The 57,281-nt window shown below is 60.6% G+C and carries 52 protein-coding genes (1 of these 52 running past the window's edge); 9 read left to right on the top strand and 43 right to left on the bottom strand.

Annotated features, from left to right (window positions below):
* Positions 1–1,099 carry the 3' portion of a ThiF family adenylyltransferase gene (locus HMPREF0308_RS03790; protein ID WP_005528878.1) on the top strand. 56 nt of this gene lie to the left of the window's left edge, so only the last 1,099 of its 1,155 coding nucleotides appear in the window; the start codon falls outside the window, past its left edge; the stop codon is at positions 1,097–1,099.
* A gap of 14 nt (positions 1,100–1,113) precedes the next feature.
* Here HMPREF0308_RS03790 and HMPREF0308_RS03785 read toward each other — a convergent pair whose 3' ends face one another.
* The 6 genes from HMPREF0308_RS03785 to rimM all read right to left on the bottom strand — a co-directional run bounded on the left by HMPREF0308_RS03785 (position 1,114) and on the right by rimM (position 8,274).
* Positions 1,114–3,237, bottom strand: a complete 2,124-nt coding sequence (locus tag HMPREF0308_RS03785; protein ID WP_005528876.1) for a YhgE/Pip family protein — start codon at positions 3,235–3,237, stop codon at positions 1,114–1,116.
* Between the two features lie 102 nt (positions 3,238–3,339).
* Positions 3,340–5,646: a Tex family protein gene (locus HMPREF0308_RS03780; RefSeq protein ID WP_005528875.1), complete on the bottom strand. Its 2,307-nt coding sequence runs from the start codon at positions 5,644–5,646 to the stop codon at positions 3,340–3,342.
* 182 nt (positions 5,647–5,828) lie between these two features.
* On the bottom strand, positions 5,829–6,407 hold the full coding sequence (locus tag HMPREF0308_RS03775; RefSeq protein WP_005528873.1) for a hypothetical protein: 579 nt from the start codon (positions 6,405–6,407) through the stop codon (positions 5,829–5,831).
* Positions 6,408–6,558: 151 nt separating this feature from the next.
* Complete coding sequence (locus HMPREF0308_RS03770; RefSeq protein WP_005528871.1) at positions 6,559–6,921, bottom strand: hypothetical protein; 363 nt, start codon at positions 6,919–6,921, stop codon at positions 6,559–6,561.
* A complete protein-coding gene (gene trmD, locus HMPREF0308_RS03765) occupies positions 6,911–7,777 on the bottom strand; it encodes a tRNA (guanosine(37)-N1)-methyltransferase TrmD (protein WP_005528869.1) in 867 nt (288 codons plus the stop codon). The genes HMPREF0308_RS03770 and trmD overlap by 11 nt, the downstream gene beginning before the upstream one ends.
* On the bottom strand, positions 7,774–8,274 hold the full coding sequence (rimM, locus tag HMPREF0308_RS03760) for a ribosome maturation factor RimM (protein WP_034656817.1): 501 nt from the start codon (positions 8,272–8,274) through the stop codon (positions 7,774–7,776). Before rimM ends, trmD begins: the two co-directional genes overlap by 4 nt.
* A gap of 131 nt (positions 8,275–8,405) precedes the next feature.
* Here rimM and HMPREF0308_RS03755 point away from each other — a divergent pair, with 131 nt between their 5' ends.
* Positions 8,406–8,816, top strand: a complete 411-nt coding sequence (locus HMPREF0308_RS03755) for a cupin domain-containing protein (RefSeq protein WP_005528866.1) — start codon at positions 8,406–8,408, stop codon at positions 8,814–8,816.
* Between the two features lie 95 nt (positions 8,817–8,911).
* Here HMPREF0308_RS03755 and rpsP read toward each other — a convergent pair whose 3' ends face one another.
* Complete coding sequence (gene rpsP, locus HMPREF0308_RS03750) at positions 8,912–9,409, bottom strand: 30S ribosomal protein S16 (RefSeq protein WP_005528863.1); 498 nt, start codon at positions 9,407–9,409, stop codon at positions 8,912–8,914.
* 442 nt (positions 9,410–9,851) lie between these two features.
* Here rpsP and HMPREF0308_RS03745 point away from each other — a divergent pair, with 442 nt between their 5' ends.
* On the top strand, positions 9,852–12,122 hold the full coding sequence (locus HMPREF0308_RS03745) for an acyltransferase family protein (RefSeq protein WP_005528861.1): 2,271 nt from the start codon (positions 9,852–9,854) through the stop codon (positions 12,120–12,122).
* Position 12,123: 1 nt separating this feature from the next.
* Here the strand turns inward: HMPREF0308_RS03745 and HMPREF0308_RS03740 are convergent, their stop codons facing one another.
* From HMPREF0308_RS03740 to HMPREF0308_RS03655, 18 genes are all read right to left on the bottom strand, one after another.
* A complete protein-coding gene (locus HMPREF0308_RS03740) occupies positions 12,124–13,308 on the bottom strand; it encodes a TIGR04053 family radical SAM/SPASM domain-containing protein (RefSeq protein WP_005528859.1) in 1,185 nt (394 codons plus the stop codon).
* A gap of 135 nt (positions 13,309–13,443) precedes the next feature.
* Positions 13,444–15,069: a signal recognition particle protein gene (ffh, locus tag HMPREF0308_RS03735; protein WP_005528857.1), complete on the bottom strand. Its 1,626-nt coding sequence runs from the start codon at positions 15,067–15,069 to the stop codon at positions 13,444–13,446.
* Positions 15,070–15,116: 47 nt separating this feature from the next.
* The gene (locus HMPREF0308_RS03730; protein WP_005528855.1) at positions 15,117–17,228 is read right to left on the bottom strand and encodes a [protein-PII] uridylyltransferase; all 2,112 of its coding nucleotides are present in this window, start codon (positions 17,226–17,228) and stop codon (positions 15,117–15,119) included.
* Between the two features lies 1 nt (position 17,229).
* Complete coding sequence (locus tag HMPREF0308_RS03725; protein WP_005528853.1) at positions 17,230–17,568, bottom strand: P-II family nitrogen regulator; 339 nt, start codon at positions 17,566–17,568, stop codon at positions 17,230–17,232.
* Between the two features lie 3 nt (positions 17,569–17,571).
* The gene (locus tag HMPREF0308_RS03720; RefSeq protein WP_005528851.1) at positions 17,572–18,984 is read right to left on the bottom strand and encodes an ammonium transporter; all 1,413 of its coding nucleotides are present in this window, start codon (positions 18,982–18,984) and stop codon (positions 17,572–17,574) included.
* 77 nt (positions 18,985–19,061) lie between these two features.
* Positions 19,062–19,430, bottom strand: a complete 369-nt coding sequence (locus HMPREF0308_RS03715) for a Na+/H+ antiporter subunit G (RefSeq protein ID WP_005528849.1) — start codon at positions 19,428–19,430, stop codon at positions 19,062–19,064.
* A gap of 2 nt (positions 19,431–19,432) precedes the next feature.
* The gene (locus HMPREF0308_RS03710; protein ID WP_005528847.1) at positions 19,433–19,723 is read right to left on the bottom strand and encodes a hypothetical protein; all 291 of its coding nucleotides are present in this window, start codon (positions 19,721–19,723) and stop codon (positions 19,433–19,435) included.
* The gene (locus HMPREF0308_RS03705; protein ID WP_005528845.1) at positions 19,723–20,253 is read right to left on the bottom strand and encodes a monovalent cation/H+ antiporter subunit E; all 531 of its coding nucleotides are present in this window, start codon (positions 20,251–20,253) and stop codon (positions 19,723–19,725) included. Before HMPREF0308_RS03705 ends, HMPREF0308_RS03710 begins: the two co-directional genes overlap by 1 nt.
* Entirely contained in the window at positions 20,254–21,795 is a 1,542-nt protein-coding gene (locus HMPREF0308_RS03700; protein ID WP_005528843.1) for a monovalent cation/H+ antiporter subunit D family protein, read from the bottom strand.
* Complete coding sequence (locus HMPREF0308_RS03695) at positions 21,795–22,238, bottom strand: cation:proton antiporter subunit C (RefSeq protein WP_005528840.1); 444 nt, start codon at positions 22,236–22,238, stop codon at positions 21,795–21,797. Before HMPREF0308_RS03695 ends, HMPREF0308_RS03700 begins: the two co-directional genes overlap by 1 nt.
* The gene (locus tag HMPREF0308_RS03690) at positions 22,238–25,216 is read right to left on the bottom strand and encodes a DUF4040 family protein (RefSeq protein ID WP_005528839.1); all 2,979 of its coding nucleotides are present in this window, start codon (positions 25,214–25,216) and stop codon (positions 22,238–22,240) included. The genes HMPREF0308_RS03695 and HMPREF0308_RS03690 overlap by 1 nt, the downstream gene beginning before the upstream one ends.
* Before the next feature lie 285 nt (positions 25,217–25,501).
* Positions 25,502–27,100 carry a signal recognition particle-docking protein FtsY gene (gene ftsY, locus HMPREF0308_RS03685; protein WP_034656814.1) on the bottom strand — a complete coding sequence of 533 codons (1,599 nt, stop codon included), beginning with the start codon at positions 27,098–27,100 and terminating at the stop codon, positions 25,502–25,504.
* A gap of 49 nt (positions 27,101–27,149) precedes the next feature.
* Positions 27,150–30,692 carry a chromosome segregation protein SMC gene (gene smc, locus HMPREF0308_RS03680; RefSeq protein ID WP_005528836.1) on the bottom strand — a complete coding sequence of 1,181 codons (3,543 nt, stop codon included), beginning with the start codon at positions 30,690–30,692 and terminating at the stop codon, positions 27,150–27,152.
* A gap of 28 nt (positions 30,693–30,720) precedes the next feature.
* The gene (locus tag HMPREF0308_RS03675; protein WP_005528834.1) at positions 30,721–30,999 is read right to left on the bottom strand and encodes an acylphosphatase; all 279 of its coding nucleotides are present in this window, start codon (positions 30,997–30,999) and stop codon (positions 30,721–30,723) included.
* Positions 31,000–32,517 carry an alanine/glycine:cation symporter family protein gene (locus tag HMPREF0308_RS03670; protein ID WP_005528833.1) on the bottom strand — a complete coding sequence of 506 codons (1,518 nt, stop codon included), beginning with the start codon at positions 32,515–32,517 and terminating at the stop codon, positions 31,000–31,002. It lies immediately after the preceding gene.
* A gap of 37 nt (positions 32,518–32,554) precedes the next feature.
* Positions 32,555–33,376 (bottom strand): bifunctional DNA-formamidopyrimidine glycosylase/DNA-(apurinic or apyrimidinic site) lyase, encoded by an 822-nt coding sequence (gene mutM, locus HMPREF0308_RS03665; RefSeq protein WP_005528831.1) that lies wholly within the window; start codon positions 33,374–33,376, stop codon positions 32,555–32,557.
* On the bottom strand, positions 33,376–34,146 hold the full coding sequence (gene rnc / locus HMPREF0308_RS03660) for a ribonuclease III (protein WP_005528828.1): 771 nt from the start codon (positions 34,144–34,146) through the stop codon (positions 33,376–33,378). Before rnc ends, mutM begins: the two co-directional genes overlap by 1 nt.
* Positions 34,143–34,697, bottom strand: coding sequence for a YceD family protein (locus tag HMPREF0308_RS03655; RefSeq protein WP_005528826.1), 555 nt, complete (start codon positions 34,695–34,697; stop codon positions 34,143–34,145). Before HMPREF0308_RS03655 ends, rnc begins: the two co-directional genes overlap by 4 nt.
* A gap of 344 nt (positions 34,698–35,041) precedes the next feature.
* Between HMPREF0308_RS03655 and HMPREF0308_RS03650 the strand changes: the two genes are divergently transcribed.
* The gene (locus HMPREF0308_RS03650; protein ID WP_155115460.1) at positions 35,042–35,440 is read left to right on the top strand and encodes a hypothetical protein; all 399 of its coding nucleotides are present in this window, start codon (positions 35,042–35,044) and stop codon (positions 35,438–35,440) included.
* Positions 35,441–35,449: 9 nt separating this feature from the next.
* Here the strand turns inward: HMPREF0308_RS03650 and HMPREF0308_RS03645 are convergent, their stop codons facing one another.
* Both HMPREF0308_RS03645 and gdhA read right to left on the bottom strand, forming a co-directional pair.
* On the bottom strand, positions 35,450–36,145 hold the full coding sequence (locus HMPREF0308_RS03645; RefSeq protein ID WP_005528822.1) for a F0F1 ATP synthase subunit B family protein: 696 nt from the start codon (positions 36,143–36,145) through the stop codon (positions 35,450–35,452).
* A 138-nt stretch (positions 36,146–36,283) separates the two neighbouring features.
* A complete protein-coding gene (gene gdhA / locus HMPREF0308_RS03640; RefSeq protein ID WP_005528821.1) occupies positions 36,284–37,630 on the bottom strand; it encodes an NADP-specific glutamate dehydrogenase in 1,347 nt (448 codons plus the stop codon).
* Positions 37,631–37,757: 127 nt separating this feature from the next.
* On the opposite strand from gdhA, the gene HMPREF0308_RS03635 reads away from it, so the two are divergent.
* Entirely contained in the window at positions 37,758–38,846 is a 1,089-nt protein-coding gene (locus HMPREF0308_RS03635; RefSeq protein WP_034656812.1) for a glycerate kinase, read from the top strand.
* Here HMPREF0308_RS03635 and HMPREF0308_RS03630 read toward each other — a convergent pair.
* Positions 38,843–39,241, bottom strand: coding sequence for a hypothetical protein (locus tag HMPREF0308_RS03630; protein WP_005528817.1), 399 nt, complete (start codon positions 39,239–39,241; stop codon positions 38,843–38,845). The genes HMPREF0308_RS03635 and HMPREF0308_RS03630 overlap by 4 nt on opposite strands.
* A gap of 36 nt (positions 39,242–39,277) precedes the next feature.
* Here HMPREF0308_RS03630 and HMPREF0308_RS03625 point away from each other — a divergent pair, with 36 nt between their 5' ends.
* Together HMPREF0308_RS03625 and HMPREF0308_RS03620 are read left to right on the top strand one after the other, a co-directional pair.
* Positions 39,278–40,480 (top strand): amidohydrolase, encoded by a 1,203-nt coding sequence (locus HMPREF0308_RS03625; RefSeq protein WP_005528816.1) that lies wholly within the window; start codon positions 39,278–39,280, stop codon positions 40,478–40,480.
* An 87-nt stretch (positions 40,481–40,567) separates the two neighbouring features.
* A complete protein-coding gene (locus HMPREF0308_RS03620) occupies positions 40,568–42,955 on the top strand; it encodes a glycogen/starch/alpha-glucan phosphorylase (RefSeq protein WP_005528815.1) in 2,388 nt (795 codons plus the stop codon).
* Positions 42,956–43,022: 67 nt separating this feature from the next.
* Here HMPREF0308_RS03620 and HMPREF0308_RS03615 read toward each other — a convergent pair whose 3' ends face one another.
* The 15 genes from HMPREF0308_RS03615 to hisD all read right to left on the bottom strand — a co-directional run bounded on the left by HMPREF0308_RS03615 (position 43,023) and on the right by hisD (position 56,147).
* A complete protein-coding gene (locus HMPREF0308_RS03615; RefSeq protein WP_005528814.1) occupies positions 43,023–44,060 on the bottom strand; it encodes an HNH endonuclease signature motif containing protein in 1,038 nt (345 codons plus the stop codon).
* A 166-nt stretch (positions 44,061–44,226) separates the two neighbouring features.
* Positions 44,227–45,639, bottom strand: a complete 1,413-nt coding sequence (gene pyk, locus HMPREF0308_RS03610; protein ID WP_034656957.1) for a pyruvate kinase — start codon at positions 45,637–45,639, stop codon at positions 44,227–44,229.
* A 209-nt stretch (positions 45,640–45,848) separates the two neighbouring features.
* Complete coding sequence (gene lgt / locus HMPREF0308_RS03605) at positions 45,849–46,745, bottom strand: prolipoprotein diacylglyceryl transferase (protein ID WP_005528812.1); 897 nt, start codon at positions 46,743–46,745, stop codon at positions 45,849–45,851.
* A 29-nt stretch (positions 46,746–46,774) separates the two neighbouring features.
* The gene (locus HMPREF0308_RS03600) at positions 46,775–47,605 is read right to left on the bottom strand and encodes an indole-3-glycerol phosphate synthase TrpC (protein WP_005528811.1); all 831 of its coding nucleotides are present in this window, start codon (positions 47,603–47,605) and stop codon (positions 46,775–46,777) included.
* A gap of 70 nt (positions 47,606–47,675) precedes the next feature.
* A complete protein-coding gene (locus HMPREF0308_RS03595; protein WP_005528810.1) occupies positions 47,676–48,308 on the bottom strand; it encodes a TIGR02234 family membrane protein in 633 nt (210 codons plus the stop codon).
* Positions 48,309–48,671 (bottom strand): phosphoribosyl-AMP cyclohydrolase, encoded by a 363-nt coding sequence (hisI, locus tag HMPREF0308_RS03590; protein WP_005528809.1) that lies wholly within the window; start codon positions 48,669–48,671, stop codon positions 48,309–48,311.
* Positions 48,668–49,432, bottom strand: coding sequence for an imidazole glycerol phosphate synthase subunit HisF (gene hisF / locus HMPREF0308_RS03585; protein ID WP_005528808.1), 765 nt, complete (start codon positions 49,430–49,432; stop codon positions 48,668–48,670). The genes hisI and hisF overlap by 4 nt, the downstream gene beginning before the upstream one ends.
* A gap of 36 nt (positions 49,433–49,468) precedes the next feature.
* Positions 49,469–50,230: an inositol monophosphatase family protein gene (locus HMPREF0308_RS03580; RefSeq protein ID WP_005528804.1), complete on the bottom strand. Its 762-nt coding sequence runs from the start codon at positions 50,228–50,230 to the stop codon at positions 49,469–49,471.
* A gap of 3 nt (positions 50,231–50,233) precedes the next feature.
* A complete protein-coding gene (priA, locus tag HMPREF0308_RS03575) occupies positions 50,234–51,016 on the bottom strand; it encodes a bifunctional 1-(5-phosphoribosyl)-5-((5-phosphoribosylamino)methylideneamino)imidazole-4-carboxamide isomerase/phosphoribosylanthranilate isomerase PriA (protein WP_005528802.1) in 783 nt (260 codons plus the stop codon).
* Positions 51,017–51,031: 15 nt separating this feature from the next.
* Positions 51,032–51,667: an imidazole glycerol phosphate synthase subunit HisH gene (hisH, locus tag HMPREF0308_RS03570; protein ID WP_005528800.1), complete on the bottom strand. Its 636-nt coding sequence runs from the start codon at positions 51,665–51,667 to the stop codon at positions 51,032–51,034.
* Between the two features lie 3 nt (positions 51,668–51,670).
* Positions 51,671–52,861: an MFS transporter gene (locus HMPREF0308_RS03565; RefSeq protein ID WP_005528798.1), complete on the bottom strand. Its 1,191-nt coding sequence runs from the start codon at positions 52,859–52,861 to the stop codon at positions 51,671–51,673.
* A gap of 50 nt (positions 52,862–52,911) precedes the next feature.
* Positions 52,912–53,070, bottom strand: coding sequence for a hypothetical protein (locus tag HMPREF0308_RS13860; protein WP_005528796.1), 159 nt, complete (start codon positions 53,068–53,070; stop codon positions 52,912–52,914).
* A gap of 14 nt (positions 53,071–53,084) precedes the next feature.
* On the bottom strand, positions 53,085–53,687 hold the full coding sequence (gene hisB, locus HMPREF0308_RS03555; RefSeq protein ID WP_005528794.1) for an imidazoleglycerol-phosphate dehydratase HisB: 603 nt from the start codon (positions 53,685–53,687) through the stop codon (positions 53,085–53,087).
* Positions 53,687–54,817, bottom strand: coding sequence for a histidinol-phosphate transaminase (locus HMPREF0308_RS03550; protein ID WP_005528791.1), 1,131 nt, complete (start codon positions 54,815–54,817; stop codon positions 53,687–53,689). The genes hisB and HMPREF0308_RS03550 overlap by 1 nt, the downstream gene beginning before the upstream one ends.
* A gap of 4 nt (positions 54,818–54,821) precedes the next feature.
* The gene (gene hisD, locus HMPREF0308_RS03545) at positions 54,822–56,147 is read right to left on the bottom strand and encodes a histidinol dehydrogenase (protein ID WP_005528789.1); all 1,326 of its coding nucleotides are present in this window, start codon (positions 56,145–56,147) and stop codon (positions 54,822–54,824) included.
* Between the two features lie 219 nt (positions 56,148–56,366).
* Here hisD and HMPREF0308_RS14155 point away from each other — a divergent pair, with 219 nt between their 5' ends.
* Both HMPREF0308_RS14155 and HMPREF0308_RS14150 read left to right on the top strand, forming a co-directional pair.
* The gene (locus HMPREF0308_RS14155) at positions 56,367–56,912 is read left to right on the top strand and encodes a type III secretion system chaperone family protein (RefSeq protein ID WP_005528788.1); all 546 of its coding nucleotides are present in this window, start codon (positions 56,367–56,369) and stop codon (positions 56,910–56,912) included.
* Positions 56,899–57,281: YbjN domain-containing protein (locus HMPREF0308_RS14150; protein ID WP_005528786.1), on the top strand; the 383-nt coding region annotated here is incomplete at its 3' end. The genes HMPREF0308_RS14155 and HMPREF0308_RS14150, both read left to right, overlap by 14 nt.

The following is a 57,281-nucleotide window of genomic DNA, read 5'->3' as shown; positions in this document are numbered from 1 at the left end:
CCAGGATGCGCAGGTTGCGCTTAACCGCGCGCACGTGCTCATCGTGGGCGCGGGCGGATTGGGCTGCCCGGTCCTGCAGCAGCTGGCCGCCGCGGGTATCGGGCACATTACGCTCATCGACGATGACGAGGTAGCGCTGAGCAATATCCACCGCCAGGTGCTCTTCGGCGTGGATGACGTGGGCCAGCCCAAGGCCGCGGTCGCCGCCCGGCGCGCCCGCGAGCTACAGCCAGAGATACACATCGAGGCGAAAGTCGCCCGATTTAGCGCAGACAATGCACTGCATCTGTGTCAGGACACAGACCTCATCATCGACGGCACAGATACCTTCGACACGAAGTACCTCATCGCCGACGCCTGCGAGGCAACCTCGACTCCGCTGGTCTGGGGCACCGTCTTGGGTTTTCGCGGCGACGTAGCACTATGGCATTCAGGCACTGAGACCCCGGATGGCCGCGGCTGCGGTTTGCGCGACCTCTTCCCTGCCGCTCCCACTGCCGATACCCTTCCCGATTGCGCCAGCGCCGGTGTTCTGGGAGCTACCACCTCCGTCATCGGCGGGCTGATGGCCACCGCCGCGATTGGCTGGTTCACCGGAATCGACACCACCGTGGGCCAGGTATCCAGCTACACCGCGTACCCAGCTAGTCTGCGCAGCTTCCGCGTCAGCGCCGATCCCGGGCGCGCACTATGCACCTCACTGGGAGCTCATGCCGAGCTCAATTCCAACGCCAGCGTTGCTGCTAGCGCCAGCGTTGCTGCTAGCGCTGGCGTTGCTGCTAGCGCTGGCGAAACGGCGGAGTGCTTCCTCGACATCCGCGACCCGTCCGCACTGCTTTATAGCTCGCTGCCGGCGAACTTGCGCCACCGCGCTCTGCCTTTTCACACGATTGCTGCAGGCACCGCTGGCGATGAGAAGGTGCGCGAGGCGCTGGGCTCTTTAGATGCTCCGGCTGGCGGCACCGTCTGGGTAATTTGTAATTCTGGCAGCCGCAGCGCCGGGTTCGCGCTGCGCTATGGCGAGCTCGCCGCAGGGCTTGGACTGCGGCTGCGCAACTACCCCGGCGGCGCGGAGCGCCTACACCGGGAGCTTGGTTAGCTCGCGCACGCCGCTTAAGCCGTGGCCGCTGTCATGACCTTGTGCTCGTCCAATAGGCGCGCGGTACCGTGGTGGCGTGCGCGGAAGATGAGGTAGCTGGCGGCTACTGCCAAGACGGTGACGCTGAGCAAGACTACGATGCCGCCGGCGAAAGTGCCGTCATGAATGCCATCGGTGGCGCGGGTGAAGGCATTCTTGGCATAGGTCATCGGGTGCAATGGATGCAGCAAACGCAGCGGTGCCGGAATGGCCGCCGTGGGCCACACGCCGCCGAAGACCATGACGCCCATAGCAAAAACGCCGACCGCGAAGATGGCGCCAATCCTGCGCCCGAAGGTCACCAGCAGCAGCTGGTAGGTGGCAGCGCCCACCATCGCGATTGCTGCGAGCACTCCCAGCATCATCGGCCAGCTTGCCGGGTGCCAACCCATAAGCGTGGACATCAGCGCCATACCCAGCAACAACAAGAAGTTGATTCCGCTAACCAGCGCGAATGCGGGCAAAATGCCACGCAGATAATAAGGCAGGGTCATAGAGAGCAGCAGCATGGCTAGGAAGCCAAAGACGAGCACCAGAAGCATCGAGACGCCGCCCGCGATTTCCTTCTTGGTTGGGTCGACGGCACTAACGCCGGTCTGCACCGGATGGACGTTGGATTCAGTGAAGTTGATCGGCACCGCCATATTCTGTGAGGTCACGTCCGGCTGGGTAATACGCGGGGCCTTCTCAGCGCCCTCGCCCAGCTTCGTGGCGAGCTGACCCGAACCATCCTTGAGCCTATCGATGCCGTCTTTCAATTGGGCACCGCCGCTCTTCAACTGACCGGTACCATCCTTGAGGCTCGTGGTGCCCTCTGCCAGGCGTCCCGCGCCTTCATTCAGCTGCACGGCACCGGTCGATAGCTTGCCCACGCCACTTTTCAGCTGGCCGGTTCCCTCCGCCAGCTGATGCGTGCCCTGGTTGAGCTTGAGCATGCCACCTAGGTACTCGGAATTCGGGTCAGACAAGTTGTAATTCAACTGCTTCGTACCATCACGCAGCTTCTCCAGCTGGGATACCATGTTGCTGCTATTTGCCGGATCCAGCTTCGTCAGCAAAGCGGAAAGCTGGTCTGCCTGGTCCGTCATTCCCATTCCGCGCAGCACATCCACTAAGCCGATGAGGCTCGGCACCACTGACTGTGCTTGCTGCAGGAGTGGGATGAGCATGCCGGTAAGCTGGCCGACGCCGCCTTCGATTTGGCTGGCGCCTTCGCCAAGCTTGCCCGTGCCCTCCAACAACTTATCGGAGCCCGTCGCCAGCTTATTCGCGCCGTCGTCAAGCCGGCCCGCTCCCGTGGAAAGCTCGCTTACGCCCTGGACTAGCCGGCCAGTGCCATCGTGCAGCTGCCCCGCACCGTTGTTGAGCTCGCCCGCTCCGGCATCCAGCTTGTCGATGCCGGTCACAGCCTTCTCGCCGCCAGCCTGCAGCTTGCCCACGCCCTCGTCAAGACGGCTTGCGCCTGCGGCTGCGGCACCGATGCCATCGCTGAGCTTGACCATGCCCTCGATGACTTGATCCGCATACTTTTTGGAAATCGCGTTCTCAACGCTGGTCTGCACCTGCGGAACCAGGCTCGAAGAAATCACCGAGCCATTCGTTCCGTAATAGTCGTTGCTGGCGAAGTGGATCTGCGGTTTGACCGGCTTATCGCTGATGATGGTGACCGCTTGCTCCGAGAAATCCTTTGGGATGGTCACCACCATCAGGTACTTGCCCTTTAACAACCCATCATTTGCCTCCTGGGCGTTCATCTCGGCGAAGTTCAGGTAGTCAGTTTCCAGGAGGCCTTCTACTACTTGATCGCCGTAGTTGACGTACTTGCCCTGCTTTTCCACGCCTACGTCCTCGTTGACCACCGCCAGGTCAATCTGCCGCATGTACTTGGAAGGGTCCCACATCGCCCACATCATCGTGGCTGCGAGGATGACTGGCGCTACCAGCAGGAAAACAATCAGCACCCGCGAGAGTGTGCTCCGCGGGCGCCAGTCCAGGATGCGATGCCACCCTTCCGCTTCCGTTTCCTGCACGGCATGGGCAGCCGGCTGCGTGGCGTGGAACGGTGTTTGTTTCTGATGCAAGGCGAAAATCTCCCTCATGAAGGCATGGTGACTGCAGCCACCCTTTTTGTTTGTTTCGCCAAACTTATCATTAACTCGCCGCACTGCACTAACGCGCCACGAAGCAACATTTAATAGATTTTATTTGCCGAAGCCGGCCTTCTTCAGTGCATCCGCCATGGAGCCGCCGGCGGGACGTCCACCGGAATTGCCGCGGCCGCCACGCGCTCCACGGCCACCTTTGGCGCCTTTGCCAGTGTTGCCACCACGCTTGCCGCCACCCTGGCGTTGTGCAGGCTGGCCGGGCTCGTCATCCAAGCGGAGCGAGAGGCCGATGCGCTGACGCTGCACGTCAACCTCCATGACCTTAACCTTTACTACCTGCCCGGAGCGCACGACCTCGTGCGGATCGGAGATGAACTTATTGCTCATCGCGGAGACGTGTACCAGACCGTCCTGGTGCACTCCGACGTCCACGAAGGCGCCGAAGGCCGCAACGTTGGTGACGGTCCCCTCCAAAATCATGCCCGGTACCAGGTCTGAGACTTTGTCCACTCCTTCCTTGAAAGTAGCGGTCTTGAACTCAGGGCGCGGGTCGCGGCCTGGCTTATCCAGCTCAGCAATGATGTCCGTGACGGTGGGGACACCGAAAGTATCGTCAGCGAAGTCTGCCGGCTGCAGTTTCTGCAGCACTCTGGAGTTACCGATAAGTTCAGCCACACCGAGCCCCGTGGACTCCGCGATACGCGCCACCACCGGGTAGGCCTCAGGGTGAACTGCCGAGCTATCGAGCGGATCGGTTCCGCCATTAATGCGCAAGAAGCCTGCTGCCTGCTCGAAGGCCTTTGGCCCCAAGCGCGGAACCTTCTTGAGTTCCTTGCGGGATGCGAAGGAACCGTTCTCATCACGGTAGGCCACGATGTTGGTGGCGATGGTGGCGTTTACACCTGCGACGCGCTCTAGCAGCGGCACGGAAGCAGTATTCAGGTCCACGCCCACACCGTTCACGGCGTCCTCAACCACGCCATCGAGGGTGCGAGCGAGTGCGGTCTGGTTAACATCATGCTGATACTGGCCAACGCCGATGGCCTTCGGATCGATCTTTACCAGCTCAGCCAGGGGATCCTGGAGACGGCGAGCGATGGAGACCGCACCGCGCAGGGAGACGTCCATGTCTGGGAACTCCTCCGCCGCCAACTGGGAGGCCGAGTACACCGAAGCACCCGACTCGGAGACAACGACGGGCGTCGGACGCTGGCCGCCGGCCTGCTTCAGCATGTCAGCGATCTCGTTGGCCAGTTTCTCCGTCTCACGGGAAGCGGTGCCGTTGCCGATGGCCATGAGATCCACAGAGTGCTTCGCGCACAGCGTGGCCAGAGTATTTACTGCCTGGCTCCACTGGTTCTGTGGCTGGTGCGGATAGACAATTGCAGTGTCGAGTACCTTGCCAGTGGAATCCACCACCGCGCACTTCACGCCATTGCGGTAGCCCGGATCCAAACCGATGGTGGCGCGCTGGCCAGCCGGCGCGGCAAGGAGAACGTCACGCAGGTTGGTGGCAAAGACCTTCAAGGCGCCCTCTTCGGCGATCTCCTTCAGGCGCATGCGCACATCAAGGCCAGAAGAGATGTAGAGCTTGGTGCGCCAGCCCCAATGCACGGCGTCGGAAAGCCACTTGGAATCCTTGACCGCAAGATCAAAACGCTCGGCAATCATGCCCTCATAGACTTCGTCTTCACCGGCATCCAGGTTGAGCTGGAGAACGCCCTCGTTTTCACCACGCAGCAAGGCCAAAATCCGGTGCGAAGGCAGCTGATCAAAGGGCTCAGAGAACTCGAAGTAGTCCTTAAACTTTGCGCCCTCAGCTTCTTTTCCGGCCACTACACTGGCCCCCATGGTGCCCTGGCTAAACATGCGCTCGCGCACGTCACCCACAAGGTCGGCGTCGAGTGCAAAGCGATCGATGATGATGGAACGCGCGCCCTCTAGAGCTTTCTTGGTGTCTTCAAATCCTTCAGTCAGGAACTGCCCCGCCATCTCTTCTGGATTGGCCGTGGGGTTCTCAATGAGCTTGTCCGTCAACTCTTCCAGGCCGGCCTCGCGAGCGATGTCGGCCTTGGTCTTGCGGCGCTTCTTGTATGGCAGGTACAGGTCTTCCAAACGCGCCTTGGTCTCGCACGCGAGAATCTGTGCACGCAGCTCGTCGGTGAGCTTTCCTTGCTCATCGATAGCCGCCAAAATTGCCTCTTTGCGCTCTTCCAATTCGCGCAGGTACGTCGCGCGCTCCTCAATGGTGCGCAACTGCGAATCATCCAAACCACCAGTGGCTTCTTTGCGGTAACGTGCGATGAATGGGACGGTGTTTCCCTCCGCCAGAAGCGTCAAAGCAGTCTCAACCTGAGACTCCTTTACACCAATCTCTGCGGCAATGGTAGCTGCAATCTTCAAAAGAAATCCTCACCTTTGTGGCTGATTTTCTGGACTCAACAAAGGTACCGCACTGCCCTTTCATCCCAGCGATGAGCGCTCCAACTCCTCAATTACTTTCCCCTCACGCAGTAACGCCCCAACACATTCGTGTCGGGGCGACTCGTCCAGGAAGCGCAATGCTTTGACGTGCTCGCAGGGCGTTAGTAGATGAGAACTGCTGCGTTGTCGCCTCCAGAACAGCGGACAGAGGAGGACGTGCCGGAGCAGTACATGTAGTAGTTGCCGCCGGTAACCGGAGAATAAACCTTCAGCGTTGCGTTCGGGGAGCCGGTCGCGGCGTAGTTGCTTACAAAGGATGAATAAACATTTGCTGCAAAGCTTTGCGAGGTGTTGCCGGTGAGCGCTCGATAGCTGGTGTATCCAGAGGAGTAGGACGGAGCTTGTGTAACGCGCTGAACGGGTGCGACGGGTTCTGGCGCCTGCACAGTCACGGTGGCTGGGCGCTGCTCAGTGACAGTTACTGGGGCGACGTCCTGTGCAGAGGAGACAGGTACTGGGGAGGCCGCACCAGCAGCAGCATCAGAGCCGCCGCTTTTGCCCATGAACGCCATGACGCCCGCCACGATTGCAGCTAGGCAAAGACCAACGATGGCCGTAATAGCCACTGCCAAGCCGGCTGAAATCCCGCCGCGCTGCTCTGTGGGTGCCAGGTAGTTATCTGCCGGATAGGTGAAACCAGCGCCGTTGTTGGCCTGAGGGAAATTGTTGGGGATGGACATGCGGTGCACCTGCCTTGTATCGAGTAAAGAGAGAGTGAAGTAAGGAAACTTCCTTTTGATGACTTCACAATAAGACAGGCACTACCAGCGACGATTGATTTCGGGGAACATTCCCCTTTCCGCAGCTCACAAGATGGCTCGGCCTAAAGATTTATGGTTGCCACGCGCAGGCGGTGCCCAACCCGAACTCAGTGTGACCGATCTCGGAGGTACCGTACCACAGAATGTGTGGTGGCAGGCAGTCCACCACTGCCGCGGTCACCTTGGTCAGCGGCAACGTTGAGGTTCCATTGACGATGACGCGCCAGACATTCTCACTAACCGGCGCGGAGCCATGCTTGTCCATGTACTCGTTGACGAGCACATTATCCGGCTCACACGTGAAAGAGACGACCTCAGCGCTAATATTCGCTGGCTCATAACCGTTTGCAGCCAGCTGTTCTGGCATGCCGTCGAGAATCTCGTTCCACTCTTTTTCCGTCATCAAAACTGACAGGTCAGTACTAACTTCCATTGCGAAGACTCTCCAGGAACTTCTTGTCTTTCTTATCCAGCTCAACTACTTCGAGCAGTTCCGGACGGCGTTCCAGCGTACGTTTTAGCGACTGTTGCCGGCGCCATTCATCCACCCGTGCGTGGTTTCCAGAGGTCAGCACCTCAGGCACGGCCAGCCCACGCCACTCGCGTGGTTTGGTGTAGCTCGGCCCCTCCAGCAAACCATCGGAGAATGAATCTTCCTCATGAGAGCGCTTATTGCCCAGCACGCCTGGGATGAGGCGCACGATGGCCTCAGCAATAACCAGCACCGCCACCTCCCCGCCGATGAGCACATAGTCACCGATGGAGACTTCTCGCACGCGGTAGCGCTGCGCTGCATCGTCAATGACACGCTGGTCGATGCCCTCGTAGCGGCCACAGGCAAAGACGATGTGTTCCTCGTTGGACCACTCGCGCGCGTCTGCTTGGCTAAAAGGTTTACCCGCGGGGGTCGGCACGATCAGCAGCGGCAAGGACGGATCCTCAGCAACGCCGTCCTCCCCTACCGACCGCTCGTAGCCGGTGGCCTCCACGCCCTCGACGTCGTCGTGGCGCGGCTTATTGAGGTGCGGGAGGGAGGATTCCAGGTCCGTGGTGCGCGCGGCACCACTGGCGACGTCGTCAAGCGCAGGGCCCCAGACTTCCGGTTTCATGACCATGCCTGGGCCGCCGCCAAAGGGGGAATCGTCCACAGATTTGTGGACATCCGTAGCCCAGGCACGCAGATCGTGGACGCCTACAGATAGCTTGCCCTGCTCGATGGCCTTGCCCAGCAGAGCATGACGCAGCGGGTCCAAGTACGCGGGGAAAATCGTAATGACATCGAGCCTCACAGGTCCAACAATCCTTCCGGTGGAGTGATGGTGCAGGTGCCTTCGTCGAGATCGACCTCGGGAACGATTTCTTCAACGAAGGGAATCAAGGCTTCCTTGCCAGATTCCAATCGCACCTCCAGTAAGGACTGGGTTGGCCCATGGGTAAGCCCGGTGACCTCGCCGATGTCGTTGCCATCATGGATGACGCGCAAGCCTTCCAACTCATGGTCGTAGAAACCGTCATCGTCAGGGTCATCGAGCGGCGGGGCGAAGAATTGTGTGCCGCGCAGGCTATCGGCTGCGGTGCGGTCTTTTACTTCCTCGAAGGTAATGAGCAGGCGCCCCTTGTGCACGCGAACTGCCTTGATGGTGAGTTCGTGTTCCTTCTTTCCTTGGCGGCCATGGAGCACCTCGCCCACCGCGAAGCGGATTTCGGGCTCGTCGGTGGTGGCTTCGACGCTCAGCTCGCCTTTGATTCCGTGCGATTTGATGACACGGCCGATCATTAGTTCCATTTGCTCAACTTTAATCGCTTCCAACTGACGGCACGAACTACGATATTTTATACGATTTTAGACTTATTAAATCCGATATTTTTGGGTAACGTTGAGAATGAAACCACCGCTTTTAGATAAAGGAGAAGCCCATGGCAGAGCTTCCAATCAATGACGTAACCACCTTCGGTAATGCCAGCCATCGCGGCGAGAAAATGCTCAATCTGGACCTCCTGGCGGAGGCGCCAGAACCAAACGCGCAGCGCCCGCGCCCGGCCGTCAAACGCGTGTTGAGCGCCGATGGCGGCAACCTCATCCTATTCACCTTTAACGCGGGCCAAAGTTTGCCGGACCATAAGGCCGCACATCCGATTACCGTGCAAACGTTGCGCGGAGAAGTCTTGTTTACGTGTGGAGGCAAAGAAGTCCCCCTCCGGCCAGGCCAGATCATCCACCTGCCAGCCTATGTTCCACACCGGGTTGACGCGGTGGAATCGGATGGCGATTCACCGGCAATTATGCTGCTCACAATGTTGACAGGAGAAACAATAGCCAGCGCTTAAAACGGTGATAGCAAAGGGGCGCCTGTTACCGTTCCCCTTTACGGGAGGTAACAGGCGCCCTTTAGAAGATCTAGTTACGCAAAAGCGCAGCGAGATTACTCTGCGGACTCCTCAGAAGCCTCAGCGGACTCTGCAGCAGCAGCCTCAGCAGCAGCAGCTTCTTCTGCAGCCTTCTCAGCAGCAGCCTTAGCCTCTGCCTCTTCCTTGGCCTTCTTCTTCTTTTCGGTGATGGCCTCGATGGATGGGCCGTTGTTAGCCTCAGCCAGTGCAGCGTTGAACAGCTCCAGCTTGGAAGGCTTCGGCTCAGCAACCTTCAGGGTGCCCTCAGCACCTGGAAGGCCCTTGAACTTCTGCCAGTCACCGGTGACCTTCAGCAGCGCGAGAACCGGCTCGGTCGGCTGTGCGCCAACGCCCAGCCAGTACTGTGCGCGCTCGGAATCGATCTGGATGAGGGAAGGCTCCTGCTTCGGCTGGTAGATGCCGATGTTCTCGATAGCCTTGCCGGAGCGGCGGGTGCGTGCATCAGCGATGATGACGCGGTACTCAGCGTTGCGGATCTTACCGATACGCTGCAGCTTGATCTTGACAGCCATGATTGGCTCCTTTTCTAGTCACCGGGCAGTTCAGACACGCACAACCTGATAGCGGTGCGCCGGTTCAGCCCTTGGTTTTACCCTGCGCGTGACATGCCGGCCGTCCGTAGGCGGTACCGGCGTTACGCAGAATTTTAAGTTTGAGATGCAATCCGCACGTGTGCATACTCTTCTTCAAAAGAAGCACGTGACAGACAACCTAAACGATTTTAGCGTCATGCGAATGAAAAAAGAAATCTGCACAACGGCCCAAGCAACTGCTGCCTCTAAGTAGCCGAGCCGTTATGCCCTTGGGCGCACAACAGAGTAATCTGTTTGACGCTAACCAATCACCCTGCCAGGCCTTACCTTAAGCGATTGAGCGCTGCGCCCTCCTCTAGGGCGGTCTCATGCAAGAGTATTCAAGATATTTTTGCAGTTGCCCGGCCTGCTGAGAGAAATTATGACTGAAGATTCGCCACGCAGCTTCCGCTACCGCTACGACCTAGACGGTCTTCGCGGCATCGCTATCGCACTCGTGGTTATTTATCACGTATTCGTCGGGCGAGTGTCCGGCGGCGTCGATGTCTTCTTGCTGCTTTCTGGCTACTTCTTTTTGGGCTCGCAGCTTCGCTATGCCGCCAAGCCAAATGCATCCCTGAATCCATGGTGGCCGATTTGGCGCACGCTCAGGCGCCTCGTACCAAGCCTCGTTCTAGTTATCGGCGCCACCTATTTCTTGGTACGCACTTTCACGCCGGAACTCATGCGCACCGAGCTGGCTCAGCAAATTACAGCCACGATGCTCTACTTCCAGAACTGGGAACTAGCGAGGCAAAACGCGGATTACACGGCCGCCTCTGCAAGCACCTCGCCACTGCAGCACATGTGGTCAATGGCTGTGCAGGGCCAGTTCTACATCATGGGCATCGTTTTCGCGCTGATTCTCGCGGCCATCATGAAACTGCGCCCAGCTGAGGACCCTAAGCGTCTCAAGCAGGTGCGCTTCCCCACTGTCAATCAAATCGCTGGCCCCATTCTTATCGTCGCTACTATCGCATCCTTTGCTTATGCATCTCGCGAGGGGCTGTACGGTTCGCCCGCTAACTACTACTCCACGTGGTCCCGCACATGGGAGTTAACGCTCGGCGCCGTTCTCGCGATTTACGGCTCGAAGTGGAATATCCCAACTCGATTCTCCAATTTCTTCACCGGGCTCGGCCTCGTATGCTTGGTTTTTACCGGCGCCGTTATCGCAGAGACCACCGCTTACCCGGGACCGCTTTCCTTGCTTCCGCTCGGCGGCGCTGTCCTAATTATCTTGGGTGGCGGCGGATCTATTTCCCGCCACATGGCTTCCCCAAAGGCACGCTGGCTTGGCGACGTCGCGTACCCGCTCTACCTCTGGCACTGGCCACTGTTGATCCTGTCTACAAAGGCATTGGATCTAGAGACCCCGCCGTGGTGGCTGGGCATTATTATCATCGCGATTTCCTTGGTCCTCGCAGACCTCACGCACCGCTTCCTGGAAAAGCCTCTGCGCCAGGCTCGCAAGCGCCCGACCAAGGATGATCTTCCAGTCAACAGCGCTATTGCATCGATGAAGCACACACCTGGTTCCTTGCGCGCTGTTGGTGGTGTGCTTATCAGCGCCTGTGTAGCTGGCCTGCTATTAATCCAACCGATGTGGATGAGCACCATCTACTCCGAGAATGCGGAAAACCTCGATCCAAAGCTGTACCCAGGCGCAGCCGCATTTGCCATGAACGCTGACACCCCGAAGGGCGTGGAGTTTAAGCCAGACCCTATTTTGGTCGGCGGCATTATGCCTCCAACTGCTGTGGCCTTCTGTTTCATCGGCCAAGACATGCCTGCGGATTACTTGCCTAGCGCACGCCTCGACGGCACACCTTGCACATTCGGTGACCGTGAAGCAAAGACTGAAGTCTATGTGGTTGGCGGTTCTCACGCAGAGCAGTGGATAGCTGGCCTTGACCGCCTAGGCCGCGAAATGCACTTCAAGATTGTCCCGATGCTGCGACAGGACTGTCCGATTGAGCTTGGCGACGACCTTACAGTCACCCCTGAGTGCAATAAGTGGGGCGAGATGGTCACTGACCGCATCGTCGACGCCAAGCCGGCCCTGGTCATTTCCAACACCACCCGCCCTTCGGGCCCGCTTGGTCAAGGTCCGGACTACGTCCCAGCCGGATACATCGAATTCTGGAACCGCTTGGCTGAGGAGAAGATACCTTTCCTCGGTCTGCGTGATAACCCCTGGGGCTTCGATGACGCCGGTAAAGGCCGCGAGTTTGATGAATGCTACGTAGCTACCGAAGACATTGAAGGTTGCGGCATGACTTTTGACGAGGTTTACGCCCCTGTTGATCCAGGCGCCGAGATCTTGTCTGAGTATGACAACATGATTTCCCTGGACACCTCTTCTTGGTTCTGTGACAAGGACGGCGCTTGCCCCGTTGTCATCGGAAATACCATGGTGTACCGCGATATGCACCACATCAGCAATGCTTTTGCCGAGTCCGCAGCCCCCATGCTGCGCAAGGCTATCGCTCCCTTCCTCGAAGGCAAGAAGCAAAAGCAGGACCCGCCTGAATCCCCATCATCAACTCCGAAGCCCACGCCGCAGTCTTCGACGCCGAAAACTGTGTCCCCTACTTCGGAAGCGCCTCAGCCGGTTCCCTACCCTTATTACTTCGACAACGACGCCGTCTAAGTTAGCTGCTTTTAACGTGGGTGGCGGCGTCAAGCTTGTCCTTCTGCCTTTCCCATGCAAGCGGAACATAAGCACACGTGGGATCGGAGGCCAAAGGATCGCCCGTCATCGCGAATGCGGTCGAGCGCGAGCCGCCACAGACGCTTGCATACTCACACACCGCGCACTTGCCCGACCACTGGGCAGGATCGCGCAGTTTCTTAAACACCGGCGAATTGGCATAGATATCCGGCAGAGTTTGCTCCTTGACGTTGCCGCAATGCATGGGCAAGAAGCCGTTCGGATAGACGTCGCCCAGGTGATCAATGAAGACGAACCCGGATCCAGCATTGATGGCCATCGGCGGGCGGGGGCGGCGCGTATGTGAGGCATCCGCGGGCCCGAGAACTCGCTCGGTTTCCTCAGTGAGGAACTTATAGAGCTCGCCGCCCTCGTATTCGATTCCCCGCTGGGCTTCGATGACGACGCGTCGATACTGCGGGCCTTCGGTGGTCTTGATGGCGACGCGATTGGAGACGTCGTGCAGCCAATGCATGGCGTCCTCGCGCTCGAGCGGCGTCAGCGCTTCCAAACCAGTGCCACGGCCGGTGGGAACGAGGAAGAACACGCTCCACAGCTTCGCACCCATTGCGATAACGCGCTTGAGCAGCTGAGGTGCTTCCCTGACGTTGTTCTTGGTGATGGTGGAGTTAATCTGCAGACGATAGCCTACGTCCGTGACTGCTTCAGCCATCTTGATAGTTTGGTCGAAAATGCCCGAAAATCCGCGAAAATAGTCATGTGTGTCGGCGGTAGCACCATCAAGGGAAAGGGACAATGCGCAACCGCCAGCGGCGCGCAGCCCTTCCAAGCGCTCACGCGTGAGACGCGGTGTCACCGACGGCGACAGCGACACGTTCAGTCCGAGGGAGGTGCCGTATTCGGTGAGCTCTTCGAGGTCGCCGCGTTCAAAAGGGTCGCCGCCGGTGAGCACCACGATGGGGCGCGGTTTGTCATAGCTCGCGATGGAGTCCAGTAGCGCCTTGCCCTGTTCCGTGGTCAGCTGTCCAGGCGCTGGCTCGTGCTGCGCATCGGCGCGGCAGTGCTGACATACCAGCTGGCAGGCGCGTGTTACCTCCCAAATGGCGATGAAGGGCTTCGCGTTGATGTCATGGTGGACTTGGCGGACAACTGGGGTGGGCTTCATGGCGCGTTCGGTGACCTTTGGACTCGGAAGTTCTTAAATCCAACTTTAGTCGTAGAAAATCTAGGGAGCCAAACCGGCAAAGACAAAAAGGGCGGACACGCAACGCGCATCCGCCCCCTCGTGGTGGGAATCTATTTACTTCTTACCCTGCCCAAAGTCGAGGTTGTTGAGATCGATGTTTTCCATTCCCTTGGGCATCTTCGGCATGCCCGGCATTCCTGGCATTCCACCGCCGCCCATCTGGCTCTGCAGCTTCTGCAGTTCCTCCATGGACGGCATTCCACCAGGCATTCCCGGCATACCTCCTGGCATGCCCGGCATGCCGCCGCGTGGACGATTCTTGGCAGGCTTGCGCTTGCCGTTCTTGCCCTTGCGGCCCTTGGCCTTCTTCTTGGTCGCAGAACGGCCCATGCCTGGGCCCATGCCGAACTGGCCAGCCATCTTGGACATCATCTTCTTGGCTTCGTTGAAGCGCTCGATGAGCTGGTTGACCTCAGAGACCGAAACGCCGGAACCGTTCGCAATACGCTTGCGGCGGGAGGCGTTGAGGATCTTCGGATTCTCACGCTCTTGCGGGGTCATGCCGCGAATGATGGCCTGGATGCGGTCGAGCTGCTTCTCATCGACCATCTCTGCCATCTGGTTCATCTGCTTGCCGCCCGGCATCATCTTCAACAGGTTGCCGATTGGGCCCATGCGGCGGATCATCAGCATCTGATCCAGGAAGTCATTCAGGGTAAGCTCACCGGTGCCAAGCTTGGCGGCAGCTTCTTCGGCCTTCTGGTGGTCGAGGGTGGCCTCAGCCTGCTCGATGAGCGAGAGCAAGTCACCCATACCCAGGATGCGCGAAGCCATGCGCTCAGGGTGGAAGACGTCAAAGTCCTGGAGTTTCTCGCCTGTGGAGGCGAACATGATGGGCTTACCCGTGACCTCACGGATAGACAGCGCCGCACCACCGCGGGCGTCGCCGTCGAGCTTGGTCAGGACCACGCCGGTGAAGTCGACGCCGTCGCGGAAGGCCTCGGCGGTCTGGACTGCGTCCTGACCAATCATGGAGTCGATGACGAAGAGGACTTCATCTGGGTTCACAGCGTCGCGAATGTTGCGTGCCTGAGTCATCAGGGTCTCATCAATACCGAGGCGGCCCGCGGTATCGATGATCACGATGTCGTGCTGGGAGCGCTTGGCTTCCTCAATACCCGCCTGGGCGACGGCGACTGGGTCACCGTGGGAGGTGCCCATCTCGTGCTCATGGGAATCGATGGAGGTACCCGGGTCCGGAGCAAAGACTGCGACCTCCGCGCGCTCGCCGACGATCTGCAGCTGCTGGACCGCGCCTGGACGCTGCAAGTCACAAGCCACCAGCATTGGGGTGTGCCCCTGCTTGGACAGGTGCTTGGCCAGCTTGCCGGCGAGGGTGGTCTTACCAGCACCCTGCAGACCGGCCAGCATGATGACCGTCGGTGGGTTCTTGGCAAACTGCAGGCGGCGGGTCTCGCCTCCGAGGATGTCAACGAGCTCTTCATTGACGATCTTGATGACCTGCTGCGCCGGGTTCAGCGCCTCGGAGACCTCTGCGCCAGCGGCGCGCTCCTTGATGCGCTTGATGAAGGCACGGACGACGGTGAGCGAGACGTCGGCCTCCAGCAGCGCGAGACGAATCTCGCGGGCGGTGGCATTGATGTCGGCCTCGGTCAGCTTGCCCTTGCCACGCAGACCTGACAAGGCTGTTTGCAAGCGATCGGACAGTGACTCAAACACGAGTGAGTGCTCCCTCAGAATCTCGGGTAATTTTTAACTCCCCCAGCTTAGCCGCTCACAAGCGCTTGGGTCACATTCCTGACCAATGTCGCGCGGGGGACATCGCCAAGCGGCTTCGCGTGCAGGACCATCGTGGCGCCCGGAACATAGCTGGTGATCCACTCACAGTCCGGTAGCTTCGCCAGCACGTGCCCCAGCACACCGGTGCGCTCCACCGTGCGAACCTCGAACACACCGCCGGTCCACATCGCAGTGGTCGGCGCCCCGTCAATCTCCGGTAGTACCGTGAATACGCCTGACTTATAAGACTGGATAAACCGCGCCTCGTCCGCCGCGGCATCGAAGCTCTCCGCCACGGTGCGCACATCGAACTCCGCGGCAAACCCCTCCCCTTGCGCATCCGAAACGCGCGCCATCCGCGAAGACACAATGGTCCAGCCCAGCGCCGCGATGAGCGCCAAAGGGCGAACAACTTCGCGCTGGTATTTGCCCCGCCACGTCACGGTGAGCGTGCGCTCTTCATAGTCAGTGCTCAAAGCTATTTCCTCGTCGGCGTAAACCACCGGTTTAGTGGGTGTGAGCGCTTCCAACTGGTCAAAAGCACGCTCGCTCAAGACCTTTATTCCGGACTCTAAACGCGGGTTCCATACATTAGGCCCAGTAGATTCGGCATCGGCTTTGGTCAAGACGAGGAGCAGGGACAGCGTGAGGTAGTCATAATGGACAGCCGCGAGCAACTTATCGCGCGCCTCATCTGAGTGAGGATCCATTCGAGAAACCAGTTTGGCTAGCGTCGTGTGCTCAGCTACTAGGGTTTGCACTCGAGAGCGATCCGCCAAGTTTAATCGCATCTTAGCGGCAGCTTTGGCCACCATCTCCGCGCCGACGGCGGCATGGGGGCGGTCGTAGCCCTTGCCAATGTCGTGGTACAGCGCCGCGAGCAGGAGAAGGTCTGGGCGGGCGACAGTGGTGCGTACCTCGGCGCACCGCGCCACCGTCAGCATCGTGTGGTAGTCCACCGTGTGTGCGTGGCTCCGCTCGCGGGGCAGCATGCCACGAATATGAGCCCATTCGGGAACGAGCTTCTCCCACATCCCTACCCGATCTAATTCCTGAATCAGACGAGGTGTGTCTGTGGGGGAAGACAAGATGGTAAAAAAGGCGTCGGTAGTGGCAGCTTTCCACCTCTGCGGTAGCTCAGGCGATGCAGGCAACAACTTCCATACACCTGGTTCGATAGGGCGGTTGGTCCGCGCTGATGCCGCGGCCACGCGCAGCCCCAGGCCCGGATCATCGAGATCTGCATTACGGGCCAATGTGACGTAACCGCCACTATCCACAACACCGACATCCAGTGGTTTGCGGCTACCGAGGCGCTGGCGCCTGCCCACGACGCCCCGTGCTGTGGCCAATGCCCTCTCCATGGCCTTATCCACTGTCGACGCCGCCTTGACCACCGCAGCCGAAAGCTCGTAGCGATCTACAAAGCCCAGCTCCTCCGCAATTTCGGCCGCAAACTCAGGGTCGAGCAGGTCGCGGTGCCGATGGGCGTGAACATGCAGCAGAGTGCGAACATCCAGCAGCAGGTCGCGCTCAGAATCCAAGCGCGGGGCATCTGCCAAGTTACCCAATGCCAAGGCCCTGATGAACTGAATATCGCGCAAGCCACCGCGGCCGTTCTTGATATCCGGGTTGGTCATCGTTGCCAACGTTCCGGACCGCCGCCACCTCGCGATGGCAGTGTTGAGAAAAGAGTCAAAGTGCTTCTGCAGCAAAATCCGCCACTGGGAAATAATCTTGGCGCGCGCTTCGTCGACAAGCGCCTTGTTCCCCGCCACGTAGGACAGATCCAGTTGCGCGAAACCTGCCGCGGGATCGGCCCCAGCGATTTCCGCACACTCGGTAGGGGTGCGCAGGGCATAATCCAAGTGGTATTTGGCCTCCCAAATGGGGTACCAAATATCTGCCACCGCGTCCTCATCGACCTCCGTGCCATCGGCGTGAATGAGGAGGAAGTCGAGGTCGGAATACGGCGTCATCTCGCGGCGCGCAAAAGACCCTGTAGCTGCGAGGGCGGTCCCCTCTGGCAACTCCAGGGTCTTGGTTAATGCGAGCGCCGCTTCATACGCTTGTGCGCGAAGCTCGGCGGCGTTGTGCATCTTAAACAGCAGCTTCGCCGCGCTCGCCGGTACGGACTCGGATGACGTCCTCGACTGGGGTTACCCAGATCTTGCCGTCGCCAATCTTGCCGGTGTAGGCGGCCTCCACGACGGCGTTAATAATCTCGTCGACGGACTCATCGGAGACCACGATCTCCAGCTTGACCTTCGGAACGAAGTCGGTAGCGTATTCGGCGCCACGGTAGACCTCGCTGTGGCCGCGCTGCTGGCCAAAGCCCTGGGTCTCGGTAACGGTAAGGCCATGAACCTCGAGCTGCTCCAGTGCTTCACGGATATCGGGCAGCGTAAAAGGCTTAACAACAGCGGTAATGAGTTTCATGTCTTACTCCTTGACTTCGGTACGCGGCGGGATAACGGGCGCAGTGCCCAACGTGGAAGTGTTTCCCTGCCCGTTAATAGTAGCGCCCATGCGCCCACGGGAGGAGTCAGCACCACTGCTTAGGTCATAAGCGGACTCACGGTGCTGCGCAACATCGATTCCGCCAGACTCGTCTTCTGCATCAATTCGCCAACCAATGGTCGCCTTGATAAGCAAGGCAATGAGATAGGTGCCAATAGCAGAGACAGCCATGGCTACCACCGCGATGACAGCCTGGACAGCCAACAACTTGAGGCCGTAGACGACGTCGCCGGTAAAGACGCCAGATCCGTCAGCAACCAGCGCCAAGCCTACGGTTCCCCACAGGCCAGCAATGAGGTGCACGCCGACAACGTCGAGGGAGTCGTCGTAGCCAAACTTGTATTTCAGGCTCACGCCGAGGCACGCTAGGACTCCGCCGACAGCACCGAGGAAAATCGAGGTCAATGGGGTCAGCGCTCCAGCGGCCGGAGTGATGGCCACGAGCCCGGCGACGACGCCCGACGCCGCACCGAGAGAGGTGGCGGCTTTGTAGCGAACTGCTTCCGTAGCCATCCAACCGAGCATCGCGGCCGCGGCGGCCACGGTGGTGTTGAGCCACGCCAGGCCCGCCACACCGTCAGCGGCGAAGGCGGATCCACCGTTGAAGCCGAACCATCCGAACCACAGGAGCGCGGCGCCGAGCATCACCATGGGCAGGCTGTGCGGACGCGCGAGCTTGCCTGGGAAGCCCGCACGCTTGCCGACGACCAGCGCTAGGACCAATGCAGCCGTGCCAGCGGAGATATGGACCACGGTGCCGCCTGCGAAGTCAATCGGCGCAACGGTGGCTCGACCGTCGGTGGTGCCGAAGATCCACGAGGAAACGGAAGCCTCGGCGTGGGACAGGATGCCGCCGCCCCAGACCATGTGTGCCAGCGGGAAGTAGACGATGGTGGTCCACAGGCCAGCAAACAAGAGCCACGCGGAGAACTTCACACGGCCAGCCAGCGCGCCAGAGATGAGAGCGGTGGAGATGATGGCGAAGGTGACTTGGAAGGCAATGTCGATGACGTTCGGGTAGCCAGAGGCGCCCTCGACGTAGTTGCCCGCGTCGTCTACGATTTGGCCGCTGAGACCGAAGAATTGGAAAGGGCTGCCGAAGAGTCCAGCGACGGACTGGGAGCCGTAGGACATGGACCAGCCCCACAAGACGTAGATGACGGGGACCACGGCCATGACTCCGAAAGACATCATCATCATGTTGAGCACTTGGCGACGCCCCGACATTCCGCCGTAGAAGAGCGCCAAGCCTGGGGTCATAAGGAGAACCAGGGAGGCACTGACCAGCATCCACGAGGAGTTGCCGGAAGCGGCAATTACTTGATCTGTCGTCATCTTCCACACCTTTTCTATAGATCGATAGATACCCAAATGAGGTTACCTATCGATCTATAGAAAAGGCAAGAGGTCAGTTAGAACTCGTCTTCGTCGGCCTCGACAGTGCGCAGTTCTTTATGGACACGGCGAGCGTACTTCACGTCCGTGACGGTGACTCCATAAATCGAACGGCCCATGTAGAACGAGCCCACGGAGCCGATAATCCAGACACCGAAGCACGCGATGAGCACGCGCACCAGCGACCACAGCGAAAAGCCGTTTTCCGAGAAGTCCACGATGAGTTTCGCCACGAGCAAAAGCGGCACAGCCAGACCGACGGTGGGCCCAAGCAGATTGACTCGGGTCAAGGCGTCAGGAGCGCGCCAGAGTGCAATTGCGGTGGCGACCACGAGGATGGTGGCCACGATGAGCAGGATGGATGCGATAATCTCGTAAATCGCCATGCTTATCGACGTCCCTTCGAGATGATGCGCGCCATCGACAGCGTCGGGAGCACGCCGGCCGCGATTGCCGCCAGCATGGCGATGTCGTAGAGAATCGACGCGTGGTTCGTGAACGTCCACGTGATGTACATGCAAAGCATGCCGTAGAAGGCCATGTCTGACATGACCGTGCGGGTCAGCTCGTCGCGGGAGCGCAGAGCTAGAAGCAACGCGGAGGCAAGGGCGCCGCCCATGATGAAGATGCAGACGAAAATGACCCATTCGAAAGCACTAAAATGCGCGAAATCCAGCATTATTCGCCTTTCCTTTCAGGGCGCAATGGCCACACGGAATACTTCTCAGTCTCGTCGGCAGGAAGCGGAGTGTCCTCAACCTGCGCAATGTCCGGCGCGCGCATGTGGCGACCGAGCGTCTCGAGTGGGTACTCGTAGAAAGCCGGGTCGAGTACCTTGGTGTCACTCTGGCCGGGAACGCCGTAGTCCAGCTCTTTAACGTGCGGCGCGAGGCGCTCTTCCATGTCGGCCAAGGATTCCATGATCTCAACTGGATCGTCGCCCATGACGGCTTGGACGAGCACAATGCGCGGCAAGCCCTCGGCCACCGGCTCGCGCAGGCCCAGCGATAGCGTGCCAGGGGTAGCGGTAATGGAGGATGTAAACCAGAAGATTTCCCACGCGCCCGTCACGCGCAGCGGGTAGCGCACGACGACTGGGTGGTAATTGTTCTTTGGCTTGAAGGACTCAGCCGCCAGTCCAAAGCCAGCGACGAAGATTTCCTTCACCAGCCACAGCGCATACACGCAGGAGTGAAAGAAGAGTTTCATTTAGCGACCTCCCTGGGTGGAGTCGATGTCCGGCAGGGCAACGGGGGCGTCGCCAAGCACAGCTTGAGTGTAGGCCTCGGTGTCGAGCAGGTCCTCGGCGGCGTGCATCGTGACGTCGATGACTGGGCCCGCCAAAATAAACATGGTGAGCGAGCCCATGATGAGCGCAGCCGACGGCGCCATCAGCTTCTTGCGGATGATGAGCTCAGCGGGGACCTTTTCCTTCGGCAGATCCTTGCCCCAGAAGACCTCGCGCCACACGCGCAGCATCGACAGGAAGGCGGCGAAGGATGCAATGATGATGACGGCGATGACAATCCATGCCCATAGGTCACCGGTGCGCGCAATCTCGACGACGATGAGGACCTTGCCCCACATACCGGAAAATGGCGGGAAGCCCACCACGGAAAAGGCACCAGCTGCGAAAATCCAGGCGATTATCGGGTCGCGGCGAGCCAGGCCCGACAGCTTGGAGAGCAGGCCCGTGCCGTAGGTCTCCTCGATGGCACCCGAGGCCAGAATCAACGAGCCCACGGTGAGCATGTGGTGGATGGTGTACAGGATGCCCGCGCCCAGAGCGCGCTGCGGGTCGTGGGTGGTAAATGCCATCATCACGAGGATGAACGGCATGCCGTTGAGCATTTGGTAGCCCAGCACGCGACGGATCGAGTTCTCGGCCATACCGCCGAAGGCACCGATGATCATGGAGACAATCATGACCACGATGATGAGGGTGCACCAGCGCTGGTCCATGTCAAAGAGGTGGACCCAGAGGCGGTAGAGCATGTAGACCGCGACCTTAGTGTGCAGGCCCGAGAACAAGCCCATGACAGCGGCGGAGGTTCCGGGGTACGTGCGTGGCAGCCAAGACTGTACGGGGAACACGCCGGCCTTCGCCGCGATGGCAATGACCACGATGCCGGAAGCGACGGTCACTGGTCCGTTACCCGCGGCCGCGCCCTCGAGGGCTGCGAGGTTCACCACGCCCGTAACCGAGTAAATGTAGCCGACGCCGACCACCAGCAAAGTGGATGCAAAGAGATTGACCAACACGAACGCACGGCCCGCAGCAAGGCGAGACCACGTACCCGACATGGTGATGAGGCCATAAGACGGCAACAGCATGACCTCGATAAACACGAAGAAGTTGAAGAGGTCCGCAGTCAGCAAGGCGCCACACACGCCGGTGACTAGGATGAGGGTCAGCGACGCGTAATAGCGTGACTTGGTCTCGCCGCCCACGATGGCGAACCAGTTGGCGCCGAAGGCCACGATCATCGTGGTAACGATCATCAAGGCGGAGAAGGTATCCGCAGCAAACGCGATACCGGCGTTGCCTGGATACAAACCAACCGCGTGCGCCACAACGCCATTGTTCATGGTGTATAACAGCAACGCGAAGCCCGCGAAAATACCCACGCCGGGGATGACAAGCATGATGGAATCGCGCACGCCGCGCCACGGCGCGAGCAAAGCCAACGCCGCAGCGACGAGGGGCACCGCTGGGAACAGCGGCAACAGTGCACTGACGAGTTCAGCCATTACTTCTCCCCCTCCTCGGCTTGGTCAAGTTCCTTCAGGCGATCCATCTTGTTGGCAGAACGCTGCAAAATTTCTCGATTCTTAGAATCACGACCCAGCGTGGAGAACGCGTGGTCAATGGTGTTGTCATCAACCGGCTCCACGATGTCCGTGTCATCATTGGCGCCCATAGCGGCCATGGTGAGCAAAATCGTCGAGGTCGCCATGGAAATAACCACGGCGGTCAGCACGAAGGCCTGCGGCAGCGGATCCGCCATCTGGTCAGCTGGTACTTGCGATGGGAAGGACTCACCGCGGTAGGAGTACACACCCGTTGCCAGAAGAGTCAGGTTCGCGCCGTGACCGAAGGCCATCATGCCCAACACGATGTGGACCAGGCCACGCTGCTGAATGAGATAGACAGCAGAGCCGATGAGCAGAGCAATAGTCAGTGCAAGAATCATTAGTTATCCTCGCCCCTCTTTCGAATAGAGCGAGGGGATTCCTTCTTGGTTCGAGCTTCCGATTTGTTGAGCAGCGCCAAGGGGTTGCTCGAGGGATTGATGGGCTCGGGGTAAGGATCATCGACGTCGTCAAGCACCACGCGTGGGGTCGTAGGCAACGCGGAATCGTCGTCGTGGACCCACGGCAGGTAGTCACGTTCAGTACCTGGGCGCAGGTAGCCACCCAAAGCGTTGATGGCCATGGTGAGCATACCCAGCACTGCCAGGTAGATACCGAGATCGAAGATGAGCGACGTGGTCCAGTGTTGCCCCAAAGCATGGCCGTGGATGGCGGTGAGGAAGCCGCCCGGCTCGCCGTGATGCGGGATGTAGCCGATGAAACCGGCTGTCAGCGCAACGATGATGCCGATGCCTGTCAGATGAATCGGGGTCATGCGGCCGAAGACAATCTCGTCCGAACCGCGCGAGAGGTAGGTTAAGCCGATAGCCGCGCCCATAATCAGCGCCGCCGGGAAGCCACCGCCCGAGGCCTGGTGGCCGCGGTAGAACACAACCACGGACATGATGACCAGAATCGGGATAACAATCGCAATGCCCTTGCGCAGCGGAACGGAGTTGAGCTGGGACTGTCCAAACGGCGCCGGACGAGTACCCGAGGTGAACGGGAAACGCGGCAGCGTCGAAGTGACCGCTGCGATAACCACTGCGGCCATACCCAGAACCGAAAGCTCACCCAAGGTATCGAGTGCACGGAACTCAACGATGATGGTGGCCACGACGTTGTCGCCGCCGGTGATATCCGGAGCGTTGTTCAAGTACCACAGGGCAAGGTCCGAGCGCTCGTGGCGACCCATCAGGCCCCAAACACCGAGGAATGCGGCGCCACCAGCGAGGACTGCGATCACAACCGAGCCAGCCTTACGCGAGGTGTCCTGCACTGGGTGGAACTTCTCCGGCAGGTAGCGCAGGACCATCATCATAACGATGACCGACAGTGCCTCAACGGTGAACTGCGTGAGGGCAACGTCGGGGGCGCCCAGCAAGAACATCTGCAGGGTCACGCCGGTACCGGCAATGCCGATCATCACAGCACCCGTAAGACGGTTGCGGGTGCGGACGAGGCCAATCATGGACAGCGCCACGATGGAGAGCGGCAGCAGATCCCATGGGTTGTCCAGGCCATCGACGCGGGGCGCCAGAGCGACGCCGTCGACGCCCTCGCTGATGAGCCCCGCGGCCGCCAAGATGATGAGCAGCAAGACGATCGGAAGCATGAGGCGCGAAGGGTTGTGAGTATCCGACATGCGGCCTACAAAGCGGCCGATGGAGGTGGCCCACTTCTGCACGAGGTTGAGCATTTCGTTACCGGTGCGCGGCACCAGCTTGGTGCCCTCAAACGCGGCCCACAGCTGCTTGCGCACGAAGACTCCCGCGATACCCGCGAGTAGGACCACGGTGGAGATGATCAGCGGAACATTAATGCCGTGCCACAAAGCCAGGTGTGCGTGGGAATGCATACCGACAGAACCGGCCATCAAGTCCAAAGGCTTGTCGAAGGTGCCCAGGAAGAACACCAGCGGCAGGGACATAAAGCCCGGCAGCGCAGCCGGAAGCCACAGGCGAACAGGCGCCTCGTGGACCTTGGACATGTTGCGCGGGCCGTCGAAAAAGGCGCCGAAGACAATCTTCGCGGAATACGTGAAGGTAAAGAACGCGCCAATCGCGGCGACGAGCAGCAAGATGACCTGCCCCGCCCCACCGATTGGAGCCTCTTCAAAGGCAGTCAGCATGCCTTCCTTCGAGACAAAGCCCAGAAGCGGCGGAACTGCGGCCATCGACGCCGCGCCGATAGCCATCGAGGCAAACGTGAATGGCATCTTGTTCCACAACACGCCCAGACGGCGGATGTCGCGGGAGCCGGCCTCGTGGTCGACTACACCGATCAGCATAAAGATAGAGGACTTAAACAGCGCGTGAGCCAGCGTGTGCACGAGGGCCGCGGTGATTGCGAATGGCGTTCCGACGCCGATGGTGGCCACAATCCAGCCCAAGTGCGAGACCGTGGAATAAGCGGTGAGCTTCTTCAGGTCCGTCTTCTGCACGGCAAAGACCGCGGACATCACCGCGGTGCCCATGCCGACCACGATCAGCAACCAGTTCCATACCGCCACGTCATGGAAGATGGTGGAGAAACGAATAAGCAGGTAAACGCCCGCCTTAACCACTGCGGCCGCGTGCAGGAAGGCCGAGACCGGGGTCGCAGCTGCCATGGCTTCGGGAAGCCAGAAGTGGAAGGGGAACTGCGCTGCCTTGGTAAACGCCGAGCACGCAATCAGGACGGCAACACCGGCAGTTAGACCAGGGCGCTGTGCCCACACGCCGGAGGCAAGGATCTCCTCCAGATTCGTGGTTCCCGCCGCGGTTGCGGCAATCGCCACGGCAGCAAGCAGGGTCAGGCCGCCGATGAAGGTAAGAATCAAGGTGCGCTGCGAGCCTGCCTCACCTGCCTTGCCGGAGCGAGCAATGAGCATAAACGACGCCAAGGACACCAGCTCCCAGGCGAGGAACAGCAAAATGACGTCGTTCGCCAGAGCTAGCAGCAGGATGGACATTGTAAAGGCAGTCATCAGCGTATAGAAGCTGACGTTGCCTTTGCCCGCAGGAAGGTAGGCCGCCGAATAGGTAAATACCACCGCACCGATAACGAGTGCCAGCATGGCGAAGAAAACGCCGAGGGCATCGCCGCGGAGGGCGAAATTGACGTCGATGCCTAAGTCCACGACATCGCGAACCCAGGTGCGGCTAAAGGAAATTTCTTTGCCCTCGGATAGAGTTCCGAATTCTTTAGCAAGGAGAACTGCCGCCACAACAAAAATGCCGGCCAGCGGATAGCCGGCGGCGCGATCGGCGACCCGGACGGTCACCGGGGCAAGAACCACTGCCAAAGCTGCGAGGAGGACAACATAAAGAAGTGTCACGAAAGATGAGCCTCACGAACCATTGTTTAGAGATTTATAACTTTGAGCGTGCAAAAATAAGACGTATCCACCGTACCATTGTGGTTTAGGTCAAAGCACATTATTTCTGTGCCTAAGGTGACGCTGGAACGTCTTAGGTAGCCAGAAAAACACCGCAGGAGCTGCGCTTTTCGACGCCCCCTTTCCCAAAATTCTAACGGCTACTCGATATTAGAAGCGAAATAGGTACAGAAAAAGCCGCCGGGTTTTCCCGGCGGCTTTTCACGCATTAGCGCAACGACGCTACTACTTCTCCCCTAGCAGGGCGTCGACAAAGCCCTCGACCTCGAATGGAGCCAGGTCATCGGCACCCTCGCCAAGGCCAACCAACTTGACCGGCACACCGAGTTCCTCCTGAACTTGGAAAACAATGCCACCCTTGGCCGTGCCATCAAGCTTGGTGAGGACAACACCGGTGATGTCCACGACCTCGCGGAAGATGCGAGCCTGGGTCAGGCCGTTCTGGCCGACGGTAGCGTCGAGCACCAGCAGCACCTCGTCTACTTCGGCCTTCTTTTCGACGACGCGCTTGACCTTACCCAGCTGATCCATCAGGTCGACGGAGGTGTGCAGACGACCGGCGGTGTCGACGAGTACCACGTCGACGCCCTGGTCGACGCCGGCTGCCACGGCATCGAAAGCAACGGATGCGGGGTCAGCGCCTTCCTTGCCGCGAACGGTCGTGGCGCCGACGCGGCGCCCCCAGGTCTCCAGCTGATCGGCGGCAGCAGCGCGGAAGGTATCGGCCGCGCCCAGCAACACCTTGTGGCCCATGGCGACGAGAACGCGAGCCAGCTTGCCTGTGGTCGTGGTCTTGCCGGTGCCGTTGACGCCGACGACCATGATGACGGCCGGCTTGCCCTCGTTTGGCATGGCCTTGATAGAGCGGTCCATCTCTGGGTGGCCGGCCTCGATGAGGGACTCACGCAGCATCGCGCGTGCTTCTTCCTCGCTGGACACGCCGCGCTCAGCGATCTTGTCGCGCAGGGACTCGGTGACCTTCAGCGTGGACTTGGTGCCCAAGTCTGCCATGATGAGGGTGTCTTCGATTTCTTCCCAGGCGTCCTCGTCGAGGTCGCCTGCAGACAGGATGCCCAAGAGGCCCTGACCAATAGCGTTCTGGGACCGGGACAGGCGGCCACGCAGGCGGCCCAAACGGCCGCCTGCCGGCTCGATGTCAGCATCTGGTTCGGACGGCGCTGGAATAACTTCAGCGTCCTCGGAGACCTGCAGTTCCTCCGGCTCAGCATCAAGAGCGGCCTCAGCGCCCGCAGTCTGCGCTTCCGCAGCGACAGCCGCTTCCTCAGCCTCTGGAAGGTCTGGCACGTCTTGCGCGACTGGCTCATCTTCCGCCACAGGTTCGACTGAAACCGTGTCCTCTTCGACGCTATCGGTGGAGTCAACCTCTGGAGTCTCCTCAGCCTTTGGCCCAACAGCCTCTGGCTCAACCGACTCAGCTGCCGGCTCAGTGGTTGCCTCGGCTACAGGAGCCTCAACGTCCTCGTCTGCGAGCTGGGCATTGGCGAGCTCGGTTGCATCGCGGGTATCGCTTGGCTCGGCTGACACCTCTGCAGGCTTTGCCTCAGGCTGGGCTACAGGCTGAGCAGCAGGAACCTTTTCTGGCTGCTTGTCGGCATCGCTACCAGCCGGAGCGAAGTTAAAACCGGATTTAGCCTGGTAGTTGCCAGACTTCTGCTCCTGGGTCAGCTCTTTCGGTGCTTCCTCGGCGGGCTTTTCGAAGGAAACCTTCTTCGAATCACCACGCTTCTTGCCAACAACTATCAGCACGATAGCCAGCACCACAATGACAGCTACGGCAATAAGAATCCACGAGATAGTATTCATGCCCTCTATAGTGCCAGGCTTAACCCCATCGGGCACCACTAGCCGTACATTAATTGCCGTCAGTATCTCCTGCGCCGTCAACAGCGGCAGGTCCGCGCGGCGCGTCGACGCCCAGGCGGGTGGCGTCCTGGGCCGCAGCGTCAGTTCCCGGCGCAGCGCCGGCTGGACTCATGCGCTGGGAAATCACGCGCGTGACACCGTCGCCGCGCATGGTCACGCCGTACAAGACGTTAGCCACGTCCATCGTCGGCTTCTGGTGCGTGATCACAATCAGCTGCGAGTCCTTGCGCAGCTCCTCGAAAAGGGCGATGAGGCGTCGGAGGTTGACGTCGTCAAGCGCGGCTTCAACCTCATCCATCACGTAGAACGGGCTCGGTCGCGCGCGGAAAATCGCCACCAGCATTGCCAACGCCGTCAAAGACTTCTCACCACCAGAGAGCAAGGACAGACGCTTGACCTTCTTGCCCGGCGGACGCGCTTCCACCTCAATGCCGGTAGCCAGCATGTCGTCCGGCTCCGTCAAAATCAGGCGTCCCTCACCGCCTGGGAACAGCGTCTGGAAGACCTTCGGGAACTCCGCTTCCACGTCTTTCCAGGCATCAGTGAACAGCTGCAGGATCTGCTTATCGACGTCCTCAATAACCTCCGAGAGATCCTTGCGGGCTTGGATGACGTCGTCAAGCTGCGTCGACAAGAAGGAGTAACGCTCCTCCAACGCCTTGTACTCCTCCAGCGCCAACGGGTTGACCTTGCCCAACGAGTTGAGGTCCTTCTCCGCCTGTTTCAGGCGCGCGGTCTCGGCGCCGCGGTCGAAGTCCTCGCCCGGGGTGTAGTCCTTGAGCAGGTCCGGGATGGCGATCCCCAGCTGTTCTACAATCTTCGCTTCCGCCTCATCGGCACGCACCTGCGCCTGGGAACGCGCAATCTCCGAGTCATGCGCATTGGAGGTCAGGCGGTCGAGCTGCTGGCGGGTGGCAGAGACGTGCTGCTTCGCGGACTGCAAGCGGGCGTTCAAGACGTTGCGCTGGTTGACCAAGTCATCGCGCTCGGCGGTGGCACGCTCCAAGGCATGGGCCGTGCGGGTAGCCAGGTCCTGGGCATGCTTGGACACCGCGGCAGCCAGGGCAGCTTGCGCTTTGCGACGCGCCATCGCCTGCTCATGGCGAGCTTTTGCCTGACGTTCATGCTCTGCTTGGCGACGCAGCGCGTCCCCCTTGCCCGCAGCCTGGCCCACCCTATCCTGGGCGGTGCGGGCCGCGAGCTGAGCTTCCATCTCCATCGCTTTGACCTGCTCGAGTATCCTCGACGCGGAGTCACGCTCGACGGAGGAAGGCTCGTTGTCGTGCTCGTCATCGTCGACGCGCGCAAGGCGATCCCGAGCTTCGGCAAGTTGCTCGCGCAGCTCCGCGAGTTTGACCTCGATGTCGGTTGCGCGCGCGGCGGCCTTCTCGTGCTCGGCTTTGTTGACCTCGTGCTGCTTGATAAGACGCTGGTGGTCGCGGCGCCAGGCCTCGACCTCAGTGTCGTGCTCGCGGAGAGCAGCTTTAGCCGACGCCGCGGCAACGCGGGCTTCGTCAGCTGCAATCTTGGCGCCTTCCAACGTGCCGGAGAGCTCCGCGAGCTCCTGCGTCGCGGACTCCAGCTGGGACTCAGCCTCTGCGATGCGGGCGGAGACCTCTACCGTGGAGGAAGCGCCGGTGCCGGCCTCGACCCAGCCCTCGCCCACCAGCAGGCCTTCCGGGGTCACGGCGCGCAGGCGCGGGTCCTCGCGCACCACCTCGCGGGCGACGGAGAGATCCGGGACCAGGACGACGTCGGAAAGCAGGCGTGTGACCGCAGCCTGCACCTCCGGCACCAGCACCACTTCGTCGAGCAACCACGTGACTGTAGAGGGAAGGTCGGAGTCCAAGCGCCACTGTGCGGCAGCGTTGCTGGCGATGTCAATGAGCGGGGTGCGCGTGGCGTTGTTGAGGCTTTCAACGACGCTGTCGGTGACCTCGCCGGCTTGGGCCTCAGCAAAGGCACCCAATGCTGCCGCGACGGCGGTCTCGTGTTTGGTGGAGATGAAGTTTGCCAGCGGCTGGAAGTCCTCGCCCAGGTCGATGTGTTCAGGGGCCGTCTGCGCCAGGGTATCGATACGCGATCGCAGGGTGTAAACGGCGCGCTCGCGTTCGCGTTGGCCGTCGCGTAGCTGCTCGAGACGCTTGTCGGCGGCGCTCGACTCGCTGGCCGCGCGCAGGTGCGCCTCTTCGAGAGGCTCGCGCTCAGCATTGAGCGCTCGGAGTTTGTCGGCGACGTCGTCTGCCTCGGCCTGCGCCGTGCGCGTGCGAGATTTGGTAAACTGCAGGGTCTCTTCCTGGCGCTGCAGCTCTTCTTCTGCTGCGGTGACCTGGCTTGCCAGGTTCTCCTCAGCGGCGATGAGCCTGACGACGCCCTCTCTGCGGTCCGCGATGGCTCGCAGCTGCGCCATGTGTTCTTTTTCGGCCTCTTCGAAGGCTGCGCGGCGCTCCGCGACTTCCTCGCGGATGCCCTCGAGACGCTCAGCGGCCTCCTCGGCGACCATGAGCAGCTCCGCGTGCTCCTCATCTGCGCGGAGTGCGCGGGCCTCGAGTTCCTCGGGGTCTTGACCTGCATAGGCGACCTGCGCGCCGACATTGCTGGCACGCTCGGCGGCGATGCGCTGGGTCGCGGAGATTCGCTCGGAAAGGGTCGAAAGGTCAAACCACAGCTTCTGAGCGGCCTCGGCTTTGGGGATGGTCTCGCCGAGCTCAGCCTCGATTTCGAGCTGCACGCCGGAGGCTTCCTCAAGCTGCTCGGTGATTTCGGCGACCTGCTCCGCCAGCATGGCAGCCTGGTGCTTGGCGTCGGCGAACTTCTTGCGCAGTTGGACTACTTGGTCGCCGGCGATCCGCAGGCGCGCGTCGCGCAGATCTGCTTGCACCGTGGCGGCGCGCTTGGCTGCCTCTGCTTGACGCGCCAGCGGCTTGAGTTGTTTTCCCAGCTCGTCGGTAAGATCCTGGAGGCGATCCAAGTTGGCCTGCATGCCGGTAAGCTTGCGCTGCGCCTTCTCCTTGCGGCGGCGATGCTTGAGCACGCCGGCGGCCTCTTCGATGTAGGCGCGGCGGTCCTCAGGGCGCGATTCAAGAATCTCCGCCAACTTTCCCTGGCCGACGATGATGTGCATCTCGCGGCCGATGCCTGAATCAGATAGCAGCTCCTGAATGTCCATCAAACGGGCTTTAGAGCCGTTGATTTCGTATTCGCTGGCGCCGTCGCGGAACATGCGGCGGGTAACGGAGACCTCAGAATAGTCGATGGGCAGCGCGCCATCCGAGTTATCGATGGTCAGCGTGACCTCGGCGCGCCCCAGCGCCTTGCGGTCGCCCGCTCCGGCGAAGATGACGTCCTGCATCTTGCCGCCGCGCAGGGTCTTGGCGCTGCCTTCGCCCATTACCCACGCCAAGGCGTCAACGACGTTCGACTTGCCCGAGCCATTGGGCCCCACAACGGCACAGATACCGGGCTCGAATTTTAGGTTCGTCGCAGACGCAAAAGACTTAAAGCCTTTGAGCGTGAGCGATTTGAGGTGCATTCGTGAAAGTTTAGCAACTACTACGGCGCTAGCGTTCGATGAATCCGCTTTCGCCCCGCGGCGTCGACCATTGCTCCACCACGGTGGTGACCACGCCCGGGCGGCGAGTGGTTGAAGGCTCCTCGCGCAGCAACTCGAGCAAACGCTTGCAGTCGACGCATGGGCCCTCCGCCACCACCTGCACGCGGCCATCAGCCAAGTTGGTGGCATGGCCGGCAAGGCCTAGCTCCAAAGCGCGCGAACGCGTCCACCAGCGGAAGCCCACACCCTGGACCGAACCGTGGACAAACGCAGTCATGCGCTCCATTTAGTACTCCCTCAAGTTGGAGTGGTCGCCCAGGTCGTACTGGTGCTGCAGGCGCTGGCGGTCCTCCGGACTGCGGCGGGTAACTGGGTCAGAGCCGTCCCAGCACTCGACGTTCTTGAGCTCCGGCAACATGTCGCGGTGGAAGACGGGATCGATGCCCTTACGGCGCTGCTCGTTGTAGTTCTTGAGCAGCTTGATGGCCACGCCTGAGAGCGGAACGATAGCCAGGATGTTGAGGAAGACCATCGTCGCAGCGCCGGTATCGGCCAGTGCGAAGACGAACGGGAGGGAGCCGACCGCACCGAACCATACGAAGAAAAGCACGACCAAGCGGAAGATGTTGAGGACAACCTTGCTGCGGGTCAGGTACTCAACGTTGGACTCTGCCAAGTAGTAGTTGCCGAGAATTGAAGAGAAAGCTAGGAAGAAGAGGATGAAGGTCACGAAGTGAATGCCCCAGTTACCGACCTCAGAAGCCAAAGCCGCCTGGGTCAGGGAAACACCCTCAGCGTCCTCACCGTAAGCAATGGACGGGCCGAGCAAAATAATGAACGCCGTGATGGAACAGACCACCAAGGTATCGAAGTAGACGCCCAAGGTCTGCACGAGGCCCTGCTTAACCGGGTGAGACACCGTTGCGGTAGCAGCTGCGTTAGGAGCAGAACCCTCACCGGCCTCGTTGGAGAACAGACCACGCTGGATACCCTTCATCATCGCGGTACCCAAACCAGCACCGGCGATCTCCTTGAAGCCGAGGGCGTGGCCGATGATGTCGCCAATCATGCCCGGCACCTTGTCGAAGTTCGTAATCACCACGAAGCCACCGATGAGCAGATAAGCAATAGCCATGAAAGGAACGATGACCTGGGTGATGTTCGCGATGCGCTGCACGCCACCGAAGATGATGAGTGCAGCCACAGCAGCCACAATCAGGCCGACGATAGCGCGGAACATGGTGTCCTCGCGGCCGAAGGAGAACGCGATGGAGTCAGCAATCGCGTTGGTCTGGAAAGCGTTGTAGACAAAGCCGAAGGTAAACGCGATAGCCACGGAGAAAATCGCAGCCAGCGGGCCCCAGCCCAGACCGCGCTTCATGTAGTAGGCCGGGCCACCGCGGTAAGCGGAACCCTCGCGGACCTTCCACACCTGCGCCAGGGTGGACTCGACAAACGCAGTCGCACCGCCCAGAATCGCAATGATCCACATCCAGAAGACAGCACCCGGGCCGCCAACGGAGATGGCCACAGCCACACCGGCCACGTTGCCGGTGCCCACGCGCGACGCCGCCGAAATGGTGAAGGCCTTAAAAGCAGAAATGCCGCCGTAGTCCTCGTCTTCGTCGCGACCGACGCCCTTCGGGCGCTCGACCACAGCCTTGAACATTTCCGGCACCATTCGGATTTGCACCAAAACGGTACGGAAACCAAAAAAGAGTCCGGCAGCGATCAAGATCCACGGGATCAGATAGGTCCAGACCGAGTCATTGAACGTTGTTACAGCGTTCTCAAGAAATTCCATGGAGAATATTTAACGCTATGTATCCCCTATCGATCCATTAATAGGTCTGGCAGCGGGGGCAAAAATGGGTGGATCTACCACCCACTACGACGCGCACCAGCTCGGTTCCGCACCTGTCGCACGGCGCTCCGGTGCGCCCATACGCGTGCAGGGATCGCTCAAAATACCCCGACTCACCATTGACGTTGACGTATAAGGCATCGAAGCTCGTGCCACCGACCTTGAGGGCGGCGCGCATGACGGAGGCGGCGGCGTCGATAAGCGCTATAGCGTCACGTTGCCGCAGTGTAGAAGCCTTCTTTTGGGGCTGCACCTGCGCGGCCCACAAAGCCTCGTCGGCATAGATGTTGCCGATGCCCGAAACCACCGTCTGGTCCAGCAGGGCGGTCTTCACCGCGGTTTTCTTTGCGCGAATCCGCCGCGCGGCCGCGACGATGTCGAAGTCAGGTTCGAGGGGGTCCGGGGCGATGTGCGCAATCTTAAGCCACGGGGCCAACAACCAGTAGCCAAAAGTACGTTGATCAATAAAGGACAGGTTCACGCCGCCGCTTAACGACGCCCTGATCCGCACATGTTTCGAGTTCGTCTCCCCCACCCGCATCTGGCCGGACATGCCCAAGTGCACGAAGAGGACGTCGCGACCGGGGTCGTGGAGATTCTCGTCGGCGAACTCAATCCACATGAATTTGCCGCGCCTTGCGACGCCGCCTATCTCCCGCCCCACCAACAGCTGGTCGAGAGGACCTTCCTGCCCACGGTTCGCGCGCGGGTGCAGGACTTCAACGCGCTCGAAAGTCCGCCCGGGAAGGTAACCCTCCAACCCGCGGCGGACTGACTCAACTTCGGGCAGCTCCGGCATTAAAGCTCGCGGTTGGCGGTGCCCTGTACGAGAAGCGGAGTCTCGCGCAGCGTTTGGCACGCTTCTTGCGCGGCCTGCTGCTCGGCCAGCTTCTTGTTGTGGCCCACACCATTTCCTACGGTCAGGCCGGCGACGGTAGCCACAGCGGTGAAGGTTTGATCATGCTCAGGGCCCGTCGACGTCGCGGTGTAGACCGGCATCGGCGCCTTGAGCTCAGCGCAGAGTTCCTGCAGGTTGGTCTTCCAGTCCATGTGGCGACCGGAGACGACAGCGTTGTCGATCTTCTTCTGGAACAGACGCAGGATGACGTCGCGTGCGGTTTCAAAGCCGTACTGGCGGTAGATGGCGCCAAAGATGGCCTCGGTGGTATCCGCAAGGATGGAATCCTTGTCGCGACCGCCCGTGGACTGCTCGCCCTTGCCCAGCAGAATGTGCTGGCCAAGCTCGATCTCGCGGGCGATATCGGACAAGCCGTAGCGAGACACGATGGAAGCACGCATCTTCGAGATATCCGACTCCGGACGCGACGGGTACTGCTCGTACAGCTTCGAAGCCACAGACAATCCGAGGACTGCATCGCCTAAGAACTCGAGCCGCTCGTTGTTGGGAAGGTAGCCGTTTTCGTTGGCAAAAGAGCGGTGCGTCAGGGCCAGACGCAGGTTTTCATCGGCCAGCTCGACGCCCAAAGACTTCAGAAGTGGCGCATGGTCGACCGCAGCATATGCTTGCTCGAGAGCCTCTTCACCGGTTAGCTTATTTTTCTTGCTCACAGGAACTTCTCCAGTCCGGACCATCGAGGATCGACCTTATCTTCCTCCTCACCGGATACTCCGGTGGTGACACCCTCTGGGGTTTCGATGTCGCAGCCGTTCTCGCACACCGGTGCGAAGGGCAAGCCGAGGCCCGCCTCATCAATGACGGTCTGCAGAAGGTCGAGCTCGTCGTTGACGATTTCCGGGACTTCGTCGCCCGAGCCTTGGTCCTCGGCGTCGGCTTCGTCGCCGCCAATGAAGTCCTCATCCGCGGCGAATACTTGCGATACGTGGAGGTCCAGCACCGGATGGAGTTCCTTGAGGCACCGCGCGCACTCCCCGGTGAGGGTGCCGGTAACGGCGGCGTCGACAAGCACGCCCGATCCCAGCGGCGTCAAGGTGGCGTCGACGGTGATTTCGTCGCCCTTTTCGACGGCGATCATTTCCACACCGATGCGCTCCGGCGCGGGTCCCTTCTGCACGCGCTGCTCAGGCATCGCGGCAGCGCCCTGGCTGCGCAGCAACTCGGCCACATTAAATTTCAGCGGTGATTCCAATACATCTGCCATAACGCCTCATAGCCTACCCTGTGGGGCGTCATACTCTTAGCCGACGCCGCACCTAGCCGCCGCAACCATACCTGGGGATTGTCTGAAACCCACCGCACAAGCCCCTATGCACCATGTTTATAGGGTTCACACATGACCTAAACGCCCCTACGCTAGCTCTTATGAATTTCGACACCGCAGGCCTGCCCGGCGAATTGTCCCAGCTTGGTTGGGCGTTTCCCCTCTATTGCGTAACTCCCGTGTGCCTGCTCGTTGGTGTCGCAGCTTACTGTCATCGCCATGCCAAACGCACTGCTCAGGGATATCCGCTGTGCTCGGTTGCATGGCGCGGATTGATGTTCGGGATGATTCTCGGAGCGTTCTTCGCGCTGCCACTGCCTTTCGACGTCACTATCATCATCGCCTCCGCCGCACTCGGCGTTGGTGTGGGCTGGCTGACGTGGTACTCCCGCGAATCGGTGGCGGGCGTATTCATGACTACCGCCTCGACGATTGCCGGAATCAGCACGATGGTCGCCCTGATGTACGTCGTCGAAGCGTTCACGCAGTTCGACGCCTTCGCATCCAGCCCGTCGAGCATGTGCCCGCTTCTTTGGGCCATCTTCGGGCTCCCTGCCTTCGTGAGTGCCGCTATTGCCGCCGCAGCAAAGACAACGACCCCTGCTGATGGCCAGGCGGTGTGCGACAGACCGTCTGGCCACCAGCAGGGGCCACTGGAAACGTCCCTAGCAGAACCCCGCTAGGGACAGGATTTAACGCTCGTAGCGTTCCGAGCTGCGCTCGGTGCCGCGCGCACGCACACCGGCGCCACGACGCAGCGCCTGGCGGTCAGAATTAACGGTGCGCAGCAGTCCAGACAGCGTGGACTCGAACTCGCCCAGCTTGGAATCAACGAACTCGTCGCACTCGGTGCGCAGGCGGTTGGACTCGGTGTGGGCGGTCTCGACGATGCGGTGCGCCTCGTCGTTGGAGCGGCGAACCACCTCAGACTCGGAGACCAAGCGGTCCTGCTCGGCCTGGCCGGCAGCGACGCTGCGCTCGTACTCCTTATTGCCCTGTGCGATGGTGCGGTCCGCGTCGGCACGGGCGCTTTCGATCATGGCACTGGCGTCGTCTTCTGCCTGAGCCACCATGGTGGTGGAACGGTGCTGGGCGTCGGAAAGCATGGCGTCAGAGTCTTCCTGCGCGCGGGACATGATCTCATCAGCCTGCGCGTTGGCGTCGGCGACAATCTGGGCGGCGCGCTCCTCGGCGCCAGCCAGGATTTCGTCCTGCTTATCGAGGACGTCTTGGGCGTCGTCCATTTCGACAGGTAGGGCGTTACGAAGGTCGTCAAGAAGCGCCAGCATTTCGTGGCGCGGAACCATGCAGTTGGCGGTCATGGGAACGGAGTAAGCCTGCTCCAGGTTGCGAACAAGTTCATCGAGGGACTCAAATACGCGGTACATGCGCTCAGAGTAACCAAAGAAACTTTCGTCACACGTATCCCACGCGGCACTTTAGACAAAAATCTCAAGTTCGACTTGAAGTTGGCATGAAAAAAGAGCCCCGGAGAGCTCTTTCCACTTATGCAGGTACCTTAAGTCTTAGATGACACCCTGGGCGAGCATGGCGTCAGCAACCTTCTTAAAGCCAGCGATGTTCGCACCAGCGACGTAGTCGCCTGCCATGTCGTATTCCTTGGCAGTCTTGTCGATGTTCTTGAAGATGTTTGACATGATCTCGTGCAGGCGCTGGTCCGTGTAATCGAAGGACCAAGAATCACGCGAAGCGTTCTGCTGCATCTCCAGAGCAGACGTTGCAACGCCGCCGGCATTAGCAGCCTTGCCCGGCGCGAAGTTCACGTCAGAGCCCAAGAAGTAGTGGACAGCATCCGCGGTACACGGCATATTTGCTCCTTCAGCGACGTAGCGGACGCCGTTCGCTGCCAGGACCTTAGCAGAGTCGACGTCGAGTTCGTTCTGAGTTGCGCAAGGCAGGGCGACGTCGGCAGCAACCTCCCAGATGTTGCCACCTGCGTGGTACTCCACTCCCTCGCCGGCTTCTGCAGCATAGGCGGAAATGCGCTCGCGGCGGACTTCCTTAATGTCTTTAATCAGCTCGATCTCCACGCCATTCGGGGTGGTGACGTAACCGGCGGAGTCAGACATCGCTACGACGGTGCCGCCGAGCTGTTGAACCTTCTCTGCGGCGTAGATGGCCACATTACCGGAACCAGAAACGATAACCTTTGCACCCTCGAAGGACTCGCCGTGGGTCTTCATCATCTCGGAGGTCAAGTAGACCAGGCCGTAGCCGGTAGCCTCGGTGCGCACCAAGGAACCACCCCAGGTCAGCCCCTTGCCAGTAAGGACGCCGGACTCATGCTTGTTTTCCAGGCGACGGAACTGACCAAACAGGTAGCCAATCTCGCGGCCGCCGACGCCGATGTCGCCCGCAGGAACGTCGCGATACTCGCCGATGTGGCGGTGTAGCTCAGTCATGAAGGACTGGCAGAAGCGCATGACTTCGGCGTCGGACTTGCCCTTCGGGTCGAAGTCAGAGCCACCCTTGCCGCCGCCGATAGGCAGGCCGGTCAGAGAGTTCTTGAAGATTTGCTCAAAGCCCAGGAACTTGATGATCCCTAGGTTCACGGACGGGTGGAAACGCAGGCCGCCCTTGTACGGGCCAAGCGCGGAGTTAAACTGAACGCGGAAGCCACGGTTGACGTGAATGTTGCCCTGGTCGTCGGTCCACGGAACACGGAAAATCAGCTGACGCTCCGGCTCACACAGGCGCTCAACGAGGCCGTAATCAGCGTAGTGAGGATCCTTATTCAAGACTATCTTGAGGGAATCCAAGACCTCGAACAATGCCTGGTGGAACTCTGGCTCACCGGCGTTGCGCTTGAGGAGCTTGTCGTAGTATTCGGAGATTTGCTGGTCGATCGACACGTGGGTCACCTTTCGCTGCGGCCGCAGGGCGGCTTATGTCTTGCAGAACAAGAAATAGTTTTCTATTAATCGACCAAAAATGCAACTCGGTATGAGCAGAAACACCCCTACGCCTATACTTTTCCGCATGCATATAATCGTCGCACCAGACTCTTTCAAAGGAACGGCAAGCGCAGCCCAAGCCGCCGCAGCCATCGCTGGGGGCTTGCGCGCCGCGCTTCCCGACGCCACCATCACCACCCTCCCCATGGCCGATGGCGGCGAAGGCACAGCAGAAATCCTCGCTAACGCCGCCGCCCTTTTCGGAGCTGAAGTGCAGACCATCACGCTTCCGACTACCGACGCCGTGGGCCGACTCACCGAGGCCAGCTACTACCTGGCCGGCGAGCAAGCGCTTATCGACGTCGCCTCCGCCACCGGTTTGCCCGCCGTCGCCGACGCGTTGAACCCGCTGCACTCGGATTCCTATGGCACAGGTGTACTCATCGCTGACGCGGAGTCGCGCGGCGCCAAGCAGATCGTGCTGTGCCTCGGCGGCAGCGCCACCATCGACGGCGGCATGGGCATCCTTGCGGCGCTGGGCGCGACGGCTCACGATGACCGTGGCTATGCCCTGCCAAAGGGCGGAGCCCCGCTGGTGCGCCTGGCAAGCATCGATACTGCACAGCTCAACATCAAGGCGGGCGCGCTCGACTACACGCTCCTCGCTGATACCCGCGCCATCCCTGTCCAGGCCGCCACCATGTACGGCCCACAAAAGGGAGCCGAGGGCGAACAAGTTGCATTGCTCGCGGGTGCGCTGCTGCGGCTGTGCGAGGTAACGGGCGTCGACGAAAAAGCCGAATCCTTCGGCGCCGCAGGCGGCATCCCCATTGCGCTGCGCTGGCTCTCGGAAACGCTGTGGGGCAACGACGAGCACTTCGAGTTGCTTGCCGGCGGAGCTTATGTGGCAGAAAAAATGGGCCTACCCGAGAAGATTTCTCAGGCAGACCTCATCGTCACCGGTGAAGGCCGCTTCGACGAGCAGTCGCTCACCGGCAAGGTCGTGGGAACCCTCACGGACCTGGCGGACGAGACTCCCCTAGGCATCATCGCCGGTAGCATCGACGCCCCACTGCCCGACGGCGCGATAGGCGTGGAGCTGGGTGAGGAAGGCGACGTCATCGAGCAACTGCGTGAAGCAGCCATCCAGCTAGCAGCTAAGTTTGCAAGCTAGGGCTGCACCTGGACGGACCATGGGAAGATAGCAGGACGCTCGTGTGCCACCTCGTCTTCCAACAAGACGTGGTCCTTCGGGAGCACCGCGTGTGGGGTAAGCAGGCGCGCGAGCACCATCGTCAGCTGATTGACGGAGCCTTTTACTCCTTCGACGTTGATGTCGTAGCGGTAAACGTTAGCGTCTTCTAGCTCGCGATCCTCGTGCTCATCGCGGTAGGTCTGGCGCAGCTGCGCATCAAGGCCCTCTGGGATTTTGGGATCGGCCACGCGAGTAACGTTTGCGGCAGACAGAGTTCCGTTATCTAGGAGCTTCTGAGTGGCGGTGCTAAAGACTTCGGCGACGCGCTCGGCTTGGGTATCCGGCACAAGGACATCAAACTGAATAATTGGCATGTAGGTAACCCTACCCAAACTAGAAGAAGATTAGCTATGGCAGACTCCCTTAAAATCGCAGACCTCCTCACGACCAGCGGCGTTGATCTAAGCTGGCAGCGCGAATTCTACGAAGACCTCCACCGCCATCCCGAGCTCTCCCACGAAGAGGAGCGAACCGCGGGCCGCATCCTGGAGAAGTTGCGCGCTTTCGACTGCGAGATTGTCGACTCCATCGGCGGCCACGGCATCGTCGCGATCTTCCGCAACGGCGACGGCCCTACGGCACTGATGCGCGCGGACTTCGACGGGCTGCCTGTCGCGGAGGAAACGGGTGTCGACTTTGCCGCCACGAACGGCAAGATGCACGCCTGCGGCCACGACATGCACACCACGACTCTGCTGGGAGCATGTGCGCTTCTCGACGCCCACCGCGACGCCTGGACCGGCACCTTCCTCGCGCTATTCCAACCGGCGGAGGAGTCGTCAATGGGCGCAAAGTTCATGATTTCCGACTCACTGACCTCCCGTGTACCGAAGCCCGACATCTGCCTGGGCCAGCACATCATGCCGGGTAAAGCGGGCGACGTGCAGTCGCGTCCTGGGGCTATCATGGCTGGCTGCGATTCGCTCCGCATCCGCGTCTTTGGCCGCTCCGCGCATGCATCCATGCCCCACGAGAGCATCGACCCGACATATATAGCGGCAATGATCGTCACTCGCCTGCAAGCCATCGTGGGCCGCGAGGTTGCTCCACATGACTTCTTCGTTATTTCTGTCGGCGAGTTGCATTCAGGCGATAAGAACAACATCATCCCTGAGACCGCCGAGTTGGTGCTCAACACGCGCTACTACAAGCCGGAAATCGCCACCCGCGTCTACGCGTCGCTGGAGCGCATGGTGCGCGCCGAGTGCGAGGCCTCTGGGGCTCCTACTCCGCCGACCTTCGAGTACTTCGCCCACGGCGAGGTCACCGACAACGACTTAGCCGCCCACGAAACCGTCCGCAGCATCTTCGACGCCGTCTTCGACGAACAGTCCGTCACTGCCTCTCCTTCCACTGCATCCGAAGACTTCTGCTACCTACCGCAGGCTTGGGGAGTTCCCTACTACTTCTGGTTCATCGGCTCCACCCCCGCAGAATTCGCGGACAATCCACCAGTCAACCACCAGTCGACGTTCCTGCCGGACTATGCCCCCACCGTTCAATCCGGTACCCGCGCAGCCGCCGCGGCGGTGCTGGCCTACTTGGGGAAATAGCGGCGTCGCCAAGCGCATGCCAGCGCAACTGAACCGATACCGTTAAGCTGACACACGGAAATTATCTTCTTAGGGATAGGTGAAACATTGAGCCAGCCAAAGCACTCCGCTTTTCAGTCCACTGTTCCTGCGCACGTGCGCTCCGCAGCCGGCGTACGCCCCACCACGGCGACCGACCGCAAGTTCTGGTCCGGTCTTTCCTCTGCCGTCATGGCGCAAATCGCCGACAACTGGGAGGCCACCCGCACCGCTTATGCCGCTACCCGCCAGCAGCACTACTTCTCCGCCGAATTCCTGCAGGGTCGCGCGCTCCTGAATAACCTCACGAACCTGGACCTCGTCGACGAGGCAAAGGCCGCCGCCAAACAGGGCGGACGCGAGCTTTCCGACGTCCTCGAAGCCGAGCACGATGCGGCCCTCGGCAACGGTGGCCTTGGCCGCCTGGCAGCGTGCTTCCTTGACTCTGCGGTCACGCAGGATTACCCGGTGACCGGCTATGGCCTGTTGTACCGCTACGGTCTGTTCCGCCAGTCCTTCGAGAATGGCCACCAGAAAGAGGAGCCAGATGTGTGGATGGAAAATGGCTACGAGTTTGTGATTCGTCGCGCTTCTGAGCAGCGCCGCGTTCACTTCGACGACATGGACGTCCGCGCGATTCCTTATGACATGCCAATCACTGGCTACGGCACCGACAACGTGGGTACGTTGCGTTTGTGGAAGTCTGAACCGATCAATGAGTTCGATTACGATGCCTTCAACTCCCAGCGCTTCACCGACGCGATTGTCGAGCGCGAGCGCGTCATGGATATCTGCCGCGTGCTCTACCCCAACGACACCACCTACGAGGGCAAGGTGCTGCGCGTTCGCCAACAATACTTCTTCGTATCTGCGTCCTTGCAGGCGATGATCGATAACTACATCGAGCACCACGGTTCCGACCTGCGCGGGTTCGCTAAGTACAACAGCATCCAACTCAATGACACCCACCCGGTTCTGGCCATCCCGGAGCTGCTTCGTTTGCTGCTTGATGAGCACGATTTGTCGTGGGACGACGCGTGGAAGGTCGTGACCGAGACCTTTGCCTACACCAACCACACCGTGCTGGCCGAGGCGCTGGAGAGCTGGGAAGTCTCCATCTTCCAGAAGCTGTTCTGGCGCATCTGGGAGCTCGTGGAGGAAATCGACCGCCGCTTCCGCGAGGACATGGCTACCAGGGGCCTCGATCAAGGGCGCATAGACTACATGGCGCCTGTGTCCAATGGCCAGGTGCACATGGCATGGATTGCCTGCTACGCCGCGTACTCCATCAATGGTGTGGCTGCACTGCACACGGAGATCATCAAGGCCGACACGCTGTCCGAGTGGCACGAGCTGTGGCCGGAGAAGTTCAACAACAAGACCAACGGCGTTACCCCGCGTCGCTGGTTGAAGATGTGTAACCCGCGCTTGGCCAAGCTTTTGACCAAGCAGTCCGGTTCGGATGAGTGGGTCACTGACCTCACCAAGCTCGCTGAGCTGGCTGAGTTGGCGGAGAATGAGAAGGTTCTGCGCAAGCTCATGGAGATCAAGCACAAGAACAAGGTGGACTTCGCCCAGTGGGTAAAGGAGCACCAAGGCGCCGAGGTAGATCCGGATTCGATTTTCGACGTTCAGATCAAGCGCCTGCACGAGTACAAGCGCCAGCTCATGAACGCCCTGTACATCTTGGACCTGTACTTCCGTATCAAGGAAGACGGCGAATCCGTACCGAAACGTACCTTCATCTTCGGTGCCAAAGCGGCTCCGGGTTACGTGCGTGCCAAGGAAATCATCAAGCTCATCAACGCCATTGCGGAGTTGGTGAATAACGACGAGGACACCCGCGACATCATTCGCGTGGTCTTCGTAGAGAACTACAACGTCTCTCCTGCCGAGCACATCATCCCAGCGGCGGATGTTTCCGAGCAGATTTCCGTTGCTGGTAAAGAGGCTTCCGGCACGTCCAACATGAAATTCATGATGAATGGCGCTTTGACGCTGGGCACGATGGACGGCGCGAACGTTGAGATCGTGGAGGCCGTTGGCGAGGACAACGCCTACATCTTCGGTGCACGAAACGAGGAGATTCCGTCCCTGCGCGAATCCTACAACCCTGGCGAGCTGTACAACACGGTTCGAGGCCTCAAGCGTGTCCTCGATGCGCTTAACAACGGCACGTTGGGCCACGAGAATTCCGGCATGTTTGGGGACCTGCGCTCTTCGCTTCTCGACGGCCAGGGAGTACATGCCCAGGACACCTACTACGTCCTCGGTGACTTTGAGTCCTACCGCGAAGCACGCGACCGTATGGCCAATGATTACGTCGCCGCCCCACTCGACTGGGCGAAAAAGGCATGGCTCAACATCTGCCTGTCTGGCCGCTTCTCTTCCGACCGCACGATTGCCGACTACGCCAACGAAGTGTGGAAGCTCAACCCCGCTCCGATTAACCGCTAACCGCAGGCACGACTAGTAGGCGCTAGGGATCTTCCCTAGCGCCTTTTGCGCGTGTGGTGGTCGAATCTTAAGGCGGCGGCCGCAGGTCTTGTTTGATAAACACCGGCTTGCCTGACTTGGGCGATATCCAGGCCAGCCGGCCGCCCACCCGGCCGATACGTCCGCGGTGGGCTGGTCCGGCAGGATCGTCTTGGTTGAGGCCATTGTGATAAGCGCACAACGGAACCAGGTTGTCGAGGTTAGTCATCCCACCACCTCGCCACGATTCGATATGGTGGATCTGACATTCGTCGAAAGGCACCTTACAGCCTGGCCATACGCAATGGCGGAAGCGTGCTTTGAGGATTGCACGCTGCTTATCGTTGGCCACGCGCTGAGTCCGGAAAGCGTCTATGGGCCCTTCCAGCGGATGCACCAGCACGGCCTCGCCATGGTGGGAAAGCGCTCGTTGAATATACTGCGCCCCAGACATGACCGCACCATTGCTGAGCTCGATGGTGACTTCCTCACCGTCGCCGTCAACGATGCGGTCGAGCTGGTCCAGATACACAATCGCCGAGGTATGAACTTTTACTACCCCGCTATCGCTTCCTCCTGCGACCAAAGCCCGGAATCCTTCCAGCTCTCCTTCTGCATGACGGAGCAGGGCGCGGAAGTCGGCAATGGTTAGCGCAGTGTCGGTGATGCGGATGGACCCGAGTCCGTTGGCGTGACGGGAGTGTGTAACCTTCGGAGCCGGTTGCGGTGGGGTGAGGATTTCGCGCAGTCGCTTGCGGGCGACAAAGTCGATGCGGTTGCCCGGAGTCTGGCACAGCTCGACGCGCAGGTCCCACGCTTGTCGCTGGCCGCGCACCCGCGAGACATACTTCTCAATCTGCCCCAGCGTGCTGAGACCATGGCGCTGGCGCCGCGCACCGGCGACCGCCCGCGCTTGTTTGCGGCTAAAAGGTGTCTTGCCATAGTAAACCGCTGTAAGGGTGAGCAGGAAGTCGGCGTCGTCAGGCGCGGCTCCCATGGAAACCATGTCAGACTTACTCAGCGCAGCTGCCTCGGCGAGGAGTTCCACGCCGAGGGCACGCGCCTGAAAATACGTCTGAAGGTTCATACCTCACACGCTAGAAGCATCTCCCAGGCCCCTACAAGAGCGATTTCTAAGCCTGTGGATAACTCCCGCAAAAATCTGCTTTTTCACAGCCTCAGATGACCCGACAACAAAGTTATCCCCAAACCACGAAACCCCCTGCGCGAGGCAGGGAGTCAACGAGTGAGAATTAGTTGCTCTCACCAAGCATGTGGCACTGAATCATGTTGGTGTTGCCTGCGATTCCCGGAGGAGTACCGGCGATAACCACGATGAGGTCGCCTTCCTTGTAGTTTTCCATAGCAAGCAAAGAACGATCGATGGTGGCCATCATGTCGTCAGTGGAGTCGACAGCGTCGCTCAAGAAGGTCTGAGCGCCCCAGGTCAGGGCAAGCTGCGAACGGACAGCTGGGTCCGGTGTAAAGGCCAACAGCGGCAGCTTGGAGTGCAGACGAGCGACGCGCTTTGCGGTGTCACCGGAGGTGGTGAACGCAACGATTGCCTTCGCGTTGAGGCGCTCTGCGATATCGCGAGCCGAGTAGGACACAACGCCGCGCTTGGTGCGTGGAACGTGCGACAGCGGCGGAACCTGTCCGCCAGACTCAGCGTTCTGGACAATGCGACTCATAGTGCGGACGACGTTCTGCGGGTCGATACCAACGGAAGTTTCTCCGGAGAGCATCACGGCATCGGCGCCATCAAGGACGGCGTTGGCGACGTCGGAAGCCTCGGCACGGGTCGGGCGCAAGTTGCTGATCATGGAATCCAGCATCTGGGTAGCCACGATGACTGGCTTGGCGTTCTCGCGTGCAATCTGGATAGCGCGCTTCTGGAAGAGCGGAACCTGCTCGAGCGGAACCTCAACGCCGAGGTCGCCGCGAGCAATCATGATGGCGTCGAAAGCCAGAACGATGGACTCCAGAGCATCGACTGCCTCTGGCTTCTCCAGCTTCGCGATGACAGGAATGCGACGGCCTTCCTCATCCATGATGGCGTGAACCAAGTCCACGTCAGCTGGCGAGCGCACGAAGGAAAGCGCAATCATGTCGACGCCCAGCTTCAGGGCGAAGCGCAGGTCGGCGATGTCCTTCTCGGACAGGGCAGGCACGGAAATGTCCATGCCTGGCAGGGAAACACCCTTGTTGTTAGACACTGGGCCACCCTCGGTGACCTCGCATACGACGTCGTTGCCGTCCACTTCCTTGCAGACAACGGCGACCTTGCCGTCGTCGATAAGCAGGCGGTCACCTGGCTTCGCGTCGTTGGCCAGGTTCTTGTAAGTGGTGGAAACTCGGTCGTGAGTGCCCTCGACGTCATCCACGGTGATGCGGACGATTTCGCCGTCTGCCCACATCTCTTCGCCATTGACGAAGCGACCGAGACGGATCTTTGGCCCCTGCAGGTCGGCGAGGATGCCGACTGCCCGGCCAGTCTCGTCCGTTGCTTCACGAACCCAACGGTAGTTGGCTTCGTGATCGGTGTGATCACCGTGGGACATATTGAGGCGTGCTACGTCCATACCCTCGCGCACGAGGCCAAGGATTCCGTCCTTGCTTGCCACGGCCGGCCCCAGAGTACAAACGATTTTGGTTCTTCTATCCAGCATTGAAAGCCCTATTCACGTCGGAAATGCTAACGCCACCCAACGTACCCGCGTTCGCGCTCAACGGCCACTGCAAAAGCCAACACAAAACCTCACGCCCACAGAAAAATCTTTGGGAAACCGGGTAAAAAGGACCTTAAAACGGTCACAAACGGGCGTGAGCGGGCAGAATGGCCACGCGTCAAAGAAGCATAAACGCTGCCAAATTCCTAGTGTGATTCAGCCGACGCTCTTGACGACGCCCCCTCATCCCCGCGTGGATTGACTTCCTCCGGGCTTTCCTGCCCGCGCGGCAGACGGAAGAACACAATGAGCGCCACCACAAACAGAACCACCGAAACAATGACGTTGATGCGCAACCCGAATACCAACGTGGCCTCGTCGGCTCGCATGTTCTCCACGAAGAAGCGGCCCAACGTATAGCCCGCCACGTAGAGGGCAAAGAGACGACCATGGCCCAGTTTCCAAGCTTTTTGCGCCCACAACAGGAACAGGCACACGAGCACGTTCCACACCAGTTCGTAAAGGAAGGTCGGATGCACGGAGGTCATAACCTCGCCCGTGGAGTGCCCGGAGACTGGTGCGTACTCCCCCGCCTCGTTAACGCGGTAGAAGATATCAAGTGCCCACGGAACGTCGGTAGGGCGCCCGTAGAGTTCCTGGTTGAACCAATTACCCAAGCGTCCGATGGCTTGGGCCAGGATGAGGCCGGGGGCGACGGCGTCGGCAAACGGCGCCATGGGCACCTTTTTGACCTTGAACATGACCCAGATAGCAAACACGCCAAGCGCCACCGCGCCCCAGATGCCGAGTCCACCGTTGGTGACTTTCAGCGCATCGACCGGGTTGCAGTCCGCGCAGAAGTACTTCTCGTGGTCAGTGATGACGTGGTACAAACGCCCACCAATGATTCCGGCCGGGATGATGACAATCGCGGCATCCCACACCACATCTGGGTTGCCGCCGCGCGCTACGTAGCGCCGGTGAGTCATCCACATCGCCACCAGAATGCCTGCAATGATGCAGAATGCGTACGCACGCAGCGGAATTGGACCAAGATGCCACACGCCTTGCGGCGGGGAGGGGATATTCGCGAGGATTTGCACGCTAAACAGTTTGCCCTATGTGACGCCGCCTAGTCCATCTTGCGCGAGGGACACGCCGGGTGTTGGCCCGCCGCCACCAAGGAACGCGCCGCAGCCGCTGGGTCTTGGGCGGCCATGATCGCCTCGCCAACCAACACCGCATCCGCCCCCTGCGAAGCATAGGAGAGCACGTTGCGCGGCGAATTCACGCCACCAATCGCGATGCGGACAATCGATTCCGGCAGGCCCGGCACAATCTCCGAAAAGGCCTCGCGGTTAATCGCATCCGAGACCACCGACCACGCATTAATGGCCACCACGCTGCCGCCGGCTTTGATAGCGCGGTCGACCTCGTCGCAGGACCGGACCTCCAAGATGGCCGTCATCCCTAAGGACTCGATGCGGTCGAGCAGAGCCTCCAAACGTGCCTGTTCCAAAAGCTCCACCTGCAGCGGCACGGCGTCGGCGCCGTAACAGCGCGCCTCGTGAATCTGATATGGGTCCACCACGATGTCACGGCAAATCATCGGGATATCAATGGCTGAGCGCGCCGCGCGCATGTCTTCCAAAGAACCGTGGAAACGGCGCCTATCCGTCTGGCACGCCATCAAATGCACGCCGGTATCCGCCAGCTGGCGCGCCATCGCCGCCACCGATTCCGGCGAGTCCAAGTGAGCGATTTCGCCCGCATAGGGAATGGCGCGTTTGATTTCAGTGATGATCGAGCAGCCGTTACGCAACAGCGCAGCGCGTACGTCACGGGGCTCTTCCATGGAGCGGGAGCGAGCCTTGATGTCCTGAAAGGAGACACGGGCCTCGCGCACGGCGACGTCGTCAAGCACACCTGCTATCAGGTGGTCTACCGCGATAGGTGTGGACATCAGCACCTCCCTCCATAAGGGCGTTTTAGATCACACTTAGGCTATCGCGTCAACACCTCGAATCTAAAATCTAGTCCCGTTTTACATCCGTGGGATCAATGTCATTGTCGAGGGCGTCCCACATCACGCGGCCGGAGTCGGTGGTGGTTTCCAGTTCCTCGGCGATCATCTCCTGGCGGGCGGCGGGGGTTTCGTACTTGGTGGAGCGCGGCTTATCGACGCCCGGCTTACGCACCAGGAGGACCGCTCCAAACAGGGCCACTGCCGCGCCGATAATCGCGATGACCGGCCCGACCTTGGAGACCTCGGTGCCAATCACGATAGCCCAGTCCGAGATGTGTGCGCCGTTGACGGCATTTTCGTCGGAGGAGCCGGCGCGCAGGAGTTCCTGGGCGCGGGCGGCGTCCGCGCCGTAGGTCAGCAACGACACTGGGTTCCATGCCACGGCGGCGGCCGCGACGGCGCATACGGCAGCCACCACGCGGCGGGCTGTACGACGCAGCGCAGCACCCGCGACAGCGCCCACGAGGAGCACCAAGGTCAACGCGATAAGCTCCAGCGACCAGAAGGAGCCGATCATGTCCACGATGCTGAAGCCGGATTTATCGTCCTCCACTGACGCGATGGCCCAGGTCATGCGAGATGAAAGCCACAACAGGATTGCTCCAACTGCGATAAGGAGCGGGCCGATACGGCGTGCCATCTAAAAAGCGCCTCCCAAAAGGTCACGAGAATCAAAGCAGGTGCGGTCCCCCGTGTGGCAAGCCGCGCCTTCTTGGCGAACTGTAATCAGGATGGTGTCGCCATCGCAATCCAGACGGACGCCGAGGACCTGTTGGGCATGCCCCGAAGTCTCGCCCTTAATCCAGTAGGACTGGCGCGAGCGCGAATAATACGTGCCCTTACGCGTGGCCAGGGTGTGGGCCAGCGCGTGGTCATCCATCCACGCCATCATGAGGACCTCGCCCTGCTCGGATTGCGCGATGGCGGGCACCAGACCTGCCTCGTTGCGCTTGAGGAGCGCCGCGATGGCAGGGTCGAGTTCGTAGTCTGCGGGGTTGCTCACTGGCGCACCTCGTAAGAGGCCTCGGCAAGCGCGTCCTTGACCTCCGCGATCGAGACCTCACCGAAGTGGAAGATGGAGGCGGCCAGTACTGCGTCGGCACCCGCGGCTACGGCCGGCGGGAAGTGCTCCGCCTTGCCCGCCCCGCCGGAGGCAATCACAGGGATGTTCACCGCCGCCCGCACTTTTTCAATGAGCTCGATATCGAAGCCGGCTTTGGTGCCGTCGCCGTCCATGGAGTTGAGGAGGATCTCCCCCACGCCCAGCTCCGCACCGCGCACAGCCCATTCGATGGCGTCGATGCCCGCCGACTTCGTGCCGCCGTGCGTAGTGACCTCGAAGCCAGAAGGCTGCTCAGCACACCGGCGGGCGTCGACGGAAAGGACGATGCATTGGGAACCGAAGACGTCGGCAAGCTCGCGGAGCAACTCCGGGCGCGCAATCGCGGAAGAATTCACGGAAACCTTATCCGCCCCGGCGCGCAGGAGCTCGCGCACGTCGCCCACGGAGCGCACACCGCCGCCCACGGTCAGCGGGATGAAGACCTGATCCGCAGTGCGCTTGACGACGTCGATCATCGTTCCGCGCCCATCCTTCGACGCGGAGACATCGAGGAAGGTCAGCTCGTCTGCTCCGAGCTCGTCGTAGCGAGCCGCAAGCTCGACTGGGTCGCCTGCATCACGCAGGTTCTCGAAGTTCACGCCTTTGACGACGCGGCCATTGTCTACGTCAAGACAAGGAATAACACGCACGGCCAGCGCCATTGCGTCCTCCTAAAAGATAAAGGTTGGAAAGTTAAGCTAGCGGTGGCGAGCCACGATGTCGAGGAGCGCGGCATGCACCTGCGGGGTGCCAGCCACAAGGCCGCGGGAGGACGGAGTCCACTCGTTGCCTTCGGGATCGGTGGCGATACCACCAGCTGCCTTGATGAGCAGGGCACCCGCAGCGTTGTCCCACGGGTGCGGCGAGAAGTTGACCACGCCGTCAAACACTCCTTGGGCCACAAACGCGGAGTCCACGCCCACAGAACCGGTCATGCGCGGGCGCAGGCCGGTCTCGCGGATCTCGTGGAAGATGTCCGTAGGCAAGTGCGAGGAGCAGCCGACGTGGCCGCGGGCCTCGTCGAAGCCGGTAGCGGGGCCGCCGATGGAGCGCAGCTGCATGCCGTCGGCCGCCACGAGTCGGCGCCCCAGCAGCGGGAAGTCCGCGACCGCCACGACGGGCGCGCCCTCGTGGATGAGGCTGACCAAGATGCCGCACAGCGGATTGCCCGCGGAGTAGTTGGCCGTACCGTCGATGGGGTCGACGACCCACATGGTGGAACCAAACTCTGCCGCATCATCACCGCCGAAGCTCGTGGATTCCTCGCCATAGACCTCAATGCCCGTGAGCTGCGTGAGGTGCAAGCGCAGTTGTTGCTCAATCTGCAGGTCTACCTCGGTGGCAAAGTCGCCTTCGCCCTTAAAATGGGCAGGCGGCGCGCCTAAGCCGGAGCGGAAAAGCTCCTCTACTTGGTCAACAGCCGCCTCGGCAAAGGCCACCAGCTCACGGGGTTGGGTCATGGCTTAGCGCTCCTCGATGGGGTCAATGTAGTCCTCTTCCGGCAGCGGTTCCACCTCGGCCACGGCGGCCAAGGCTTCCTCGAGGCTAAACCGACCCTCGTAGAGCGCCTTGCCGATAATCGCGGAGTCGATGCCCTGGTTCTCATAAAGTGCGAGCTCGCGGAGGTCATCGAGGGTAGAAATGCCGCCCGACGCCGTTACCTTGGCGTCGGTAGCCGCGGCGACCTCGCGCAGCAGCTGAACGTTAGGGCCTTCCAGTGTGCCGTCCTTGGACACGTCAGTGACCACAAAGCGCGTGCAGCCCGCAGCGTCGAGGCGCTCGAGCACCTCCCAGAGGTCGCCACCGTCGGACACCCAGCCGTTGCCGCGGGTACGCCATTCGCCATCCTCCAAACGCACGGCGAGGTCAACGGCTATCTTGTCGCCGTGCTCTGCCAACACCTTTTCGATCCACTCCGGATTCTCCAGCGCCGCAGTACCGATGTTGACGCGGCGTGCGCCGGTAGCCAGCACGCGGGCCAGCGACTCGTCGTCACGGATGCCGCCGGTGAGCTCGACCTGAATATCAAGCGAGGAGGTAATCTCAGCCATCAGCTCGTAGTTAGAGCCGCGGTTAAACGCTGCGTCCAGGTCCACGAAGTGCAGCCACTCCGCGCCCTGCGCCTGCCACTTCTCCGCAGCTTCGCGGGGTGCGCCATAGGACTTCTCGGTTCCGGCTTCGCCCTTATCTAGGCGGACGGCTTGGCCATCGACGACGTCGACAGCGGGCAACAAAGTAAAGCTCATAGTTTCAAATCCTATTTAAAGCGTGTTCATCCAGTTGCGTAACAAACGGGCCCCTACTTCCCCGGACTTCTCCGGATGAAACTGGGTAGCCCACAACGCGCCGTTTTCTGCTGCGGCCACGAAGCGGTCGCCCCCGTGCTCGGCCCAGGCAACCTTGGGCGGCTCGGTAATTTCGGTGCTCAGCTCCCACGAACGCGCGCCATAAGAATGCACGAAGTAGAAGCGTTCGTGCGGGTCAATACCGGCGAACATCTGGGAGCCCTCCGGAATCTCCACGACGTTCCAGCCCATGTGCGGCAGCACGTCTGCCTGCAGCTTCTCGATTCGGCCTGGCCACTCGCCACAGCCGGCGGTTTCAATACCATGCTCGTTACCGGCGTCGAAAAGCACCTGCATTCCCACGCAGATACCTAGTACCGGCCGGCCGCCCGCCAGGCGCTGGCCGATGATGCGCGGACCCTGTGCCTTCTTCAGCCCTTCCATGCAGGCGGCGAAAGCGCCGACTCCGGGCACCACGAGGCCGTCTGCCTCCACGGCAACTTTTGGGTCTGCAGTCACGGTGACCTCGGCCCCCGCGTGCTCCAGCGCGCGCTGCGCGGAACGCAGGTTACCTGCACCGTAGTCCAGCAGAACAACATTCTTCCGTGTCATGGGCTATACCTTACGCAACCTTCTCAACCGTGTTTGGATATCGTGAGTTTCGCTCACGCGGGTCTTGCCCAGCACCATATCTGTGACAGTGAGCAGCAGTCCGCCCGCGATAATCGCCGCGCCCACCCCGAAGGCGCCGCTATAGCCGGAGCCTGCGACGATGGCGCCCAAGACGGTGGAACCTAGGCCGGTGCCGGCGTCGTAGAAGATGTTCCACACGGCGGAGGCCTCGGAAATCTTTTCGCGCGGCACGCGGTTAAACATGGACAGCAGTGCCTCGTTTTGCGCGATGCCGAAGGAACCACCATAAATCACCGCGCCAAGCACAAGCAGCCACAGGGACCAGCCCTGTGCCAGCGTCAGCGCGATAAGCCCCACGCCCAGCGCCGCAGCGACCTGCGCCGGAATATAGAGGGTTCCGGGCCTGCCGAGTCGATCAGCGACCACACCCGCCAAGTAGCGCAGCACCATCGCTGCAGCACCCACGACGGACAGCAGGAGCCCGCCGACGGCCGCGCCTTTCACCGGGTCCAGTTCACGGGCGGCCGGAGCGATGAACGTGGACACCACGCCGTAGCTCATGGAGAAGGTGGTCAACGCGAGCGCTGGCACGGCGACGAGTTTCCACATCGGCGCCACCGCGTATTGCTGCGGCGCCGCGCTTGGCCGCGCCGCCTTCAGCCGCGGCACCCGCAAGCACATGAGAAAGCCCACGATGCCGATAATTCCAGCAGTGATGTAGACGGTACCGAATCCCCACGCCTGCCCCATGGCGATACCAGCGGGCAGGAACAGCATCTGCGAGAAGCCGATGAATACGCCGATCATGCCGGTGGCCTTGCCGAGCAGGCGGGGCGGGGTGATCTCCGCAATGAGCGCGTTTTCGGCCACAGTCAGCGCGCCGAAGCCAATTCCGCGCAGCGCGGAGAAAAGCAGCACCACCCAGGCCTCGTTACCGAGGAGGTGGCCGAAGGCGGGCACGCCAAGCAGGAGTGCGGACGCAGCCATCACCGGACGATAACCAAAGCTGCGCAGCATTCGCGGGGTCGCGATCTGGGTCATGACCGTCGTAGCCATGAAGGCACCCGTGGACGCGCCGGCGAGGGTGGCCGAGCCGCCGGATTCAAGAACCGCGAGCGGAACTACCGGCAAGAGGATCGACCACGCGCTAAAGGCCGCTGCCACAGCCACCATCGTTGCTGCGTATCCGGGCACCGACCACACAGACGCCTGTACTTTGCGACTCACTGCCCCGTCACCCCAAACATCCACGCTAAAGCCACCGCTGCGGAGACCGCCCCGAGAACAGCTGCGACAAGCGTAAAGAACTTAGAACCCTGCTGGTACGCCGACCATGCGCCGCCAAAGAGCAGACCCGCCACGAGGAACAGGATCAGGATCATGATGTTGCCAGAAATCAGAGCGCTCCCTTCGTGGAAGGAATTCCCTTCACGCGCGGGTCAGACTCCACGGCCTGGCGCAGCGCGCGGGCCACGGCCTTGTACTCCGCTTCGGTGATGTGGTGGGGGTCGCGTCCGTAGCGCACGTTGAGGTGCAGCGTGGTCGCGGAATGGGTAGCCAAGGTCTCGAAGAAGTGGCGGTTAATCACGGTGGCGTAGTGGCCACCGATGACCTGCCACTGCATGTTCTCCGGCTCGCCGTTCATGACAAAGTACGGGCGGCCAGAGATGTCGATGACAGCCTCGACGAGGGTCTCGTCCATCGGCAGCAACTGGGAACCGAAACGGCGGATGCCGGCCTTGTCACCGAGGGCGTCGGCAATAGCGCGTCCCAGCACAATCGCGGTGTCCTCGACCGTGTGGTGAGCGTCGATCTCGATATCGCCTTGGGCGTGAATTTTCAGGTCGAAGCTGCCGTGCGTGCAAAACGCACCCAGCATGTGGTCAAAGAACGGCAGCCCAGTGCTGATGTCTGATTTGCCGGAGCCATCGAGATTGATCTCGATTCGGATCCGGGACTCTGAGGTCACGCGTTCGGCGGTACCGATGCGATCTGCCATTACCTGTCTCCTTCGCTTTCAGCCGGTGTAGAAGCGCCTAAGACTTTACCGGCAAGCTCTTCTGCGGCGGCAAGGAAGGCATCGTTTTCCTCCGGCAGGCCGATGGTGGTGCGCAGAAAGCCCGTTTGGCCGACGTCGCGAATGAGCACCTGACGCTCCAAGAATTGCTCCCACACCGTGTGCTGGTCTGCAAAGTGTCCGAAGAATACGAAGTTGGACTCGCTGGGCACGACGAAGTAACCGAGCTCCTGCAGCTTGGCGACGACCCTGTCACGCTCAGCCGCCAGCTTGGCCACTGTGGCAAGCGTGTCCTCGCTATAGCGCAGAGCGACGGTGGCGGCCGCCTGCGACAGAACCGACAGGTGGTACGGAAGACGCACGAGCATGACTGCCTCGACGAAGGCTGGGTCAGCCACGAAATAGCCCAAGCGGCCACCTGCGAAGTCGAAGGCCTTGGACATGGTGCGGGAGACCACGAGCTTGGTGGGGTACTTCTGCAGCAGTGTGGTGGCCGAGGGCGAGTCGGAGAATTCCATGTAAGCCTCGTCCAGGATCACGATTCCGGGAGCGGCCTGGATGATCTTCTCCACGAGCTCGATCGGGGTGACGTCGCCGGTGGGATTGTTGGGCGTGGTCACGAAGACAACATCAGGCTGGTGCTCCGCGATGGCTGCGAGCGCAGCGGACTTATCGATGCGGAAGTCCTCACCGCGGGGGCACGCGATGAACTCCGTCTGGGTGCCCGCACACAAGATGGGGTGCATGGAGTAGCTCGGGGTAAAGCCCAATGCCTTGCGGCCTGGGCCGCCGAATGCCTGCAGCAGTTGCTGCAAAACCTCGTTGGAGCCATTGGCGGCCCACAGGTTTTCCACGCCCACGCGCACGCCGGTCTGCTTGGTGATGTATTCAGCAAGCGCCGTGCGCAGCTCTACCGCGTCACGCTCTGGGTAGCGGTTGAGGCTCGTCGCCTGCTTCTCAATGGTGCGCACCAAGTCGTTGACCAGCGCCTCGCTCGGTGGATAAGGGTTCTCGTTGGTATTGAGCTGGTTGTCCACCCGCAGCTGCGGAGCACCGTAGGCGGACTTTCCGCGCAGTTCTTCGCGCAGCGGAAGATCGTTGAGTTCAGCCATGGTTCTAGTTCTCCTTAAAACGGGCTGCGATGGATTCGCCGTGAGCGGGAAGCGCCTCGGCGTCAGCAAAAGCAATGACGTTAGCGGAAATGTCTTCCAGCGCAGCGCGGTCATACTCAATGAGGTTGACCGGGCGCAGGAAAGTGTGGGTGGACAGGCCCGCGCTAAAGCGCGCGGTGCCGGAAGTCGGCAACACGTGGTTAGAGCCCGCCGAGTAGTCGCCCAGCGGCACCGGCGAGTAATCACCCACAAAGATGGCGCCGGCGTGTTTGATGCGCTCGGCTACCTCACGGGCATTCGCGGTGTGGATTTCTAGGTGCTCTGCGGCGTAGGCATCCGCTACGGCGATGCCGGCCTCGAGGTCATCTACCAAGATAATTCCGGACTGCTCACCTTCGAGAGCCTCCCGCACACGATCGGCGTTGCGAGTGACCTCGAAACGTGCGGCAACCTCGGCGTCGACAAGCGCGGCGAAATCCGCGTCATCCGTAATGAGCACGCTCGCCGCCAGCGGATCGTGTTCTGCCTGGGAAATAAGGTCATAGGCCACGTAGATAGGGTTCGCCGTGGAATCCGCCAAGATGGCAATCTCCGTGGGGCCTGCCTCGGCGTCCGTTCCCACCACGCCGCGCACTAGGCGCTTGGCGGCCGTGACGAAGATGTTGCCCGGACCAGTGATGATGTCCACCGGCTCCAACACAGCCTCGCCCGTTTCGGGTTCGTCGTCGCCGTAGGCCAAAAGTGCCACAGCCTGGCCACCCCCGACGGCCCACACCTCGTCAACGCCGAGCATGTGGCAGGTTGCAAGAACGGTGGGGTGCGGCAGACCGCCGAACTCCTTTTGCGGCGGCGACGCCACTACCAGCGCGGAAGCACCGGCCTCCTGGGCTGGAACCGTGTTCATGATGACAGAGGATGGGTACACCGCCTTGCCGCCCGGCACGTATAGACCCACGCGTTCGATGGGCTGGAACACCTCGGTGACCGTGGCGCCTGGGGCAAGCGTCGTGGTGTGCGAGCTAGGCTTTTGTTCGGCGTGCACCTTACGAACGCGCTTGATGGATTCTTCGATTGCTGCGCGTACCTTGTCGTCGAGTTCCGTTGCTGCCTTGGCCAATTCCTCAGCAGGCACACGCACCGTTGCGGGGCGCACGCCGTCGAATTGCTCGCCGAAGCCAAGTGCGGCACCAGCGCCACCGTCACGGACCGCATGGACCATCGGAGCAACCTTATCCACATAGGCGGCAACGTCTGCACCTCCGCGCGGAAGGACACGACGCAACTGGGATGCCGTGAGCTGCTTTCCGCGGAGGTCGATGGTGTGCAACATGCTTGAATCTTCCTTTTCGGTTGGTTTTCTAGATTCCGCTGGCCAATTAGGGGACCACTGTGGCCTCATTGTAGGCCACAACTTCTTGGACTTTTTCTATAGCCAAACCAATATACTAACGCCAAATTCGCAGCGCGGGGCCATGTTTAGGTAATAGAATTAAGCAGCACCATATCCACGCATCATCGGTACGTAGATTAAGGAAGGCAGGGCTCGCGCATGGACGAATTCGATCCGGAAACCGAACTGAGCCCTTCTCCGGGCGAGCTGTTGCTCATGAGCGTTGCACGCATTGCGGCAACCAACGGCATCCATTGCATTCACGTCAGCGATGAGTTACTCATTTTCCCCCATTCAGTACTGGGAGAGACCCGTGTATGCATGGATCCGGAGGGCGAACCGGTGTTGCGGTTTTATACGACACCGAGCGGCCACCTGAGCTTCGCGGAGGTCTCCGCAGCAGGCGAATTCGCCAACGACTGGAACCATGACTGCATTTCCCCACGCATAGTGCTCGACTATGACGACCCCACCGCAGTGACAGTGTGGGGCCACACGTTCTTGGTGGTCCAAGACTCCCCCACCACCGAACAGCTAGAGGCTACCTTGACCCCGGCGTTGCGTAATTCGGAGCTGTTTTTAGAAGCGCTTGGCGACGCCTTCCCTCCGGCAGGCACCACCCTCACTGTCGATTACGTCGTTAGAGATGGACCATACGGACGAGGAATCAGATACGGTTCGTCCGGTCGACGTGGAACGAATTGAGGAGATTCTGCGCAAGCTCGGGATAAACCGCTTTCAAACCGATTCTTCGCAGTCCATCTACGCGTGGATTAACGACGTTTTGTTCGCATTCGTAGTCGACGTGGGGCCGAGTTTCATTATCAAAGGCCACTGGGATCCGAATTTCCGCGGCGAAGACTTCACCCGCATATTCCTGACCTGCAATGATTGGAATCGCACCAACCACTCGGCGGCGGCATTTTGCCACTCAAACTCCGATGGCTTGCAGGTCCGCTTGGACTACGCGGTCATGACCGGTGGCGGAATGAGCGACGCGCAGATGCTCACCACCTTGGGACGAGGCATCAAGCACATCTTGCACGGAATCGATGACATTTCGCGGGAGTCGGT

The sequence above is a fragment of the Corynebacterium striatum ATCC 6940 genome, from assembly GCF_000159135.1.
GTDB lineage: Bacteria > Actinomycetota > Actinomycetes > Mycobacteriales > Mycobacteriaceae > Corynebacterium > Corynebacterium striatum.
Note: the sequence above shows the minus strand (reverse complement) of the source record. Positions and strands in the feature narration are given on the sequence as shown.

Coding starts and splice junctions, on each gene's coding strand:
- HMPREF0308_RS03580 (WP_005528804.1), bottom strand. CDS start 50,230: ATGACCCAACCCCGTGAGCTGGTGGCCTTTGCCGAGGCGGCTGTTGAC.
- HMPREF0308_RS03745 (WP_005528861.1), top strand. CDS start 9,852: ATGACTGAAGATTCGCCACGCAGCTTCCGCTACCGCTACGACCTAGAC.
- HMPREF0308_RS03630 (WP_005528817.1), bottom strand. CDS start 39,241: ATGCCAATTATTCAGTTTGATGTCCTTGTGCCGGATACCCAAGCCGAG.
- HMPREF0308_RS03720 (WP_005528851.1), bottom strand. CDS start 18,984: ATGACGACAGATCAAGTAATTGCCGCTTCCGGCAACTCCTCGTGGATG.
- smc (WP_005528836.1), bottom strand. CDS start 30,692: ATGCACCTCAAATCGCTCACGCTCAAAGGCTTTAAGTCTTTTGCGTCT.
- HMPREF0308_RS03740 (WP_005528859.1), bottom strand. CDS start 13,308: ATGAAGCCCACCCCAGTTGTCCGCCAAGTCCACCATGACATCAACGCG.
- hisH (WP_005528800.1), bottom strand. CDS start 51,667: ATGACACGGAAGAATGTTGTTCTGCTGGACTACGGTGCAGGTAACCTG.
- HMPREF0308_RS03595 (WP_005528810.1), bottom strand. CDS start 48,308: ATGGCACGCCGTATCGGCCCGCTCCTTATCGCAGTTGGAGCAATCCTG.
- HMPREF0308_RS14155 (WP_005528788.1), top strand. CDS start 56,367: ATGGACGAATTCGATCCGGAAACCGAACTGAGCCCTTCTCCGGGCGAG.
- hisF (WP_005528808.1), bottom strand. CDS start 49,432: ATGGCGCTGGCCGTGCGTGTTATTCCTTGTCTTGACGTAGACAATGGC.
- mutM (WP_005528831.1), bottom strand. CDS start 33,376: ATGCCGGAGCTGCCCGAAGTTGAGTCAGTCCGCCGCGGGTTGGAGGGT.
- HMPREF0308_RS03785 (WP_005528876.1), bottom strand. CDS start 3,237: ATGAGGGAGATTTTCGCCTTGCATCAGAAACAAACACCGTTCCACGCC.
- HMPREF0308_RS03725 (WP_005528853.1), bottom strand. CDS start 17,568: ATGAAACTCATTACCGCTGTTGTTAAGCCTTTTACGCTGCCCGATATC.
- HMPREF0308_RS03700 (WP_005528843.1), bottom strand. CDS start 21,795: ATGGCTGAACTCGTCAGTGCACTGTTGCCGCTGTTCCCAGCGGTGCCC.
- HMPREF0308_RS03670 (WP_005528833.1), bottom strand. CDS start 32,517: ATGGAATTTCTTGAGAACGCTGTAACAACGTTCAATGACTCGGTCTGG.
- priA (WP_005528802.1), bottom strand. CDS start 51,016: ATGAGCTTTACTTTGTTGCCCGCTGTCGACGTCGTCGATGGCCAAGCC.
- HMPREF0308_RS03615 (WP_005528814.1), bottom strand. CDS start 44,060: ATGAACCTTCAGACGTATTTTCAGGCGCGTGCCCTCGGCGTGGAACTC.
- HMPREF0308_RS13860 (WP_005528796.1), bottom strand. CDS start 53,070: ATGATCCTGATCCTGTTCCTCGTGGCGGGTCTGCTCTTTGGCGGCGCA.
- ftsY (WP_034656814.1), bottom strand. CDS start 27,100: ATGAATACTATCTCGTGGATTCTTATTGCCGTAGCTGTCATTGTGGTG.
- HMPREF0308_RS03715 (WP_005528849.1), bottom strand. CDS start 19,430: ATGGCGATTTACGAGATTATCGCATCCATCCTGCTCATCGTGGCCACC.
- HMPREF0308_RS03600 (WP_005528811.1), bottom strand. CDS start 47,605: ATGTCCACACCTATCGCGGTAGACCACCTGATAGCAGGTGTGCTTGAC.
- HMPREF0308_RS03550 (WP_005528791.1), bottom strand. CDS start 54,817: ATGGCTGAACTCAACGATCTTCCGCTGCGCGAAGAACTGCGCGGAAAG.
- HMPREF0308_RS03710 (WP_005528847.1), bottom strand. CDS start 19,723: ATGCTGGATTTCGCGCATTTTAGTGCTTTCGAATGGGTCATTTTCGTC.
- hisB (WP_005528794.1), bottom strand. CDS start 53,687: ATGGCAGATCGCATCGGTACCGCCGAACGCGTGACCTCAGAGTCCCGG.
- hisD (WP_005528789.1), bottom strand. CDS start 56,147: ATGTTGCACACCATCGACCTCCGCGGAAAGCAGCTCACGGCATCCCAG.
- HMPREF0308_RS03655 (WP_005528826.1), bottom strand. CDS start 34,697: ATGGCAGATGTATTGGAATCACCGCTGAAATTTAATGTGGCCGAGTTG.
- HMPREF0308_RS03695 (WP_005528840.1), bottom strand. CDS start 22,238: ATGATTCTTGCACTGACTATTGCTCTGCTCATCGGCTCTGCTGTCTAT.
- HMPREF0308_RS03635 (WP_034656812.1), top strand. CDS start 37,758: ATGCATATAATCGTCGCACCAGACTCTTTCAAAGGAACGGCAAGCGCA.
- HMPREF0308_RS03770 (WP_005528871.1), bottom strand. CDS start 6,921: ATGGAAGTTAGTACTGACCTGTCAGTTTTGATGACGGAAAAAGAGTGG.
- HMPREF0308_RS03755 (WP_005528866.1), top strand. CDS start 8,406: ATGGCAGAGCTTCCAATCAATGACGTAACCACCTTCGGTAATGCCAGC.
- rimM (WP_034656817.1), bottom strand. CDS start 8,274: ATGGAACTAATGATCGGCCGTGTCATCAAATCGCACGGAATCAAAGGC.
- HMPREF0308_RS03730 (WP_005528855.1), bottom strand. CDS start 17,228: ATGCACAACGCCGCCGAGCTTCGCGCACAAGCGTATGAAGCGGCGCTC.
- HMPREF0308_RS03775 (WP_005528873.1), bottom strand. CDS start 6,407: ATGTCCATCCCCAACAATTTCCCTCAGGCCAACAACGGCGCTGGTTTC.
- HMPREF0308_RS03565 (WP_005528798.1), bottom strand. CDS start 52,861: ATGGTGGCTGTGGCAGCGGCCTTTAGCGCGTGGTCGATCCTCTTGCCG.
- HMPREF0308_RS03675 (WP_005528834.1), bottom strand. CDS start 30,999: ATGGAGCGCATGACTGCGTTTGTCCACGGTTCGGTCCAGGGTGTGGGC.
- rpsP (WP_005528863.1), bottom strand. CDS start 9,409: ATGGCTGTCAAGATCAAGCTGCAGCGTATCGGTAAGATCCGCAACGCT.
- HMPREF0308_RS03650 (WP_155115460.1), top strand. CDS start 35,042: ATGATTCTCGGAGCGTTCTTCGCGCTGCCACTGCCTTTCGACGTCACT.
- HMPREF0308_RS03625 (WP_005528816.1), top strand. CDS start 39,278: ATGGCAGACTCCCTTAAAATCGCAGACCTCCTCACGACCAGCGGCGTT.
- HMPREF0308_RS03645 (WP_005528822.1), bottom strand. CDS start 36,145: ATGTACCGCGTATTTGAGTCCCTCGATGAACTTGTTCGCAACCTGGAG.
- HMPREF0308_RS03705 (WP_005528845.1), bottom strand. CDS start 20,253: ATGAAACTCTTCTTTCACTCCTGCGTGTATGCGCTGTGGCTGGTGAAG.